At 45.7% G+C, this 57671-nt stretch carries 53 protein-coding genes (1 of these 53 running past the window's edge); 43 read left to right on the forward strand and 10 right to left on the reverse strand.

The window, feature by feature from the left end:
* From flhA to ACF8OV_RS16015, 22 genes are all read left to right on the forward strand, one after another.
* Positions 1 to 523 carry the 3' end of a flagellar biosynthesis protein FlhA gene (flhA, locus tag ACF8OV_RS15910; protein WP_258496245.1) on the forward strand. Its footprint begins 1577 nt before the window's first position, so the window shows 523 of its 2100 coding nt (coding positions 1578-2100); the start codon falls outside the window, past its left edge; it ends in the stop codon at positions 521 to 523.
* A 28-nt stretch (positions 524 to 551) separates the two neighbouring features.
* Positions 552 to 2063, forward strand: coding sequence for a flagellar biosynthesis protein FlhF (gene flhF, locus ACF8OV_RS15915; RefSeq protein WP_392404385.1), 1512 nt, complete (start codon positions 552 to 554; stop codon positions 2061 to 2063).
* Between the two features lie 14 nt (positions 2064 to 2077).
* Positions 2078 to 2965, forward strand: coding sequence for a MinD/ParA family protein (locus tag ACF8OV_RS15920; protein WP_005457698.1), 888 nt, complete (start codon positions 2078 to 2080; stop codon positions 2963 to 2965).
* The gene (locus ACF8OV_RS15925) at positions 2958 to 3692 is read left to right on the forward strand and encodes an RNA polymerase sigma factor FliA (protein WP_005457739.1); all 735 of its coding nucleotides are present in this window, start codon (positions 2958 to 2960) and stop codon (positions 3690 to 3692) included. The genes ACF8OV_RS15920 and ACF8OV_RS15925 overlap by 8 nt, the downstream gene beginning before the upstream one ends.
* Before the next feature lie 45 nt (positions 3693 to 3737).
* On the forward strand, positions 3738 to 4106 hold the full coding sequence (cheY, locus tag ACF8OV_RS15930) for a chemotaxis response regulator CheY (protein WP_021451399.1): 369 nt from the start codon (positions 3738 to 3740) through the stop codon (positions 4104 to 4106).
* 118 nt (positions 4107 to 4224) lie between these two features.
* Positions 4225 to 4965 carry a protein phosphatase CheZ gene (locus ACF8OV_RS15935; protein ID WP_005457755.1) on the forward strand — a complete coding sequence of 247 codons (741 nt, stop codon included), beginning with the start codon at positions 4225 to 4227 and terminating at the stop codon, positions 4963 to 4965.
* 9 nt (positions 4966 to 4974) lie between these two features.
* A complete protein-coding gene (locus tag ACF8OV_RS15940) occupies positions 4975 to 7209 on the forward strand; it encodes a chemotaxis protein CheA (protein ID WP_203505170.1) in 2235 nt (744 codons plus the stop codon).
* 24 nt (positions 7210 to 7233) lie between these two features.
* The gene (locus tag ACF8OV_RS15945) at positions 7234 to 8343 is read left to right on the forward strand and encodes a chemotaxis response regulator protein-glutamate methylesterase (protein WP_203505168.1); all 1110 of its coding nucleotides are present in this window, start codon (positions 7234 to 7236) and stop codon (positions 8341 to 8343) included.
* 8 nt (positions 8344 to 8351) lie between these two features.
* Complete coding sequence (locus ACF8OV_RS15950; protein ID WP_005479466.1) at positions 8352 to 9131, forward strand: ParA family protein; 780 nt, start codon at positions 8352 to 8354, stop codon at positions 9129 to 9131.
* Entirely contained in the window at positions 9121 to 10203 is a 1083-nt protein-coding gene (locus ACF8OV_RS15955) for a chemotaxis protein CheW (protein ID WP_317675853.1), read from the forward strand. The genes ACF8OV_RS15950 and ACF8OV_RS15955 overlap by 11 nt, the downstream gene beginning before the upstream one ends.
* A 35-nt stretch (positions 10204 to 10238) precedes the next feature.
* The gene (locus ACF8OV_RS15960) at positions 10239 to 10733 is read left to right on the forward strand and encodes a chemotaxis protein CheW (protein WP_005438733.1); all 495 of its coding nucleotides are present in this window, start codon (positions 10239 to 10241) and stop codon (positions 10731 to 10733) included.
* Positions 10734 to 10747: 14 nt separating this feature from the next.
* Positions 10748 to 11239, forward strand: a complete 492-nt coding sequence (locus ACF8OV_RS15965) for a DUF2802 domain-containing protein (RefSeq protein WP_021449899.1) — start codon at positions 10748 to 10750, stop codon at positions 11237 to 11239.
* A 199-nt stretch (positions 11240 to 11438) separates the two neighbouring features.
* Positions 11439 to 12056 carry a cytochrome c biogenesis heme-transporting ATPase CcmA gene (gene ccmA / locus ACF8OV_RS15970; protein ID WP_025517244.1) on the forward strand — a complete coding sequence of 206 codons (618 nt, stop codon included), beginning with the start codon at positions 11439 to 11441 and terminating at the stop codon, positions 12054 to 12056.
* Position 12057: 1 nt separating this feature from the next.
* On the forward strand, positions 12058 to 12726 hold the full coding sequence (gene ccmB, locus ACF8OV_RS15975) for a heme exporter protein CcmB (RefSeq protein WP_005457672.1): 669 nt from the start codon (positions 12058 to 12060) through the stop codon (positions 12724 to 12726).
* Between the two features lie 109 nt (positions 12727 to 12835).
* Positions 12836 to 13585 carry a heme ABC transporter permease gene (locus ACF8OV_RS15980; protein ID WP_025528086.1) on the forward strand — a complete coding sequence of 250 codons (750 nt, stop codon included), beginning with the start codon at positions 12836 to 12838 and terminating at the stop codon, positions 13583 to 13585.
* Positions 13586 to 13591: 6 nt separating this feature from the next.
* Positions 13592 to 13798 carry a heme exporter protein CcmD gene (gene ccmD / locus ACF8OV_RS15985; protein ID WP_005457743.1) on the forward strand — a complete coding sequence of 69 codons (207 nt, stop codon included), beginning with the start codon at positions 13592 to 13594 and terminating at the stop codon, positions 13796 to 13798.
* Positions 13795 to 14280, forward strand: coding sequence for a cytochrome c maturation protein CcmE (ccmE, locus tag ACF8OV_RS15990; RefSeq protein WP_005457727.1), 486 nt, complete (start codon positions 13795 to 13797; stop codon positions 14278 to 14280). Before ccmD ends, ccmE begins: the two co-directional genes overlap by 4 nt.
* Positions 14277 to 16253, forward strand: coding sequence for a heme lyase CcmF/NrfE family subunit (locus ACF8OV_RS15995; RefSeq protein WP_005484508.1), 1977 nt, complete (start codon positions 14277 to 14279; stop codon positions 16251 to 16253). The genes ccmE and ACF8OV_RS15995 overlap by 4 nt, the downstream gene beginning before the upstream one ends.
* Before the next feature lies 1 nt (position 16254).
* Positions 16255 to 16809 (forward strand): DsbE family thiol:disulfide interchange protein, encoded by a 555-nt coding sequence (locus ACF8OV_RS16000; protein WP_005457723.1) that lies wholly within the window; start codon positions 16255 to 16257, stop codon positions 16807 to 16809.
* Complete coding sequence (locus ACF8OV_RS16005) at positions 16806 to 17291, forward strand: cytochrome c-type biogenesis protein (RefSeq protein ID WP_005457737.1); 486 nt, start codon at positions 16806 to 16808, stop codon at positions 17289 to 17291. The genes ACF8OV_RS16000 and ACF8OV_RS16005 overlap by 4 nt, the downstream gene beginning before the upstream one ends.
* Positions 17291 to 18508: a c-type cytochrome biogenesis protein CcmI gene (gene ccmI / locus ACF8OV_RS16010; RefSeq protein ID WP_005479509.1), complete on the forward strand. Its 1218-nt coding sequence runs from the start codon at positions 17291 to 17293 to the stop codon at positions 18506 to 18508. The genes ACF8OV_RS16005 and ccmI overlap by 1 nt, the downstream gene beginning before the upstream one ends.
* A gap of 250 nt (positions 18509 to 18758) precedes the next feature.
* Positions 18759 to 19535, forward strand: a complete 777-nt coding sequence (locus tag ACF8OV_RS16015; protein WP_011106038.1) for a VacJ family lipoprotein — start codon at positions 18759 to 18761, stop codon at positions 19533 to 19535.
* An 86-nt stretch (positions 19536 to 19621) separates the two neighbouring features.
* Here the strand turns inward: ACF8OV_RS16015 and ACF8OV_RS16020 are convergent, their stop codons facing one another.
* From ACF8OV_RS16020 to ACF8OV_RS16035, 4 genes are all read right to left on the reverse strand, one after another.
* Positions 19622 to 20941 carry an outer membrane protein transport protein gene (locus ACF8OV_RS16020; protein ID WP_203505164.1) on the reverse strand — a complete coding sequence of 440 codons (1320 nt, stop codon included), beginning with the start codon at positions 20939 to 20941 and terminating at the stop codon, positions 19622 to 19624.
* A 309-nt stretch (positions 20942 to 21250) separates the two neighbouring features.
* A complete protein-coding gene (locus tag ACF8OV_RS16025; protein ID WP_274055959.1) occupies positions 21251 to 22501 on the reverse strand; it encodes an outer membrane protein transport protein in 1251 nt (416 codons plus the stop codon).
* A gap of 296 nt (positions 22502 to 22797) precedes the next feature.
* Entirely contained in the window at positions 22798 to 23526 is a 729-nt protein-coding gene (locus ACF8OV_RS16030; protein ID WP_025574821.1) for a DUF3379 domain-containing protein, read from the reverse strand.
* Entirely contained in the window at positions 23519 to 24094 is a 576-nt protein-coding gene (locus ACF8OV_RS16035) for a sigma-70 family RNA polymerase sigma factor (protein ID WP_005479482.1), read from the reverse strand. The genes ACF8OV_RS16030 and ACF8OV_RS16035 overlap by 8 nt, the downstream gene beginning before the upstream one ends.
* Positions 24095 to 24810: 716 nt before the next feature.
* On the opposite strand from ACF8OV_RS16035, the gene fadI reads away from it, so the two are divergent.
* Positions 24811 to 26118 (forward strand): acetyl-CoA C-acyltransferase FadI, encoded by a 1308-nt coding sequence (gene fadI, locus ACF8OV_RS16040; protein ID WP_025611922.1) that lies wholly within the window; start codon positions 24811 to 24813, stop codon positions 26116 to 26118.
* Complete coding sequence (fadJ, locus tag ACF8OV_RS16045) at positions 26118 to 28229, forward strand: fatty acid oxidation complex subunit alpha FadJ (protein WP_203505161.1); 2112 nt, start codon at positions 26118 to 26120, stop codon at positions 28227 to 28229. Before fadI ends, fadJ begins: the two co-directional genes overlap by 1 nt.
* A 64-nt stretch (positions 28230 to 28293) precedes the next feature.
* On the opposite strand, the gene ACF8OV_RS16050 is transcribed toward fadJ, so the two are convergent.
* Together ACF8OV_RS16050 and ACF8OV_RS16055 are read right to left on the reverse strand one after the other, a co-directional pair.
* A complete protein-coding gene (locus ACF8OV_RS16050) occupies positions 28294 to 28548 on the reverse strand; it encodes a hypothetical protein (RefSeq protein ID WP_005457697.1) in 255 nt (84 codons plus the stop codon).
* Positions 28549 to 28713: 165 nt separating this feature from the next.
* Positions 28714 to 31491: an insulinase family protein gene (locus ACF8OV_RS16055; protein WP_203505159.1), complete on the reverse strand. Its 2778-nt coding sequence runs from the start codon at positions 31489 to 31491 to the stop codon at positions 28714 to 28716.
* Between the two features lie 375 nt (positions 31492 to 31866).
* Between ACF8OV_RS16055 and sixA the strand changes: the two genes are divergently transcribed.
* Complete coding sequence (sixA, locus tag ACF8OV_RS16060; RefSeq protein WP_005457775.1) at positions 31867 to 32331, forward strand: phosphohistidine phosphatase SixA; 465 nt, start codon at positions 31867 to 31869, stop codon at positions 32329 to 32331.
* Positions 32332 to 32466: 135 nt separating this feature from the next.
* On the opposite strand, the gene smrB is transcribed toward sixA, so the two are convergent.
* Positions 32467 to 32997, reverse strand: a complete 531-nt coding sequence (gene smrB / locus ACF8OV_RS16065) for an endonuclease SmrB (RefSeq protein WP_005457721.1) — start codon at positions 32995 to 32997, stop codon at positions 32467 to 32469.
* Positions 32998 to 33059: 62 nt separating this feature from the next.
* Between smrB and prmB the strand changes: the two genes are divergently transcribed.
* Both prmB and aroC read left to right on the forward strand, forming a co-directional pair.
* Positions 33060 to 33992: a 50S ribosomal protein L3 N(5)-glutamine methyltransferase gene (gene prmB, locus ACF8OV_RS16070; RefSeq protein ID WP_005484424.1), complete on the forward strand. Its 933-nt coding sequence runs from the start codon at positions 33060 to 33062 to the stop codon at positions 33990 to 33992.
* Between the two features lie 176 nt (positions 33993 to 34168).
* Complete coding sequence (aroC, locus tag ACF8OV_RS16075) at positions 34169 to 35254, forward strand: chorismate synthase (protein ID WP_023585230.1); 1086 nt, start codon at positions 34169 to 34171, stop codon at positions 35252 to 35254.
* A gap of 59 nt (positions 35255 to 35313) precedes the next feature.
* Here the strand turns inward: aroC and ACF8OV_RS16080 are convergent, their stop codons facing one another.
* Positions 35314 to 35937 carry a trimeric intracellular cation channel family protein gene (locus ACF8OV_RS16080; RefSeq protein ID WP_005457667.1) on the reverse strand — a complete coding sequence of 208 codons (624 nt, stop codon included), beginning with the start codon at positions 35935 to 35937 and terminating at the stop codon, positions 35314 to 35316.
* A gap of 332 nt (positions 35938 to 36269) precedes the next feature.
* Here ACF8OV_RS16080 and ACF8OV_RS16085 point away from each other — a divergent pair, with 332 nt between their 5' ends.
* The 3 genes from ACF8OV_RS16085 (at position 36270) to ACF8OV_RS16095 (ending at position 37892) form a co-directional block, all read left to right on the forward strand.
* Positions 36270 to 36800 (forward strand): elongation factor P hydroxylase, encoded by a 531-nt coding sequence (locus ACF8OV_RS16085; protein WP_021449889.1) that lies wholly within the window; start codon positions 36270 to 36272, stop codon positions 36798 to 36800.
* Between the two features lie 24 nt (positions 36801 to 36824).
* Positions 36825 to 37088, forward strand: a complete 264-nt coding sequence (locus ACF8OV_RS16090) for a YfcL family protein (RefSeq protein WP_005479532.1) — start codon at positions 36825 to 36827, stop codon at positions 37086 to 37088.
* 279 nt (positions 37089 to 37367) lie between these two features.
* Positions 37368 to 37892, forward strand: a complete 525-nt coding sequence (locus tag ACF8OV_RS16095; protein ID WP_203505157.1) for an NADPH-dependent FMN reductase — start codon at positions 37368 to 37370, stop codon at positions 37890 to 37892.
* A 103-nt stretch (positions 37893 to 37995) separates the two neighbouring features.
* Here ACF8OV_RS16095 and mnmC read toward each other — a convergent pair whose 3' ends face one another.
* A complete protein-coding gene (gene mnmC / locus ACF8OV_RS16100; RefSeq protein ID WP_317675850.1) occupies positions 37996 to 40014 on the reverse strand; it encodes a bifunctional tRNA (5-methylaminomethyl-2-thiouridine)(34)-methyltransferase MnmD/FAD-dependent 5-carboxymethylaminomethyl-2-thiouridine(34) oxidoreductase MnmC in 2019 nt (672 codons plus the stop codon).
* 128 nt (positions 40015 to 40142) lie between these two features.
* Between mnmC and fabB the strand changes: the two genes are divergently transcribed.
* From fabB to purF, 10 genes are all read left to right on the forward strand, one after another.
* Positions 40143 to 41354, forward strand: coding sequence for a beta-ketoacyl-ACP synthase I (fabB, locus tag ACF8OV_RS16105; RefSeq protein ID WP_005460738.1), 1212 nt, complete (start codon positions 40143 to 40145; stop codon positions 41352 to 41354).
* A gap of 398 nt (positions 41355 to 41752) precedes the next feature.
* Positions 41753 to 42886 (forward strand): 4-phosphoerythronate dehydrogenase, encoded by a 1134-nt coding sequence (locus ACF8OV_RS16110; RefSeq protein WP_317675849.1) that lies wholly within the window; start codon positions 41753 to 41755, stop codon positions 42884 to 42886.
* A complete protein-coding gene (locus tag ACF8OV_RS16115) occupies positions 42883 to 43896 on the forward strand; it encodes an aspartate-semialdehyde dehydrogenase (RefSeq protein ID WP_005460137.1) in 1014 nt (337 codons plus the stop codon). Before ACF8OV_RS16110 ends, ACF8OV_RS16115 begins: the two co-directional genes overlap by 4 nt.
* A gap of 198 nt (positions 43897 to 44094) precedes the next feature.
* Entirely contained in the window at positions 44095 to 48504 is a 4410-nt protein-coding gene (locus tag ACF8OV_RS16120) for a FimV/HubP family polar landmark protein (protein ID WP_317675848.1), read from the forward strand.
* 89 nt (positions 48505 to 48593) lie between these two features.
* Complete coding sequence (gene truA / locus ACF8OV_RS16125; protein WP_005479529.1) at positions 48594 to 49388, forward strand: tRNA pseudouridine(38-40) synthase TruA; 795 nt, start codon at positions 48594 to 48596, stop codon at positions 49386 to 49388.
* Positions 49389 to 49571: 183 nt separating this feature from the next.
* Positions 49572 to 50498, forward strand: a complete 927-nt coding sequence (gene accD, locus ACF8OV_RS16130; RefSeq protein ID WP_005460141.1) for an acetyl-CoA carboxylase, carboxyltransferase subunit beta — start codon at positions 49572 to 49574, stop codon at positions 50496 to 50498.
* Between the two features lie 45 nt (positions 50499 to 50543).
* Positions 50544 to 51806, forward strand: a complete 1263-nt coding sequence (gene folC / locus ACF8OV_RS16135; protein ID WP_024702569.1) for a bifunctional tetrahydrofolate synthase/dihydrofolate synthase — start codon at positions 50544 to 50546, stop codon at positions 51804 to 51806.
* A gap of 14 nt (positions 51807 to 51820) precedes the next feature.
* Positions 51821 to 52429, forward strand: a complete 609-nt coding sequence (locus tag ACF8OV_RS16140; protein WP_015297091.1) for an SPOR domain-containing protein — start codon at positions 51821 to 51823, stop codon at positions 52427 to 52429.
* A 61-nt stretch (positions 52430 to 52490) separates the two neighbouring features.
* Entirely contained in the window at positions 52491 to 52982 is a 492-nt protein-coding gene (locus ACF8OV_RS16145) for a CvpA family protein (RefSeq protein WP_005484550.1), read from the forward strand.
* Positions 52983 to 53018: 36 nt separating this feature from the next.
* A complete protein-coding gene (gene purF, locus ACF8OV_RS16150) occupies positions 53019 to 54533 on the forward strand; it encodes an amidophosphoribosyltransferase (RefSeq protein ID WP_005484378.1) in 1515 nt (504 codons plus the stop codon).
* Positions 54534 to 54602: 69 nt separating this feature from the next.
* On the opposite strand, the gene ACF8OV_RS16155 is transcribed toward purF, so the two are convergent.
* Positions 54603 to 55478 (reverse strand): LysR family transcriptional regulator, encoded by an 876-nt coding sequence (locus ACF8OV_RS16155; protein ID WP_005460107.1) that lies wholly within the window; start codon positions 55476 to 55478, stop codon positions 54603 to 54605.
* Positions 55479 to 55752: 274 nt separating this feature from the next.
* On the opposite strand from ACF8OV_RS16155, the gene ACF8OV_RS16160 reads away from it, so the two are divergent.
* The 3 genes from ACF8OV_RS16160 (at position 55753) to ACF8OV_RS16170 (ending at position 57653) form a co-directional block, all read left to right on the forward strand.
* Positions 55753 to 56859, forward strand: a complete 1107-nt coding sequence (locus tag ACF8OV_RS16160) for a response regulator (RefSeq protein WP_005494426.1) — start codon at positions 55753 to 55755, stop codon at positions 56857 to 56859.
* Between the two features lie 242 nt (positions 56860 to 57101).
* Entirely contained in the window at positions 57102 to 57233 is a 132-nt protein-coding gene (locus ACF8OV_RS16165; RefSeq protein ID WP_005380608.1) for a hypothetical protein, read from the forward strand.
* A 15-nt stretch (positions 57234 to 57248) separates the two neighbouring features.
* Positions 57249 to 57653 carry a YbaN family protein gene (locus ACF8OV_RS16170; protein WP_005494429.1) on the forward strand — a complete coding sequence of 135 codons (405 nt, stop codon included), beginning with the start codon at positions 57249 to 57251 and terminating at the stop codon, positions 57651 to 57653.
* Positions 57654 to 57671 lie beyond the last annotated feature (18 nt).

Consider the following 57671-nt stretch of genomic DNA (forward strand, 5'->3'; position numbering starts at 1 on the left):
ATTGGTGGAGAACTTCGTACCGGATCAACTCCCATTAGGTGTGGTGGTGAAAGTGTTGCAGAACTTGTTGAATGAAGCCATTCCAATTCGCGACATTCGTACTATCGTACAAACCTTGGCTGAGTACTCAAGTAAGAGTCAAGAACCTGACATATTAACAGCGGCGGTTCGAATCAGTCTGAAACGTCTAATTGTTCAGGAAATCAATGGTATAGAGCCAGAACTGCCTGTGATTACCTTGATTCCTGAGCTGGAACAAATATTGCATCAAACTATGCAAGCCTCGGGAGGCGAATCTGCTGGCATTGAGCCAGGACTCGCTGAACGTTTGCAGTCTTCACTAAGCCATGCAACGCAAGAGCAAGAGTTGAAGGGCGAACCTGCCGTTCTACTTACGTCTGGCGTGTTGCGATCCACACTGGCTAAGTTTGTGAAGAACACAATACCTAATCTCCGGGTACTGTCTTATCAAGAAATACCGGATGAAAAACAGATCAGAATTGTGCAAGCCGTGGGTAATTAATCTCACGCATCATTAATGGATTCATAGTTTGAAAATAAAGCGATTTTTTGCCAAAGACATGCGATCAGCGCTGCTCCAAGTGAAAGAGGAGTTGGGTGCAGATGCGGTGATCATGTCAAACAAGAAAGTGGCAGGCGGTGTAGCGATTGTTGCTGCAGTGGATAATGAATCCAATCCGTCTTCATCCAGTGCTTCTTCGCAATCAAATCGTGGTGCTTCTCAATCGAATCGCTATAACGAACATCGTCAAATGTCGTCATCAGCGGCCGATCGTTTTCAAGATCGCAGTTTAGATGAAGATAAAATTAGCCTACAAAACAGCAAAGAAAAATCAGGCTCGATGACACAGCGATTCGCGAACATGCTGAAGCAATACAGTGGTGGCGCAGCAGAATCTGACGATCATGTTGCGGAAAACGAAGATTCGTTATCAGCCCTATTGCAACGCCAAAATAAGCACCGCGAAAGCTACAACCAAGAAAAGCCCGTGCCATACCAGCCGGACTCTCCTTTGGCGAAATTGATTGCTCAAGATAACCGTTTTGAGCGACCAACGCCGAAGTTAGATCCTACGCGCTATGACCGTCGTCGCCCATCCTCTAAAGAGCGTGACGAGTCAGCAAAAGAGTTGGAGAACATGCGCGAAGAGATGACTTCGATTCGTCGTCTGCTGGAACATCAAGTCTCCGGCTTAATGTGGCAAGAAGTGGAACGTCGTGAGCCATTAAGAGCAATGCTTATCAAACGCTTAGAGCGTATGGGCGTGTCTCCTGAGCTTGCAGACCAAATGGCATGTTACATCCCAGAAGACACCAAGCCTGCACGTGCGTGGAAGGCGTTGCTGTCACTCGTTGCGGATCAAATTAACATACCAAAACAAGATATTTTAAAACGTGGTGGTGTGGTTGCATTGCTTGGCCCTACAGGCGTCGGAAAAACGACAACTGTCGCGAAGCTTGCTGCACGCGCAGCCATGGAATACGGTGCCGACAATGTGGCCCTTGTGACAACAGATACATATCGCATAGGTGCACATGAGCAACTCTCCATTTACGGGAGAATTATGGGTTGTCCTGTAAGAGTTGCTAAAGATTCTAACGAATTAGCCGATGTTATATATCAGCTAAGAAACAGAAGACTGATTTTGGTCGATACGGCAGGGATGGGACAAAGAGATGTGAGGCTTTCCGAGCAGCTCGATACCCTAATGCAAGAGAGTGGTGAAGTGATTCATAGCTACCTTGTTTTGCCAGCTACCGCACAACGTCGAGTTCTACAAGAAACTCTTGATCACTTCCGACGCATTCCGCTGTCGGGTTGTATTCTCACTAAGCTTGATGAGTCATTAAGTTTAGGTGAATTCATTAGTGTGGTGATTCAAAACGCAATGCCAGTGGCTTACATAGCAAATGGTCAACGCGTGCCTGAAGACATTGTGATAGCACAACCAAAATACATGCTTGCGAAAGCAAACGAACTGTTAGAGAAGTCGACAGAGAACGAACCTCACTTTTGGAACAGTGACAACGAAGGACTCTAGGGCGGCGGACTACTATGACTGAGAATATGATACACGATCAAGCAAGCGGCCTCCGTCGCTTAACACAACCATCGTTGACAAAAGTGATTGCTGTTACTGGCGGCAAAGGTGGTGTGGGGAAATCTAACGTAACGCTGGGTCTGGCGATCTGCATGGCTCGCCAAGGCAAAAAGGTGATGGTTCTCGACGCTGACCTAGGTCTGGCTAATGTTGACGTAATGCTCGGAATTCGTTCAAAACGTAACCTGGGACATGTGCTAGCGGGTGAATGTGAGCTAAAAGATGCGATTGTTGAAGGCCCTTATGGTATAAAGATAATCCCTGCAACTTCTGGCACACAAAGCATGACAGAGCTTTCTCATGCTCAACATGCTGGACTCATCCGCGCATTTGGTAGTCTTGAAGATGAAATGGACATCCTGCTAATTGATACAGCAGCTGGCATTTCTGATATGGTTATTAGTTTTTCTCGTGCAGCTCAAGATGTAGTTGTAGTAGTCTGTGACGAACCGACTTCTATCACTGATGCTTATGCACTAATTAAGCTTTTGAGCAAAGAACACCAAGTCCAACGCTTTAAAGTTGTTGCAAATATGGTCAGAAGCTACCGAGAAGGTCGAGAATTGTTTGCAAAGTTGACGCTAGTCACAGAGCGGTTCTTGAATGTAAGCCTTGAGCTCGTAGCATGTATTCCATTAGATGATAAAGTACGACAAGCCGTAAAAAGACAAAAAATTGTCGTTGATGCGTTCCCTCGCTCTCCTGCGGCTTTAGCTATCAGCTCATTGGCAAACAAAGCGCTGATGTGGCCACTGCCGAAAACACCAAGTGGACACTTGGAATTTTTTGTGGAAAGGTTGCTAAATCGTACCGAATTCGCAGAGGACCCTTTTGGTGAATAAAGCGATAACCTATGACCAGCATGGCAAGTTTAATAGTCAGCAAGCGTTCATTGAACGCTACTCTGTGTTGGTTAAGCGTATTGCTCACCACCTGTTAGGCCGTTTACCGCCGAGTGTTCAGGTAGAGGATTTAATTCAGGCCGGCATGATCGGTCTTATCGAAGCTCAGCAGAATTATGATGGTTCTAAAGGTGCGAGCTTTGAAACTTATGCTGGTATCCGTATTCGTGGCGCCATGTTAGATGACATGCGCAAAGGTGACTGGGTACCGCGTTCTGTTCATAAGAATAATCGCGAAATTAATCAAGCGGTCGCAGAGCTGGAAGGCGTGTTAAATCGTGATCCGACAGATTCTGAAGTAGCAGCACATCTCGGGATGTCACTGGATCAATATCATAGTGCTCTGACCGATATAAACTGCTCAAGATTAGTTGGTATTGAAGATTTAGGCGTTTCTGATGATGTGATTTCACCAGCAGATGAAACTGATGACAGCAACCCATTTAAGGGTGTAGCAGATGAATCGTTCAGAAAAGCACTGGTTGAATCAATAAAACAGCTTCCAGAGCGTGAAGCTTTAGTACTTTCGCTTTATTATGACGAAGAACTCAATTTGAAAGAAATTGGTGATGTATTAGGTGTAAGCGAATCTCGTGTAAGCCAAATACTAAGCCAAGCGATGCAACGTTTACGCACCAAGCTCAGTGCGTGGACACAAAATGACTAAAAACACTGATTTTACGATTCAGTGGAGGCAATTTTGAATAAAAACATGAAGATCCTTATTGTTGACGATTTCTCAACAATGCGCCGTATTGTTAAAAACCTGCTTCGTGACTTGGGTTTCAATAACACTCAAGAAGCCGACGACGGTTTAACTGCATTACCAATGCTGAAAAAAGGTGACTTCGATTTTGTTGTAACCGACTGGAATATGCCAGGAATGCAAGGTATCGATTTGCTTAAACACATCCGTGCCGATGCAGAGCTTAAGCACCTTCCTGTACTTATGATCACGGCTGAAGCGAAGCGTGAGCAGATCATCGAAGCTGCTCAAGCAGGTGTAAACGGCTACATTGTTAAGCCATTTACTGCTGCAACACTAAAAGAAAAATTAGAGAAAATTTTCGAACGTTTATAACTCTCTCTTTCTCTTTGTTATTCGAGTCGTTTATTCCAAATAATACATACACATAAAATGACTCGTTTGACGTTTTCGAAGCGATAAGAAGAACTAAACGTAAAAGGGTCTATTCAGAATGATCTCACTAGAGCAGGCGAAGTCGCTCGTTCAAATGCTAGAAAACGGGGAACAAGATCAAGCGAACATGCTTGTTGCCTCGCTATATGAAGGTACAGAGAATCCAGTTTTGCAAGAAATCGGAACGCTGACTCGAGACCTTCATGATTCACTAAAGCAGTTCAACCTCGATCAACGCATGACCGAAATAGCTAAAGATGAAATCCCGAATGCTCGGGATCGTCTGCACTATGTGATCGAGAAAACGGAACTGGCAGCAAACAAGACGATGGATGCAGTAGATTGCTGCCTTCCAATCGCCGATAACCTGCATGATTGCCTTCAACAAGTTCGTCCTCAATGGAATGAACTCATGTACGGGCGCATTGAATTAAGCGAATTCAAAGCTCTGTGTCACCGTATCGACAAACTGCTTGTTCAGGTCGAAGGTGATAGCACTGAATTGCGCGGTCAGTTGACCGAAATTCTTATGGCGCAAGACTTCCAAGACTTAACGGGTCAAATTATTCGTCGCGTAATTACGCTGGTAAACGAAGTAGAAGGCCGTTTGGTGGAAATCCTCACCGTATTCTCTGGCCAAAAACCAGCAGAACAGGTTCAAGTTTTGTCAGAACCGGCAGATAAAAAGATTAAACAATCAAGCGAAGCCGAAGGCCCTATTCTTCATCCAGAACTGAGAGAAGATGCGGTTTCATCGCAGGACGAAGTCGATGACTTGTTGTCCAGTCTTGGATTTTAAAGGTAACGTATGAGCTACGATTTAGACGAAGATATCCTTCAGGACTTTCTAATTGAGGCCGGAGAAATCCTAGAGCTGCTTTCTGAGCAGCTGGTTGAGTTAGAAAACAATCCAGAAGATAAAGACTTACTTAATGCTATCTTCCGCGGTTTCCATACCGTGAAAGGTGGTGCCGGTTTCCTATCCTTAGCAGAACTGGTCGACACCTGCCACGGTGCAGAGAACGTGTTCGACGTGTTGCGAAATGGCCAACGTTCTGTAACGCCAAGCCTCATGGATACCATGTTGAAGGCGTTGGATACGGTAAATACCCAGTTCCAAGCTGTGCAAGATCGAGAAGCGTTAGAAGCTGCAGACCCTGCGTTGCTAGATGAACTGCACCGTCTATGTAAGCCTGAGTCTGAAGACGAAGTAGCTACAGTGGTTGAAGAACCTATCGTTACTCCAGAACCAGTTATCCCAGAACCTGCTAACGAAGTGCCAGCTGCCCCTGCAGCCGACATAACGGAGGCGGGTTCTATAGGTTCTGTCGACGAAATTACTCAAGACGAGTTTGAAAAGCTTCTTGATGAGCTGCACGGTAAAGGTGCTGCACCAGGCGCATCGACATCAGCTCCAACAGCGGCTGCACCTGTTCAAGCAAGTGCGCCTGTTCTGGACAATGGCGATATCACCGATGACGAATTCGAACGTCTTCTCGATGAATTGCATGGTGTTGGTCAGAGCCCTTCAGCAGCAACAGCCATTCCTGCAGAGACGCCTAAAGCACCAGAACCTGTTGCTCCTGCGGTTTCAGCTGCCTCAGGCGATAGCGACCTGATGACTGATGAAGAGTTTGAGAAGCTGCTTGACGAGCTACACGGTGCGGGCAAAGGCCCAACGCTTGAAGAGCTTGATATGGCAACTAAGCCTGCTTCCGCTCTAGCTCCAGAAGCGCCAAAACCAGCACCTGTTGCGCAGCCTGCTCCGGTTTCAACGCCAGCCTCTGCTCCAAAGCCGGCAGCAAAACCTGTGGCGGTGAAAGAGGAGCCAAAAGCGTCTGCACCAGCGGTGAAAAAGCCACAAGCAGAAGCGACGGTACGTGTTGATACATCAACGCTAGATACCATCATGAACATGGTGGGTGAGCTCGTGTTGGTACGTAACCGCTTATTAAGTCTTGGTTTGAACAGCGACAATGAAGAAATGTCGAAAGCTGTGGCAAACCTAGACGTTGTTACTGCAGACCTTCAAGGTGCAGTAATGAAAACGCGCATGCAGCCAATTAAGAAAGTATTTGGTCGTTTCCCTCGCGTTGTACGTGACTTGGCGCGTAACCTAAATAAAGACATCGTGCTGGAAATGCGCGGTGAAGAAACCGATCTCGATAAAAACCTGGTAGAAGCGCTAGCGGATCCATTGATCCACTTGGTGCGCAACTCGGTTGACCACGGCATTGAAATGCCAGAAGACCGCGTAAAAGCGGGTAAATCGCGCACTGGTAAAGTCATCCTATCTGCTTCACAAGAAGGTGACCATATCGAATTGGCTATCGTTGATGACGGTGGCGGTATGGATCCTAATAAACTTCGTGGCATTGCGGTAAAACGCGGCATGATGGACGAAGATGCAGCAGCGCGTTTATCGGATAAAGAGTGTTTCAACCTTATCTTCGCCCCTGGCTTCTCAAGTAAAGAGAAGATCTCTGATATTTCAGGCCGCGGTGTGGGTATGGACGTAGTTAAGACGGCGATCAACACCCTAAACGGCTCTATCGACATCGATTCAGAGCTGGGCAAGGGCACGAAGATCACCATCAAAGTGCCACTGACTCTAGCGATTTTGCCGACCTTAATGGTGGGTGTTGGCGGTCATCCGTTTGCACTACCACTTGCGTCAGTAAACGAGATTTTCCACTTAGATTTAAGCCGCACCAACGTGGTAGATGGTCAGTTAACCATCATCGTTCGCGATAAGTCTATTCCACTGTTCTACCTACAAAACTGGTTGGCGTCTAAGTCTCCTCGCGTGGAGCAACGCATCGGTCATGGTCATGTTGTGATTGTGCAGATCGGCAGTCAACGCGTTGGTTTTGTCGTCGACACGCTTATCGGTCAAGAAGAAGTGGTTATCAAGCCATTAGATAACTTATTGCAAGGTACACCAGGTATGGCTGGTGCGACGATTACCAGTGATGGTCACATTGCATTGATTCTTGATGTGCCAGATCTATTGAAGCAATACGCAGCAGCTTCGCGCATCTAAGCTGACGTAAAGAAAAGGAACAAAATGGCGATTAAAGTACTAGTCGTTGATGATTCGAGTTTTTTCCGTCGTCGCGTAAGCGAAATCATCAACTCAGAATCGCGCCTAGAAGTGATTGACGTTGCGGTAAATGGCAGAGAAGCGGTCGAAAAAGCCAAAGCTCTCAAGCCGGACGTCATCACCATGGATATTGAAATGCCAGTTATGGATGGCATTACGGCTGTGCGTGAAATCATGGCCGCATCTCCAACGCCAATTCTGATGTTTTCGTCCCTGACTCATGATGGGGCGAAAGCAACTCTTGATGCGTTGGACGCTGGTGCTCTGGACTTCTTACCGAAGAAGTTTGAAGATATTGCACGTAACCGCGATGAAGCGGTTTCGCTGCTTCAGCAACGTGTCATTCAAATTGCCTCCAAGCGTGCTTTCATGCGCCGTCCTGTAGCGCGTCCAGCTGCTGCAACTAGTGTTGCGCGCCCACTGGCTTCAAGAACCGCTGCGCCTGCCGCATCGGCTCCGGCTCGACCGGCAGCAACCAAGTTCCGCGCATCGGGTAAGAAATACCAGTTAACTGCGATTGGCACATCCACTGGTGGCCCAGTTGCTTTACAAAAAATTCTTACTCGTCTGCCGATGAACTACCCACATCCAATCGTGCTGATTCAGCATATGCCTGCGACATTTACGGCGGCATTTGCAAGTCGATTGAACACGTTGTGTAAGATTCAAGTGAAAGAAGCACAAGACGGTGATGTGTTACAAGCTGGCGTGGCTTACCTAGCGCCAGGCGGCAAGCAAATGATGATTGATGGTCGTGCAGGTGCTGCTCGCCTTCGCATCATTGATGGCGGTGATCGCATGAACTACAAACCGTGTGTGGATGTGACCTTTGGCTCAGCGGCGAAAGTTTACGGCGACAAAGTGCTTTCTATGGTGCTCACCGGAATGGGTGCAGATGGCCGAGAAGGTGCACGTATGCTGAAATCGGCAGGCTCAACCATTTGGGCACAAGACGAAGAAAGCTGTGTGGTTTACGGTATGCCTCAAGCTGTTGCTAAAGCGGGCATTTCTTCTGAAGATTTACCTCTTGACCGAATTGCAGAACGCATGCTGGTGGAAGTGGGTTTAGCGTAGGATAAATCATGATCGTTTGGAGTGTAGCTAACCAAAAAGGTGGGGTAGGTAAAACCACATCAACAGTGACACTAGCAGGTTTGTTGAGCCAGAAAGGTCATCGTGTATTGATGGTCGACACCGATCCTCATGCGTCACTGACGACTTATCTTGGTTACGACTCAGATACCGTGTCATCAAGCTTGTTCGATCTGTTTCAGCTAAAGACGTTCACTCGCGATACGGTTAAGCCGTTGATCTTAGAAACCGAGTTGGAAGGAATGGACATCATTCCTGCGCACATGTCATTGGCTACGCTAGACCGCGTAATGGGTAACCGCAGTGGCATGGGGTTGATTTTGAAGCGCGCACTTCAAGCGGTTTCGCAAGATTACGACTACGTGTTGATCGATTGTCCACCAATCCTTGGTGTGATGATGGTTAATGCACTCGCGGCGAGTGATCGTATCTTGATCCCAGTACAGACTGAGTTCCTCGCGATGAAAGGCTTGGAACGTATGATTCGTACGTTGACGATCATGCAGAAATCACGTCCAGATGGGTTCAAAGTCACCATCGTACCAACCATGTACGACAAGCGAACTCGCGCTTCGTTGCAGACTTTGACGCAACTGAAAAAAGACTACCCGAACCAAGTGTGGACTTCCGCAGTACCGATTGACACCAAGTTCCGAGACGCAAGTTTGAAACACTTACCAGCGTCGCACTTTGCATCCGGTAGCCGTGGTGTGTTTGCGTACAAACAGCTATTGATTTACTTGGAGAGGTTAGCGTTCGATGAGCAGTAACAGCGTACTTTCCAGCGAGCAGGCGCTTGATGATTACTTCAGCGCATTACTCGGTGAAGAAGTTGAGGTGACTGATCTCGAACATGAGCTTGACTTGCTCGCCCAGGAACTATCCTCTTCAGAGCCAGAGCCAGAGCCAGAGCCAGAGCCAGAGCCAGAGCCAGAGCCAGAGTCAGAGCTAGAGCCAGAGTCAGAGCTCCAGATGCAATACGCAGAGTCAGACTCTTACCAGTTTCGCGAAAACTACGCACCGCAACTGGAAGCGCCGAATTTAGAAGACGTTCAAAGGTTATTGAGTCAACTCGAATCGACCAATGTCGTAGATGAGTTAGACATAGACGACATTTTGGAACAGAACACCATCGACATTGCGATTCACGCAAAGTCGATACAACCAGACGTTGAAGTAGCTGTTGAGTCACCAATAGAAGTGGTTGAAGAAATTCAAGAATGGGTGATAGAAGAGCCTGTTTCTGAAGTCATTCAAACTGAGGTAGCTCAAGTCGAAGCGGTAGAAGTTGTTCCTGAGATAGAACAAGACATCGCGATAGAACAGCAAACCGAAACGCAACTGGAAACCGAGGCGAGCCCTGCGATCCCCAATACGTGGGAAGGCACGCAAAGAAGTGAAGATTTTCAAGTGCTTTACTTTGATGTCAACGAAGTGACATTTGCCGTACCGCTCGATGAATTGGGTGGCATTCATCGCATTACCGAGCTCAACCACCTTATTGGTCGACCAGCCTGGTACTTAGGTTTACAGACGAACCGCGAACAGCAGTTTGATGTCGTCGACACTGCAAAGTGGGTGATGGCAGACAAACTTCGTGGGGATGAATACAAAGATAACTACCAATACGTTGTCATGCTTGGTGAAAGCATGTGGGGTTTGGCCAGCAACCAACTATTGGGTACTGAAACCCTAAATGGCGACAATGTTCGTTGGCGAGAACAAGCGGGTAAACGCCCTTGGCTAGCGGGCATGGTGAAAGAAAAAATGTGTGCTTTAATTCATGTCCAAGCACTTATAGACATGCTAAACGCCGGTTTAGATGTAAAATCACTGAATTAGATTTAAGTCGGGAACGACATTAACGAGGATTAACTATGTCTCAAGCTTTTGAAGTAGAAGTGAAGAAAGATACATCGAATGACGAAGTTCTTCAGTGGGTGACGTTCCAACTAGAAGAAGAAACGTACGGCATCAATGTAATGCAAGTTCGTGAAGTTCTTCGTTACACTGAAATTGCTCCAGTTCCAGGTGCGCCAGATTACGTACTAGGTATCATCAACCTACGTGGTAACGTTGTAACGGTTATCGATACACGTTCACGCTTCGGTTTGATGGAAGGCGAAGTAACTGATAACACACGTATCATCGTGATCGAATCAGAGCGTCAAGTTATCGGCATCTTGGTAGATAGCGTTGCTGAGGTAGTTTACCTACGTTCTTCTGAGATCGACACTACGCCTTCTGTAGGTACAGACGAAAGCGCGAAATTCATCCAAGGTGTAAGCAACCGTGACGGTAAGCTTCTGATCCTTGTTGATTTGAACAAGCTGCTAACTGACGACGAATGGGACGAGATGGCTCACCTATAATTGGCTGAATGATGATGGCTGAAGATACTTTTTTATCTGTACCATTCCTCGCGGGTGGCGTTGCGTTTATTGTATTGGTGTTGGTTGTGTTGCAGCTGCGCATTCGTGCTAGTTTGCAAAAGCAAATGGACCAACAGCGAGCGCAGGCACGACACGCGGATAAAGAAGTGCAGAAGCTGAACAAACAGCTACTAGAGGTACGTTCGGTTGTAGTTGGCCTTGGCCAAAAAGTAACTGAGCAGCAAGATATCATCCAACATCTTAATGAGCGAATTCGCGAACTCGAACACGCTGATACTGATGGTCGCTTATACAGTAGAGCAACCAAAATGGTGCAGTTAGGGGCTGATATCAACGAGCTAATCGAAGAGTGTGAACTGCCAAAAGCAGAAGCAGAGTTGATGCTCTCTTTGCAGAAAAAACTGGCTGGAAAAGAGAAGATCCCGCCATTAAGCAGTCAACCTTCCGATGATTCGAATTACCCACCACGTGGGCGTCGACGATAAAGAGAATAAAAAGAAGCTTCGGCTTCTTTTTTTATATCTAAAATAAAAACTTATAGCCACTTATGGTTAATTTTATCAAAGTGTGACAGTAAGTTAACAAAAATACATGAACTTACATACATCCCTGCTTTCTTATCCTGTTTTGTCACAAGTAAGCTGTGTTAATATAGCCCTTCGTTCCTTATGAAGTTGAAGCCCTATGTTAGAAGTGTCTAACCTGACTGCGATCCGTGATGAAAGGGTCCTGTTTGAAAACCTGCAATTTGAAATTAAGCCTGGTGAGTTAGTCCAGATCGAAGGGCGTAATGGCACAGGTAAAACGACGCTACTGCGCATTATTACAGGGTTAGGCGATAGAGAAGAAGGAATGATCAAGTGGAAAGGTGAAGAGGTTGAAAAATCTCGTGATGTCTTCCACCAAGACTTGCTATTTCTCGGCCATCAAACTGGCGTAAAGCGCGAACTCACCGCATTTGAAAACTTACGTTTTTACCAATCTATTCAAAATAACAGTACTTCCGATGAAGAAATCTTTACTGCTTTAACCCAAGTGGGGCTTGCGGGGCGAGAAGATGTACCTGTAGCACAACTTTCTGCGGGTCAGCAGCGTCGCGTTGCTTTGGCTAGACTTTGGCTAAGTAAGCAGATTTTGTGGATTTTGGATGAACCACTAACAGCAATCGACAAACAAGGTGTCAAAGTGCTTGAAGCTCTGTTTGCTCAGCATGCCAATAACGGTGGCATTGTGATGTTAACGACGCACCAAGATATGTTTGCTGACAGCCCTAAACTTAGAAAAATAAAATTGGGTGATTGATATGATTTCGGCCATGACAACTATTATTCGCCGCGAACTCTTGATTGCATTTCGTCGCCAAGCCGACATTTTGAACCCGCTTTGGTTCTTTATTATTGTTATTACTTTGTTTCCATTGAGTATTGGGCCTGAACCTAATTTGTTAGCACGTATTGCAGCGGGCATTGTTTGGGTTGCCGCATTGCTATCGGCATTATTATCATTAGAACGTCTATTTCGTGATGATTTTCAAGATGGTGCGTTAGAGCAAATGATGCTCATGCCAATTCCCTTGCAACTTGTGGTGATATCTAAGGTCATAGCTCATTGGGTGCTAACGGGATTACCGCTGATTTTGATCAGCCCGCTATTGGCAGTATTACTTTCTCTGGATTTCAACACTTGGTTGTCTGTGGTGCTCACGTTAATGATTGGCACCCCGACACTGAGTTTTATCGGTGCTATTGGTGTGGCGCTGACAGTTGGGTTACAAAAGGGCGGCGTTCTTTTGAGTTTGCTTATTCTTCCGCTCTATATCCCAATTCTGATTTTCGCAACATCGGCGATTGATGCTGCTGCGTTAGGTATGGCGTATAACGGTCAACTGGCGATTTTAGGTGCAATGTTAATGGGCGCGATAACTCTCACGCCATTTGCAATCAGTGCCGCGTTGCGAGTTAGTGTTAACTAACTCAATAAAGTGTCATTAACACGACGCTTGATCAAAGAATTATTATTAAAGCACTGCTACGGTCTCGACCCCTTAGACAGTGTCCCTGAAGTAAGAGTGAGAACTAAACATGTGGAAATGGCTACATCCTTATGCCAAGCCAGAAGCAGCTTACCGTTTGAGTGGTAAGTTCTTACCTTGGTTTTCTGTATTGGCCCTCGTATGCCTAGCGGTAGGTACCGTTTGGGGACTGGCGTTTGCGCCTTCTGATTACCAACAAGGTGACAGTTTCCGAATTATTTATATTCATGTTCCATCTGCTATTTGGTCTATGGGCGTGTACATGTCGATGGCGATTGCTGCCTTTATCGGTTTGGTTTGGCAAGTTCGCTTATCAGATATGGCCGCTCTTGCGATGGCACCGATCGGCGCAGTATTCACCTTTATTGCTCTTCTGACCGGTGCTGTTTGGGGTAAACCGATGTGGGGCACTTGGTGGGTATGGGATGCTCGTCTTACTTCTGAACTTATTCTTCTATTCCTTTACCTTGGTGTGATAGCACTTTACCACGCGTTTGATGACCAAAAAACGGCTGCAAAAGCAGCGGGTATTTTGGCGATTGTTGGCGTAGTGAACCTGCCAATCATCCACTTCTCTGTTGAATGGTGGAACACGCTTCACCAAGGCGCAACAATTACGAAATTCGAACAACCTTCAATTTCATCCGACATGCTTTGGCCACTGTTGCTGAACATCTTTGGTTTTGCGTTCTTCTTTGGTGCTGTGACTATGGTGCGTTTCCGTAACGAAATCATCAGTAAAGAAAGTCATCGCCCTTGGGTTCGCGATCTCGCAACAGACAAAAACTCAGTGAGGTAATTAACGATGCACTTTGAATCTCTGAGCGACTTTTTTGCCATGGGTGGCTATGCGTCATACGTATGGAGCGCGTTCGGCATTACTTTTTTATCAATGCTTATCCTTCTAATCACCAGCCTACGTCGCGGTGATGCATTAATGAAAGAAGTGAAAGCGAAAATTGACCGTCAAGCGCGTATTGACGCAGCGAAGAATATGGAGAACACCTTATGAACCCGAGACGTAAAAAGAGGCTAGGTATTGTTCTGGCGATCTTTATCGGTATCAGTGCCACCATCGGTTTGATGTTATATGCGCTTAACCAAAATATGGACCTTTTCTACACGCCGACTGAACTGGTCAACGGTAAGCCAGATGGTACTAAACCTGAGGTTGGTCAGCGTCTTCGTATTGGTGGTATGGTGGTTGTAGGCTCGGTTCGTCGTGATCCTAACTCTCTTAAAGTGAGCTTTGATCTGCATGATGTGGGTCCAAAAGTAACGATCACTTACGAAGGTATTCTTCCTGATTTGTTCCGTGAAGGGCAGGGCATCGTTGCGCAAGGTGTTCTAAAAGACGCAACGACAGTTGAAGCGTTTGAAGTTCTCGCTAAACACGACGAAGAATACATGCCGCCTGAAATTGCAGAAGCCATGAAGAAAACGCATGAACCATTGCAATACAGCAGTGAACAAAAACAAGGAAGCGGCGAATGATTGCTGAAATCGGCCATTTTGCCCTCATTTTATCTTTAGCGATGGCGGTACTGCTTTCTGTACTGCCGCTATGGGGCGCATCAAACAATAATACGATGCTGATGAATACCGCTCGACCGCTGTCTTGGTCGATGTTCATCATGCTGTTTTTCTCGTTCGTGATTTTGTGTTGGGGTTTTTATACTAACGATTTCACTCTGCAATACGTAGCAAGTAACTCAAACAGCCAACTGCCTTGGTACTACCGTTTGACAGCGGTATGGGGTGCACACGAAGGTTCCCTATTGCTTTGGGTGCTTATCCAAGCAGGTTGGACCGTCGCGGTTGCTACATTCAGCCGCGGTATGCCACAAGAGTCGGTTGCACGTGTACTTGCCGTAATGGGTATGATCTCAGTAGGTTTCCTACTGTTTATTATCTTAACGTCAAACCCATTCCTACGTACGTTACCGTTCTTCCCTGTTGATGGTCGAGATTTGAACCCGCTTCTGCAAGACCCTGGGCTGATTGTGCATCCACCAATGCTGTACATGGGTTACGTCGGTTTCTCTGTTGCGTTTTCGTTCGCGATTGCCTCTCTAATGACCGGTCGTCTTGATACAGCATGGGCACGCTGGTCTCGTCCTTGGACAACGGCGGCTTGGGTATTCCTAACTCTGGGTATCGCACTAGGTTCTTGGTGGGCTTATTACGAACTAGGCTGGGGCGGCTGGTGGTTCTGGGATCCAGTAGAAAACGCATCCTTTATGCCTTGGCTAGCAGGTACTGCACTTATGCACTCGCTAGCAGTAACGGAAAAACGCGGTACATTTAAAGCTTGGACAGTATTGCTAGCGATCTCTGCATTCTCGTTGAGTTTGTTAGGTACTTTCTTAGTTCGTTCGGGCATTTTGGTGTCGGTACACGCGTTTGCGTCCGATCCTTCTCGCGGTATGTTTATCCTTGGTTTCCTTGTCTTCGTTATCGGTGGTTCTTTACTGCTATTCGCGGTGAAAGGTGCGGCGGTACGTGTTCGTGGTAACTTTGATTTAGTGTCGCGCGAAAATGCACTTCTTGCCAATAACGTCTTGCTAATTGCAGCTCTTGTGGTTGTTTTAGTTGGTACGCTGTTGCCATTAGTTCACAAGCAGCTCGGTTTGGGCTCGGTTTCTATCGGTGCCCCATTCTTCGATATGCTATTCGCATGGCTGATGATGCCGTTTGCCTTCTTGCTAGGTATCGGTCCTCTTATCCGTTGGAAGCGTGACCAGTTATCTTCGATTGTGAAGCCTATGCTTGTGTCGGGCACTGTGTCTCTGGCGTTGGCGGCGGTTTGTGTATTCCTATTTGCTGATTTCTTCTCAGTGATGGCGTACATCGGCTGGGTTATGTCGATTTGGATCGTGGCAATGCATGCGTTCGAATTGCATGAGCGTGCGACGCACCGTCACAGTTTTGCTGAAGGTGTTCGTAAGCTTCAACGTAGCCACTGGGCGATGATGTTTGGTCATATCGGTCTTGCTGTGACGATCATTGGTATCGCTATGGTACAAAACTACAGCATTGAGCGTGATGTGCGTTTAGCGCCAGGTGAACACTTCCAAATCGAAGGTTATGATTTCTACTTCTCGGGTCTTCGCGATAAAGACGGTCCGAACTATGATGGTTATATCGCTGATTTCGAAATCACACACGATGGTAAGTACATCAATACACTTCATGCCGAGAAGCGTTTCTACCGCACCGCGAAGTCGATGATGACAGAAGCGGCCATTGATCGTGGTATCACTCGCGACCTTTACATCGCGATGGGGGAGCGTTTGGAAGATAACCGTTCTTGGGCGGTGCGCATTTACTACAAACCGTTCGTACGTTGGATCTGGGCTGGCTCTTTGATCATGGCATTAGGTGGCGCACTAGCGATTTCTGATAAGCGTTACCGCTTCCGTAAGTCATCGAAAAAGAACGCAAAGTCAAACGAGCAGGTAGCATAAAATGAATAAGAAAATCTTGTTTATCCCGTTGGTTGCTTTCTTAGTTCTGGCGGGGATCTTCGCAACACAGTTGGTTCGTAACCAAGATGGGGACGACCCAACAAAGCTGGAATCTGTTTTAGTTGGCAAACCTGTTCCTAAGTTTCACTTAGAAGACTTGGCCGAACCGGGTAAACAGTACGATCAGTCGATTTTTAAAGGTGAGCCTCTGCTGTTAAATGTGTGGGCTACATGGTGTCCTACTTGCTACGCAGAGCATAAATATCTCAATGAACTTGCTGGTAAAGGCGTGAAGATCATCGGTATGAACTACAAAGATGATCGAAACAAAGCGATCGGTTGGTTGAACGATTTAGGTAACCCATACCTAATTAGTCTGTTCGATGGCAGCGGTATGTTGGGTCTGGATCTTGGTGTGTACGGCGCACCGGAAACCTTCATTATCGATGCGAATGGTGTCATTCGTTACCGTCATGTAGGTGATGTTAACCCTCGAAATTGGGCTGACACGTTAGCACCAATGTACAACCAGCTGGTTGAGGAGGCGAAGCAATGAGAAAAGTGATTTTAGCAGTGTTTGCAGCCCTAACATTCTCGTTGGCGGCACATGCTGCAATTGAAGTGTATGAGTTTGACAACTTAGAGCAGGAGCAACAGTTCAAAGAGCTGGGACACACATTGCGCTGCCCTAAATGTCAGAACAACACCATCTCTGATTCGAATGCCGAACTTGCTCAAGACTTGCGCCACAAGGTCTACGAAATGACGAAAGAGGGCAAGTCAAAAGAAGAGATCGTCGATTACATGATCGCGCGCTACGGCAACTTCGTGACTTACAATCCGCCATTCACTATGTCGACAGCGATTTTATGGCTTGGTCCACTGGCTGTGGTTTTGGGCGGTTTTGGTTTGATCGTGCTTCGTAGCCGAAAGTCAAAAGCAAAAGTCACGGCAAACAACGACGAGAAATGGGACGAGCAAAAAGAAGCGCGTTTAAAGGCACTGCTTGAAGAAGAGAATAACGGAGATAATAAGTAATGACTCTATTTTGGATTTCCACCGTTATTCTTACGTTGATTGCTTGTGCGTTAGTTGCGCTGCCTCTTCTGAAGCAGAAAGCAAACAACGACGACATCTTACGTGATGAGTTGAACAAAGCTTTTTATAAAGATCGTCTTTCTGAGCTTCAAGAAGAAACAGAAGAAGGTCTTGTCGAGAGTCAAGAAGATCTGATTTCTGATCTTAAGCAGTCACTTTTGGATGATATTCCTGCGCAGAAAATGAGTCAGGAAACCAAAGTCTCGCCGATGGCAGTGCTTATTCCTTCTGTGATTCTTACGGTTGCGTTAAGTTACGGGCTTTATTACAAGTTTGGCGCATCTCAAGATGTTGTGAAATGGCAAGAGGTTACGTCTAACTTGCCAGAGCTTTCTAAGAAGCTGATGTCGTCGTCGTCTGAACCTCTGAGCGATGATGAAATGGCTGATTTAACGTTAGCACTGCGCACGCGCCTGCATTATCAGCCAGAAGATTCAACCGGTTGGTTGCTACTCGGTCGTATTGCATTAGCGAACCGCGATGTGACGACAGCCATCGATTCTATGAAAAAGTCGTATGCTCTTGAGCCAAAAGATCCTGACGTTATGTTAGGTTACGCTCAGGCGTTAATGCTTTCTCAAGACGAGATGGACCAAGCAACGGCTCGTTCTTTACTTGGTAAGCTCATGCAACAAGATTACGTGGATTTACGCGTGTTCTCATTGCTCGCATTTGATGCATTTGAACGTAAAGATTACCCCGCAGCAATTAAATACTGGGGCATTATGCAGCAGATGATCGGTCCTGACGATAGCCGATACGAAAGCCTTTCACGCAGTATCGACCATGCACGCAAACAAATGGGTGAAGTGGTTTCTCCGGATAAAAGCGTGGCAGTAACGATTAATGTCGCACCTGAAGCACAACTTGATCCTAACGCGGTATTAATTGTCTCAATTCATCGTGCTGATGGTTCACCAATGCCGGTTGCAGCCGCTCGCTATCCACTTGGTTCGTTCCCACGAACAGTGGTGCTAGATGACGGTAACGCGATGATGCAAGGGCAAAAACTATCATCGTTAGAAAAACTTATCGTGCGTGTACGTGCTGATTCTGATGGCAACGTTGCAACGCGCGACCAAGATTGGCATGGCGAAAGCGATGTGGTTGAATTCGGTCAACCGGTTGCAGTGACCATTGATAAACAGTATCAATAGTTAGTTGTTGTCTCTGATATATGACACTTAGTCAATGTCGGGCCCATTTAGTGGTATGACTCTAAACTATCAAGTAAAATGACCAAGGCCAGCATTTGCTGGCCTTTGTTTATATACTCAAGTGACTTTTAAAATGTATTTATCGCTAACATTGAGCTTGTTGGTTGTTCCTGCATTTGCTTTTTGGCGTTGGTCATACATTTTTAAATGAGGTTGCTTAAGTATATTAATAGTCGTTATGGAACATAGAATGTATAACAAGGGTAAATCCTACCTAATGTTACTGTTAGCACTTGGTCTTGTTGGCTGTTCGAGTGCGCCTGAGGAGGCAGTAACAAGTGAAGGAGAGACAAATCAAACGACTTCTGATGTGTATGATCCGTTAGAAGGCTTTAACCGCACGATGTGGGAAATCAACTACGAGTACTTAGATCCGTATTTGGTTCGTCCTGTGTCGATCGCGTACGTTGAATACACACCTGTGCCTATTCGTTCCGGTATCGCCAACTTCTTGTCAAACCTTGATGAACCATCAAGCATGGTGAACAACCTTTTGATGGGTAACGGTAGCAAAGCGGTGGATCACTTTAACCGTTTTTGGATTAACTCTACGTTCGGTATTCTCGGTGTATTTGACATCGCAACTGCGGCGGGTATCACCAAGTACGACAATAAAGAGTTCAGCAGTGCTGTTGGTCATTATGGCGTAGGGAATGGCCCATACTTTATGATACCTGGTTATGGTCCTTATACTTTGCGAGAAGTGACAGATACCGTCGATGGTATGTATCTCCCATTATCTTACTTGAATATTTGGGCTGGTTTAGGGAAGTGGGCATTAGAAGGTTTGGAAAAACGAGCGTTGCTTGTACCGCAAGAAGCACAGCTTGATAGTTCTCCAGATCCTTATGTACTGACTCGAGATGTGTATATTCAGCGTCAAAACTTTAAAGCAGAAATCGACACGGTAGAAGAAGTGAATCCGGAAGAAGAAGCGTTGTTAGACGAATATCTAGATGAATTCTAATCGTTGATGTTTCAAATAAAATGAACGCAATAAAAAAGGCTTAGCAAGTGCTAAGCCTTTTTTGTCTCTCAATTTTTAACGAGTAATTAGAAACGGTAGTTCGCTTGAACACCGATTAGCCAAACGTTACCCGTTGTTTCACCAACGAATTGACCGCCAACTACTTCAGCTGAATCGTCTGACTTGTAGCCACGAGACTCAACGATTGGTGCGTCTTTCGCGATAATGTAAGTGAAGCCAGCGTCTAGGCTGAAGTCTTTCGTCCAGTCATAAGTTGCACCGATGCTTAACCAAGTACGGTCTGTTTCTGGAATAGTGATCGTGCGGTTCTTATCACTTACAGCAGACGTATCGTATGCAATACCAGTACGTAGGGCTACCTTAGGTTGAAGTTGGTAAGTCGCACCAACTGCAAAGCGGTAGTTATCTTCCCAGTTTTCCACTTTCACCATGTGTGTACCAGCGGTTTCTAGGTGAGCTTCTAGCTTCTCGAAAGAACTCCAGTCAGTCCAGTTGAAACTTGCGTGTAGCGCAAGTTGGTCTGTTACTTGGTGGAAGCTCGCTAGTTCAGCCGTTGCTGGTAGGTTTAGGTACATGTAGCCATTGTCACGCAGCTGTGGAAGCTTAGGAGTACCGAAGCCAAAACCAAGGCCCTCAGCATGACCTTCAAGCTTTAGCTCAACCTCAGATTTGTACGTGAAACCGATGCGGTTGTTTTCATTGATCTGCCACGCTGTACCCAATTGCCAACCCCAAGCCGTATCGTCACCTTCCATGTACTTAAGAGTCGTACCTCGAGGTTTTTGTAATACGTTTACTTTAGGAGTCGTAGCGCCAAAACTTCCTTCACCGATGATGTAACGAATACCACCACCAATACTTACCGCATCATTAATTTTGTATGCTGCGTTTAGGTTTGCTTCCATTGTGGTTACGCTTGCTTCGTTACCAAAATGAGAGGCGGCAAAGCCTTTGCCTAGATCCGTTTCCATACCGTAGTTCGTACCGAACGCTAGGCCGATTGCGAATTGTTCGTTGTATTGGTGTGATAGGTAGAAGTTTGGAATGATCGCATCATGTGCGAAGTCATCTGAAGAGGTTGAAGAGGAGTTAATTACACTCTGATTTACTGGATGCTTAAGTGTGGTTTGACCATTGATATCAATGTTTGGATTTACATAGATGGCACCAACAGACACTTGAGTGCCCTCTAGGTAAGTAAGCATTGCTGGGTTACGCCATTGAGAACTTGCGTTGTCAGCCATTGCTGCTTCACCAGCGTAAGCACGACCTAGACCTGTTGCAGAATATTCAGCTAATTGGAAGCCTGCTGCATTTGCCATGCCTGAAGTGCCAAGTAGGCTAAGTGCTACTGCTGTTGATAGGAAAGTCTTGTTGGTTTTCATTCTAATGTTCGCTGAATTAATTATAACGTGGGGCAAAAGTCTAAAGGTAGAGTTATTACTTTAGAAATGAAAATCCGGAACATGAATGTATTTGGTGTTTTGTTCTAATTTGTTGTTTGTTTATGGTTTTATAATCTAACCATGATAGTAGAATGAAAAAAAATCAGCGAACACCTGTGAGGTCTAATTGTGATTTTTAGATACACGTGTTCACTCAAATTGAGCGGACGATAAGTGTTAGATAAGAAAAAAGGCTGGAAATCCAGCCTTTTATATAGAGTTTACTTACATTAAATATAAGGAATTTTCTTAGAAGCTACGGCTGTATTGTAAGCCAAACAGGATAGCGTCTGCGTGCGTTGTAGCTGTTACACCTGTAGAAAGACCAGGGGCCAATTGAGTATTCTCATTGACTTTTACATCGTCACCTAGCAAGTATGTGAAGCCAAAATCAATGTTTGAGCTTTTGTCGATATGGTAAGAGAAACCTGTTGAGAACCACTGACGATCTGAATCTGGTACCGAGATAGATGTTACCTTATCTTGAGCGCTGGTGTCGTACATGTAACCAGCACGAAGTGTCCAGTTATTGTTTAGGTAGTAAGTACCACCAATTGCGTAGTGCCAGCCATCTTGCCATTGATAGTCTTTCGAGTAACCACCTTTAAGCAACCCTTGATTTAGGTTTTCAAAATCAATTTGGTCGAAATCTTTCCAACCAATGTATTGGATGCTGTAATGTACGGCAAACTTGGTATCTTGGATTTTGTGGAAGCCAGAAAACTCAGCCATATCTGGTAGAGGTAGAGTGATTTCCTGACCTTTATCGTCTTTTGCCGTAAATTCTGGGCTATAACGATACGCTAGACCAAAACGGTTGTTTTCATCCAGTTCGTACACGGTACCAACGTTGAAACCAACAGCCCAACCATCAGCTTTATCTACATCTAGTATTTTTTTGCCGCCAACAAGTGGAATAGAAGAGCTGGTTGTACGTTTCATCGTGCCTTGACCGTAGATTAAATCAACGCCTGCACCAAAGCTCCATTGTTCATTTAAGCGGTAAGAGCCAGCAAGACCAAAGTTTGCGCTCTTAACGTCAGTTAAGCCGCCGTATTCAGTTGCTGTGTAGTTATCTGAAAACTCAGTTTTAGTACCGAAGTTTGAGTAAGCATTTACGCCCCAAGCAAACTTGTCGTTTACTGGAACGATTAGGTGAATGTTTGGCGCGATTGACGTGTCGCCCACATCATCTGTGTCAGCAACATCAACGCTCTGACCCATGAAATTTCTGTATTTCGCATCTTTCACTTCAATCATTGAAGTAATGCTTTCAAAACCAAGTGACAGCTCCATTTTATCAAAAAGAGCCATTGCCGCTGGGTTACGAGCCATTACTGACGCGTTATCGGCGATTACTGCATCACCAGCAAACGCACGGCCGATGCCAGTTGCTGATTGAGCGTTAATTTGGAAACCTGCTGCCATCGATTGACCTGAGGCAAAAGCTACCGTTACTGCTAGGAGAGTCTTTTTAAACAGACGCGTATTCTGAGTCATTTGTTTTTCCTTATTAGATTCGTCTCTCTGGACGATAAATTGAGCTTTTGCTCAGTGGCGCAGATAGTAGTATCAAGAGTGGGCTAGACAAATCCGACCATTAGATAAAATTGAATAAAAATTGCGGAAATGATGTCTAAAAGACGGGAAATTGCACTTAAATTGCATAATTTAGAGTTTAAGCTCTAAAAGCAATTGGCGTGGTGAATGTTTTGTGAGCGATTAATACAAAAATGCCGCCAAATGAGAGTATTTGACGGCATTTCAATGTTTCTAAGCTAAAGTTGGTGAAGTTGTTACATTGGTTTTAGCATAGGCGCCAGTTTAGTGGCGATAGCGTCAATGTCTTCACCTTGTTCGCCGACTAAAATCATGCTGGTTGAACCAACGGGTTGGACGATACCTGTCATACCATCCTTTTCAAAATCTGCCGTTTGTTGGCTAGAAATTCCCGTAATAAAGAGCGTTACTTTGCCCTTTACACCCTGAAAAACCATGTGTAAAGCATTAGCTTCACCAAATCCACAGTGGTTTAGGTAGTAAACGTGGTACGGGAAGTTGTCACTAAACTGATAATGAAATGGCGACATCTTCGCATTGATCTGGGAACTCGGCACGTTTTCATCTAAATGGCGTACAAACGACTCTTCATGAATGACATGTTTAATAGCTGTATCTGCGAGACTGGCTTGCGCCGGTGGCACCAGAATGTTACCCCAGTTGATTTGCCCCACCAGTAAACCTGCGGTAAAGGCAACAGAAGCTGCAAGCGCCATGGCTTTGCGGACAAAGTTGGGTTTGACGACTTTTTCGTCAAGCGCGCTAGAGGTTTGGCTAAACAAGATTTTATCAGCAAGATCCTCTGGCACATCCACATTCATGGCCTGCTTAATTTTCGCGTCGAGATCCAAAACGTCATCAACAAACTTACTGTTGGCATCGCTAGCGGCCAACGCTTGCAGAATCTCTTCATCCTTCTGTTTTGGATCCGACAAAATACGACGACGAAATTCTAAATCATCCATTTTTTTGTCCTCTCTTAGTATCTTGAGAATCCAACATCTCTTTAAGTTGATTTCGAGCTCGGAAAAGTCGAGTCATTACTGTGTTCTTATTTAAATCAAGAATGTCGCCGATTTCTTCTCCACTGAAACCGCCAATAACCTGAAGAAACAGAGGTTCACGATATTCCACATCCAACCTCATGATCTGTGCTTGAAGCCATTCTTGTTGATGATGAGGATCGTCGCTGACCTTAGCATCGTTGCCGTAGTCATCGATATCAACTAAATCAAATTGTTTGCGTTCGAAGCGACGTGCGTTTTCTCGCCTTAATATAGTAATAAGCCAAGATTTCGCAGCTTTTTCATCTTGAAGGCTATCGAGAGACTTCCATGCACGTAAGCAGGTCTCTTGCACTAAATCTTCCGCAATTGCTTTGTCCTTACACAACCAGTATGCATAGCGGTACAAATCGCGGTGATAGCCCCGGACGAGCGCTTCATATTTTCTTTGTTTGTCCATATCAGAGTTGACCGGACTGTTGGAATTTTTCTTTCCAAACATTTTTAATATGGCCACAGGAGCCTCCATCCTCGCTCTGTGTATTTCTTATACGTTTTGAGCATGACTTTACTTCTATTCCATCACTTATGGCTAAGCCAATCTAAGCCAGCATCGAGTGATAAATCCATTCGTTACAAGCTAAGTCGGTATATAAAAGTGTATACACAAATAACCGATATTATCTCTAGTGATGCAGTTTTGTTTGTTAACAATATCATCATTTAGTTATCAATGACTTGGTTAAATGCATTGGATTTATGTATCTGATGCGTATTTTGAGTAGCAAGCTTGTGAATGGACTTGAATAGAGGCGGCATTTAGATGCGTTCAAAGATCGTAAAATCACCATAAAATTGATCTATTTCAAAATCTCAAGCAGTGAAGGGGTTATAGTACATCTTGTCATCTCGTTAGTCCTTGTGACTAACATGTTGAGCAAGATGACACTTCCTTTTGAAGGCTGACTTTACTTTCTCCTAATCAGGAAACTGATTAATTTTCAATTGGCGTAAGTTAATTGTTTTATAGATATTCCGACCACACAGTTATGTGTGGTTTTTTTTTGCTTCAATTTTACCTGCCACACACTTTCTGCCGTTTTTAGCTTCTATAGTTATTCAATATAATCAATGAACTAGAGCAATTGATCTACTTGCTTCACGTTTATTTAAACGCATGTTTGATAAATTTAACAAATTGATTACAATGCATCAGGTCAGACCTCTTGTATTTAAGGAGAAACAATGGGCAAGCAGGAAGTAAAAACACGCAATGGTGAGCGTGTTGCTATTGTCGCGGGGCTTCGAACTCCCTTTGCTCGTCAAAGCACGGAATTTAGCCAAGTGCCAGCGGTCGATTTAGGGAAAATGGTAGTAAGCGAAATGCTTGCTCGAACAGATATTGATCCGAAATTAATTGAACAAGTGGTGTTTGGACAAGTGGTTCAAATGCCTGAAGCACCAAACATCGCACGAGAAATCGTATTGGGCACGGGGATGAACATCCATACCGACGCTTACAGCGTGACGCGTGCGTGTGCGACGAGCTTCCAAGCGGCGGTAAACATAGCAGAGAGCATCATGGCGGGCACCATTGAAATTGGTATCGCTGGTGGTGCGGATTCATCTTCTGTACTTCCTATCGGTGTGTCCAAAAAGCTTGCTGCTAACCTATTGGCTCTAAGCAAAACCAAAACATTGGGGCAGAAGCTCAATATTCTCAAGAGTCTGAGTTTTAAAGATCTCATGCCTGTTCCGCCAGCCGTCGCGGAATACTCGACGGGGTTGTCGATGGGACAAACGGCAGAGCAAATGGCGAAGACGCACGGTATCTCACGAGCAGAACAAGATGCGCTAGCTCATCGCTCTCATACATTAGCATCCCAAGCTTGGAAAGAAGGCAAAATCCAAGGTGAGGTGATGACCGCTTTCCCTGAACCTTACAAAAAGTGGATTTCTGAAGACAACAACGTTCGTCACGACTCGACGTTAGAGGGCTATGCAAAGTTACGTCCTGCATTTGACCGCCAGTACGGCAGTGTTACTGCAGCAAACAGTACGCCGCTGACTGATGGCGGCGCGGCAGTGATGCTGATGCGCGAAGGTAAAGCGAAAGAGTTGGGCATGGAAATTCTTGGCTACATCCGTGGCTACGCATTCTCAGCGATTGGTGTGGAAAAAGACATGCTGATGGGACCGACTTACGCGACTGCGAAAGTGCTCGAAAACACAGGCTTGGAACTGTCGGATCTGACTCTGATCGATATGCATGAAGCGTTTGCTGCTCAAGCATTGGCAAACGTGAAAATGTTTGCCTCAGATAAGTTTGCTCAAGAAAACCTAGGTCGTTCGAAAGCGATCGGTGAAATCGACATGGATAAATTCAACGTGCTCGGTGGCTCAATTGCTTACGGTCACCCATTCGCGGCGACGGGTGCGCGTATGATGACGCAAACTCTACGTGAACTGAAACGTCGTGGTGGTGGTATTGCATTGAATACCGCTTGTGCTGCGGGTGGTCTTGGCGCTGCAATGATTCTGGAGGTTGAGTAATGAGCGAGCAAAAAGCATTTAGTCTTAACGTTGATGAGCAGAACATTGCATGGTTAGCGATCGACGTACCGAATGAAAAGATGAACACGCTACAGGCGGCTTTTGCTGACGAAATGAAAGAAATTTTTGCTCAGCTAAAAGACTCCAGTGGCATCAAAGGGATGATCATTCACTCCTTAAAACCGGATAATTTTGTGGCAGGTGCCGATGTTCGTATGTTGGAGGCATGTACCACAGCGAATGAAGCACAAGCATTGGCAAAACAAGGTCAAGAGTTGTTCCAACAACTGTCTGACTTACCTTACCCTGTGGTTGCGGCTATTCACGGCCCATGTTTGGGTGGCGGTTTAGAACTTGCGCTTGCATGTGATTACCGTGTTTGTACGGATTCCGATAAGACACGCTTAGGCTTACCAGAAGTTCAACTCGGTCTATTACCGGGTTCTGGCGGTACTCAGCGTTTGCCACGTTTGATTGGTCTGTTACCGTCATTGGACTTGATCCTGACCGGTAAACAGCTTCGCGCGAAGAAAGCCAAAAAACTGGGCGTTGTGGACGCGTGTGTCCCTGACACAATTTTGCTCGACGTAGCAAAACAGTTTATCGACAAAGGCAAGAACAAGGGCAAGAAAAAGCAATCGACGAAAGAGAAGTTGATGTCGGGCAGTGGGTTAGGTCGTAAGCTTGTTTTCGAACAAGCTGCGAAGAAAACCAACCAGAAGACCCGTGGCAACTATCCAGCAACGGTCGCGATTCTTGAAGTGATTCAACACGGTCTGGAAAAAGGTTTTGCACAAGGGCAAGAGCTTGAAGCGAAACGATTTGGTGAGCTTGTGATGAGCTCCGAATCGAAAGCATTGCGTTCTATCTTTTTCGCGACTACTGAAATGAAGAAGGAACACGGCACGGATGCACAGCCAGCAGCGGTGAAAAAAGTGGGTGTTCTTGGTGGCGGCTTAATGGGCGCTGGGATCAGTCATGTAACGGTAGCAAAAGCAAAAGTGCCTGTTCGAATCAAAGATGTGAGCAATGACGGTGTGTTGAATGCGCTTAACTACAACTACAAGTTGTTTGAGAAGCAGCGTAAACGTCGCATCCTGTCGAAAGCCGATTTACAGGCGAAGATGTTGCAACTGTCAGGTGGCGTAGACTTTACAAGTTACAACCACATTGATGTTGTGATCGAAGCGGTTTTCGAAGACTTGGATCTAAAACAACAGATGGTTGCGGACATTGAAGCAAACGCAAAATCTGAAACTATTTTTGCTACGAACACGTCTTCGTTACCAATCCACAAGATTGCAGAAAAGGCAGAGCGACCAGAAAACATCGTCGGTTTACATTACTTTAGCCCAGTAGAAAAAATGCCGCTGGTGGAAGTGATTCCGCATGAAACAACGTCTGATGAAACCATTTCAACAGTTGTCGCATTGGCTAAGAAGCAGGGTAAAACCCCAATCGTTGTGAAGGACAAAGCTGGCTTTTACGTAAACCGCATTCTTGCGCCTTACATGAATGAAGCTGCGCATATCTTGCTGGCAAATGAGCCGATTGAGAAGTTAGATGGTGCGCTGTTGGATTTCGGCTTCCCTGTTGGTCCAATCACGTTACTTGATGAAGTTGGTGTTGATATTGGCGCGAAGATCATGCCGATTCTGGTCAATGAGTTGGGCGAGCGATTCAAAGGTCCTGATGTATTCGATATCTTATTGAATGACGGTCGCAAAGGACGCAAGAGCGGGAAAGGTTTCTACACTTACAAGGGTAAGAAGAAAGAAGTCGATAAATCCATCTACAAGCTACTCAAACTGACGCCAGAATCGAAGCTCAGCGATAACGATATTGCGTTGCGCTGTGTAGTGCCAATGCTTAATGAAGCAGTACGATGCTTGGACGACGGTATTATTCGCTCTCCGCGCGATGGCGATATTGGTGCGATTTTTGGTATTGGCTTCCCTCCATTCCTTGGCGGGCCATTCCGTTATATGGATCAATTCGGTTTGAAAGAACTGGTTGAGAAAATGAACGAATTTGCATCGAAATATGGCGATCGTTATGCGCCATGCGACGGACTGCTGACTAGAGCGGGTGAAGGTCGTACCTTCTACTAAGTGCTTGAAACGCTGAACATTAAAAAGGCTTGCATCGCGCAAGCCTTTTTTCGAACAGAAGTGTTTATTTCTTCTTGTCTTTTTTATCTTTGTTATGCCCTTTACCTGGGTTGTCATCGCCATGCACGCTAGCGTTTCCTTTTTTGTCTTTATCATCCCAGTTTTTAGAAGAGCAATCGTCGGATTTGACGGAAATATTGTCACCGCTTAGGCGAACACAATCTTTGCTCAACTCAAAATCGTCACCTTTTACTGTGATTTCTGCATGAGCGGATGCGAATGGTAATAATACTGCAGCAAGTAGTAATAGTTTCTTCATGAGTGCCTCATCTACATGTTTTTTGTGCGGTAATTAGAGCATAAGCGGCAATCGCGTAATTTCAATTTTCTGTTAAGACTATCCAAGTCGTATTAGTAAATTGATGGGTTTCTCACATATTTTACAGCTCGACTTCCGCCCATTTTATCCATTACGGTGATGGTCTTAGCCCAGACCGCAATCTTTTGGTCGTAACTGAAATTCTTCGATAGAGCCAATTTCTTGCCCTAAGTGAATTCGAGGAGCATCGACATGTGCTTGGCCTTGCGAGTGCATGACTAACCGGTTTGCTGTTCTCGGTTTTAGTTCGTTAACGACAAAGCGAATCATGTCTGCTCTTGTTAGCTTTTTGAGCTCGGCTAGTACTTTTTCGCGTTGATTAAACTCGGTATCTTTGTTGCCTATGGCTACCCACAAGCGTTGCGCTCGTCCACGTAAAGTCGTGTCTGGGGTTGCGATTTGGTTCCAAAGGCCACGCTTACTGCTGTGCCATTGGTAGTCGTTGAGCTCCAAAAGCACCATGTAAAATGCATTTAAAAATTCGTCGATAGAGGTGACTAATTCCGCAGGAGCTGCGTTTGGTGATTGCACATAAAGCACAATCCCCGGATGACGGTTCAGTGGCATGTTACCAGTGCCGACCATGTAGCCGAGTTGCTGCTTGGTGCGAATCTCATGAAAGAAGGTTGCCGACATGAGGTGATTGGCCAAAGAATAAAGTGCGATGCTGCGCGGTTCGATGTCTTCACACTGGTGGTAAATTACCACAGCTGAGTCTTGTTGATTACAATGCACTTCGCGCTGAAAACTGCCATTTTGACCGAGCATAATTAACGGACGCAGTGCTTCTTCGTAGCGCTGTTCTTTTACGCGCAAGGCATCTTTCAAGGTTGTTGCCATATCATGCGCTTGTTGACGTTGCCAGTCGCCATAAACGAACATTTCTACGTGGAGTTCCGCCAAAATCGACTCGACGAATGTCGACAGTTCATCGACTTCAATCTCTTCCAGCGCTTCTGCAAGCGTCGCGAAAGGAGGATTATTTGGCTGCAACAAACCTGTTAATGCGTTGAACAGTTGAGAAATCGGGCGATCTTGAGATGAATTTCGCCAATTACGTAATAATTGTTGCTTGATGGTTTCAAACCGAGTCGGGTTAAACTCTCTCGCGGCGAAACGGCGTAAAATCATCTCAAGCAGTTGCGGCAGTTTTTGGCTGAAGCCCGACAACGTCAAAGTTACACCACCTTGGTGCGCATACATGTTGTAGCCCATGCCCGCGATTTCAGCTTGGTAGGTTTCTTTGGCTAGTGAGTCCAAAAACATTTCGACACAAAGACGTGTTTTCACAATATTCTTAGGCGACGCGACCGCGTGAGAACTGTCGATCGCAACGTACACTACGCCTTTCGGCACTCGGAACTCATCATCTTGCAAATGCCACAGGCGAAAACCTTCGAGATCTTCAATCAACTCCGGTAGTGAGCCCCCGTTTTCAAAGGGCATTGGGTCGAGGTCGTAACAAATGTACGGGTTCTTCTCTGGCAGAACAAACTGCCAACGCGGATCAATTTGTTGGAAGAAGCGTTTTTGCTCGCTACTGAATGTAGTGACGGAGTAGGGGGTGAAATACCACTCCGCAGTGCGATTGTACTCAAGTCCTTTGGCGATCAGCGTAACGCGGACATTGTCGACAGATAAATATTGCAGCAGAGAACGTTGTAGATCTTCATCATAGCCCGACATTTTGTAGTCGCCATAGATAATATCGTGCGGCTGATAATGCTGCATATTGATGACTAAATGGCTAACTAAATCGAGAGGGCGTGAAGGTTCTTGAAAGCGGAATGCAGACTCCAATACTGCTTGCTTCTCTAGGTAGCGCCACTCATTCATTCCGTCTTGTTTGATCATGGTTAGATATTGGAAGACAGCTTGAATGATGTCATCTACGTGGTCTAACCCTTCTGGTGTGAGTGTACAACTGACCGTAAAATCACGATAGTTGCTGCCACTTGCCCCGCCGCCGGCTGATAGGGAAGTGATCCAGCCTTTGCTCTTCAGTTGAAGCATCAAGCTCCCTTCGCCTTCGTAACCTAACAAATGAGCGAAATAAGAGAGAGGCTTCACGCCGTAGTGTTTATCCATTCCCGGCATAGGGAAGGTGAGAATGAGTTTGCGAAACTCTTTGATGGGCTCAATTTGAACCAAAATTCCGGTGCTGTCTTCAGTCCCAATCGGTACGTTAATCGATTTACCACTTAATTGATGATTAGGGATGTCAGCGAACATGGTTTCTACCCAAGCTTGCTGCTCATCAAGAGATTGAGGCCCAAACAACGTCAGCGTCATAAGATCGGCTGAATATTGAGAATGATGAAACTCGACAATTTCATCACGAATAGACTGACCATCTCGGTCGCCAAGCGTATCTAAATTGCCGACAGAGAATTTTGAAAATGGATGTTCTGGATTGATGACTTCTTTGTTGACTTGATACAAGCGACGCGAGTCGTCATTCAATTTCAGCTTGTACTCAGAGTCGACCGCTTGGCGCTCTTTATCTAATGCTTCTTCATTAAACAGTGGCGCGGTAAAGAATTGGCTAAAGCGATCCAGTGCGTTTTCAAATGCACTTGGAGTGACATCAAAAAAGAAGCAGGTGTGCTCCGTTCCTGTCCACGCGTTATTCGTTCCACCATGTTGGCTAATATAACTTTGAAACTCGCCCACTTTAGGGTATTTTTCCGTACCCAAAAAAAGCATGTGTTCTAGATAGTGAGCCAGACCTTGACGATCAACTGGGTCGTCGAAGTGTCCAACGTTCACAGCTAGGGCGGCTGCCGACTGTTGAGCTGTATCAGAATGAATCAGCAATACGCGCAAGCCATTACTCAAAGTAAGGTAGCGGTATTGGTTTGAATCGTTTGGACTTAGGTGCACGATGCGTCTCCAGATTTCGCATTACATTAATTATGAACCCCAAAGGGGGTAGCGCAAATGTTGCGTTCGACAAATACTGCTTGCCGCATTTTTGTTATTCGTAAGAGTACTGCATTGGGCCCATCGCTTTTGCGTATGGGGTAGAGCTGTTTGAAGGAATGCACTGAGTTCATTACTTCATCGTAGAATGTGATGAACTGAGTATATTCTTTTTAATAGATTGTTAAGAAAGTCGCTATCTTTAGCAAGCGAATTGGTATAATGAACAGATAATTATATCAGTATTTTTGTTTCGTCATTATTAAAATTAGCCCCGATTATCTATAAAGATAGCAGTCAACCTTTTGGTAGCGTTAGCTATCCCTAGGAAATAACATGAAAATATTCATCATGCGTCATGGCGAAGCTGAGCATTTCGCAGATTCAGACGCAGCAAGAGAACTGACCCAAAGAGGCAGAACCGAGTCAGAGGCTGTTGCACGAGCTTGTGCTGAGCAAGGTTTTGCTCAATTTGACAAAGTGTTGGTGAGCCCCTACATCCGTGCTCAGCAAACCTGGCAAGAAATCAGTACGTTTTTCTCGACAAAAAGCATCGAGACCAGTGACGACATCACACCATACGGTCAATCGGATTGCGTGTTTGATTTTGCGAACGCGCTCATTGAAGTCGAGAAACTAGAGTCTCTATTGTTTGTTTCTCATTTACCGTTAGTTGGTTATTTGACGTCTGAGTTTGTGAAAGAGATGACGCCTCCAATGTTCCCAACCTCTGGTTTAGTGTGCATCGAATACGAACCACAAACACAGCGTGGTGAGGTGCTTTGGCACATTACGCCTTAAGCGTCTAAGTCATCGTTATTTAAAGATAAATCGATCTCTTAAATAGAAAGACATCTAAAATAAGCATTTAAAAATTAGATATAGATAAACAAAAGGCAGGAATATCCTGCCTTTCTTATTCTTAGAGTGTATGTGTTACTTCTCTGGAATAGAGAGCAAAACCAGCAGCGCGCCGTCACCGCCAAATTCTAACGGTGCTTGGTGGAAGGCCATCACATCAGGGTGCTGAGCCAGCCAAAGTGGGGCCTTTTGCTTCAGAATGTGTTTACCAATACCGTGTTGAACACACGCACAGTGAATTTCGTTTTTTACGCAATAGGCGATCATGGCACCAAGTTCGCGTTTAGCTTCTTGCTGTGTCATGCCGTGCATATCGAGGAAAACGTCAGGCACGTAGACACCGCGACGCAGACGTTTCACTTCATAAGTAGAAACATCATCACGAGCATAGCGAGTTGGGCCTTCTTCGTTTAATCGAGGCACAAACTCATCGGAAAAGTAAAACTCAGAATCACTCGCTTCTCGGTTTGAACGTTTGATTTCTTTTTGCTTAGTATTTTTTTTTGGTTGCTGGATTATGGTATCCTGTCGCAACTTTTTTACGCCCTGTACTGCTTCCTTAAACAAGGCGAAATCGTCATCATGTTCGGTGTCTTTTTTGCTCATTAGGTAAACAATTTCATTAATAAACTTTATTGGCAGTATTGTAGCGCTTTTCGGAGGCAATTTTGGATAAGATTTTTGTAGAAGAGGCGGTATCGGAACTGCATACCCTTCAAGATATGATTCGTTGGACGGTTAGCCGCTTTAATGCAGCGAACCTGTTTTACGGTCATGGTACTGATAACGCGTGGGATGAAGCCGTTCAGCTTATCCTGCCAACCTTATACTTGCCGATCGATGTGCCTCCGCATGTATTGAACTCTCGCCTAACCACAAGTGAGCGTCTACGCATTGTTGAGCGAGTAGTAAAACGCATCAACGAGCGTACGCCAACGGCTTACTTAACAAACAAAGCGTGGTTCTGTGGTCTTGAGTTCTTCGTTGACGAGCGTGTTCTTGTGCCACGTTCTCCAATTGGTGAATTGATTCAAGCGGAATTCCAACCTTGGCTGGTAGAAGAGCCAACTCGAATCATGGATCTATGTACGGGCAGTGGCTGTATTGCGATTGCATGTGCGCACGCATTCCCTGAAGCAGAAGTTGACGCGATTGATATCTCAGCGGACGCGCTTCAAGTTGCAGAACAAAACATTCAAGATCACGGCATGGAACAACAAGTGTTCCCAATCCGTTCGGATCTGTTCCGTGATCTGCCAAAAGAAAAATACAACCTCATCGTGTCTAACCCACCTTATGTGGATGAAGAGGACATGAACAGCCTGCCACAAGAGTTCACGCATGAACCTGAGCTAGGTTTGGCTGCGGGTACCGATGGCCTGAAATTGGTTCGCCGTATTCTTGCGAACGCGCCAGACTACCTAACTGATGACGGTATCTTGATCTGTGAAGTGGGCAACTCAATGATCCATATGATGGACCAGTACCCACAAATTCCATTCACTTGGATTGAATTTGAAAACGGTGGCCACGGCGTATTTATGCTTACTCGTGATCAACTGGTTGATTGTGCAGAAGAGTTCAAACTGTACAAAGACTAATCCGTCTTTCCAAAAAACCTCAAAACACCGAGCCTGATGCTCGGTGTTTTTTTATGCATAACTCATCGATATTAACTCTTTACATCAAAACGTAATAAAGCCACTATGAATCCACGAAGAATTGGAAAGCAGTTGCGCTCAATCAGAGAGCGTGGCGACAATAACTTGAGGAAGTAATGGCAGGAAACAGTATCGGACAACATTTTCGAGTGACAACATTCGGAGAAAGTCACGGTATCGCACTGGGATGTATCGTAGACGGATGTCCTCCGGGATTAGAAATTACAGAAGCAGATCTGCAAACGGATCTCGACCGTCGTCGTCCTGGCACATCACGTTACACCACACAGCGTCGTGAACCGGACGAAGTTAAAATTCTTTCTGGCGTGTTTGAAGGCAAAACCACAGGCACTTCAATCGGTCTGTTGATCGAAAACACCGATCAACGTTCAAAAGATTATTCAGACATCAAAGATAAGTTCCGCCCGGGACATGCTGATTACACTTACCACCAAAAATATGGCATTCGTGACTATCGTGGCGGCGGCCGTTCGTCAGCCCGTGAAACTGCGATGCGTGTGGCTGCAGGTGCAATCGCGAAGAAATATCTGAAAGATGAATTTGGCGTAGAAATCCGCGCTTACTTGTCACAAATGGGCGATGTTTCTATTGATAAAGTCAACTGGGACGAAATTGAAAACAACGCGTTCTTCTGCCCAGATGCAGACAAAGTGGAAGCGTTTGATCAACTGATCCGCGACCTAAAAAAAGAAGGCGACTCAATTGGTGCGAAAATTCAGGTTGTTGCAACCAACGTACCTGTTGGCCTTGGCGAGCCAGTGTTTGACCGCTTGGATGCAGACATTGCGCACGCGCTAATGAGCATCAACGCGGTGAAGGGTGTCGAAATTGGTGATGGTTTCGATGTCGTAAACCAAAAAGGCAGTCAGCACCGTGATCCACTTTCTCCGCAAGGTTTTGGTAGCAACCATGCTGGTGGCATCCTTGGTGGTATCTCAACAGGTCAAGACATCGTTGCGAATATTGCACTTAAGCCAACATCAAGCATCACGGTTCCGGGTGACACGATCACTAAAGAAGGTGAACCTACTCAGCTCATTACGAAAGGTCGTCACGACCCATGTGTCGGCATTCGTGCTGTACCTATTGCTGAAGCCATGCTGGCGATTGTTGTGATGGATCACTTACTGCGTCATCGTGGGCAAAACCACGGCGTAACGACAGAAACACCAAAGATTTAAGTTTGGTGCTCCAAATACAAAAAAGGTTGCTCATGGAGCAACCTTTTCTTTTTTCTTACTTAGTGGAGCGAGCTTTCGGTTTCCAACTGGAAAGAAGGCAAACGCCACTTAAATCGAACCGCGGCCATACGAAGTACGTAACCCACAACAAGGGTAACAATGGTTGCTGTTACGTCTGGCACGCTGAATTCCAGTAACGCAAGGTAAAGGCCGGATGCAATCAACGCGATAGAAGCGTATAGCTCCTCATGCAGTACCAACGGAGTTTGGCGACAGATCAAATCGCGAAGTAAGCCACCAAATACGCCAGTCACCAATGCAGACACCATACAGATGCCTGGGTGCAAGCCCATGCCCATCGCGATCTTGGTACCGATGATGCTAAATACAATCAAACCCAGTGCATCAAGACGAATGAACAAGCCTTTTAGTTTGATCACCCATTTCGCGAGGCCAGTCGTTAGTACGCCAGCAACACAGGTGATAGCCAGAAATTCAGGATTCTTGACCCAACCAAGAGGGTAGTGGCCCAATAAAATGTCACGCACTGTGCCGCCGCCAATGGCTGTCGCACTCGCTACCAACATAACGCCAAACCAGTCCATTTTTCTTCTACCAGCGCTTAACGCACCTGTCATGGCTTCAGCCGTGATACCAATGATATACAACACACTTAGCAACATAGGGGAACACTCAAAGTAAAAAGTTACCGTTTATCCATTACAAAATGGTTAGGGCAGTAACAACACTTACAAACGGCTTAATCAGTCTTAAAAAGTGATTAAAACCAGCAACATGCTCATAATCAAACTGCTTGAAAAACAGCAATTTGAGTGGCACCAAAATAAGGCGAGAGTGTATTAGTAAATGAGTACGCTGACGAATGAGAAATTGTATTGAGAAAGGTCGGTTCAGATAAATTCAACTAATAACCAAAACTGTGGGATGCCTTTACCTTATTTGCAAAAACAGCGACAATGCGCAGCGCATGTCAATTTGAAGTACAGACTCGACGATGACCCACGAATACCAAGATCTAATCACCATTTTCAATGACACTTTTCTTGAGCAGTTCAACACCACGCTAGAGCTTGGTGGTGATGAGCCTATTTATCTGCCAGCTGATGATGAGCATCCTCACCATCGTATTATTTTTGCTCGAGGTTTTTACGCTTCTGCTCTGCACGAAATCGCGCACTGGTGTGTCGCTGGTCCTGAACGTCGTTTAATGGAAGATTTTGGCTACTGGTATGAGCCGGATGGACGCACCGAAGCCGTACAAGCTGAGTTCGAAAAAGTAGAAATTCGCCCTCAAGCTTACGAATGGATTCTTGCCACGAGTGCTGGCTTCCCTTTTACGGTCAGTTGTGACAATCTACACGGCGATTTTGAACCAGATAGGCTTGGCTTTATGCAAAAAGTGCATAAAGAAGTATTAGGTATTTTGGAAGCAGGTTTGCCACCGCGAGTGAAAATGCTTTCGGACGCCTTACGTGCGTTTTACCAAACTAAGCAGCTGGAAGCGTCTGATTTTAGCGTTAAGTAACCCAAATAACCTCAGAGAAACTCCATGATTATTGAATTTGAAGAAAAACTACTAGAACTGATTGATGCTCGTATTGAAAACGCATCTGATGATGAACTGTTTGCTGGTGGTTATCTACGTGGTCACATCTCTCTGTCTGCCGCATCTTGTGAAGAAGACGGCATCAACGATGTTGAAGAGCTAAAATCTCGTATCGCGAACAGCCTAGAAGAAGCACGTGCAGAACTGACGCCTGCGGATCGCGTGATTGTTAGTGATCTATGGCAAGAACTGCAATCACAAGCATAATATCTACGAATTGCAGTAAATGAGTGCTCAGTGTAGCTGAATGAAAGCCTGTTAACCTTGTTGTGACTATTTTTTTCAACGGGTTATATCAAACGTCACCTTATTCTAGGCGTGCTTCTTGGCTATTTCTGAGCATATCTTTTCTATCGTTATCCCGCCTTTTAGTTGAAATCAACTCCTTCGAAATATTCGAATCTCTCCATAAGATTTTTGTGGTTGTTGCCAGCCTGTTTAACTTTTATTCTGCAAAGCATAAAACGTGAACAAAGGAATATAACCATGAAAATTGTCGCATTCGGTGCTTCTACCAGCTCAACCTCAATCAACAAAACGCTTGCTACTTACGCCGCTCAACAACTAGAAGGCGCGCAAGTGAACGTGTTGGATTTGAACAACTACAACGTTCCAATGTTTAGTGAAGACAAAGAGAAAGAAATCGGCCAAGCCGAAGGCGCAATCGCTTTTTTACGCGAGCTAGAGCAAGCTGATGCCATCGTTGTATCATTTGCAGAGCACAACGGTTCTTACGCTGCGGCTTACAAAAACTTGTTCGATTGGGCAACGCGTATCGAGCGCAATGTGTTCCAAAATAAACCGGTAGTTTACCTTGCTACGTCACCGGGCCCTGGTGGTGCACAAAGCGTGCTAGCGGCGGCAACGGGTTCAGCGTCATTTTTTGGAGCGGACGTTAAAGCGTCGCTTTCGGTACCAAGTTTTTACGAGAACTTTGACTTGGAGTCGGGTGAGATTGTAAATCAAGAAATTGCAGAGCAAGTGAAACAAGCCGTCGCGTTGCTCAAGTAATACGCCATTAAAAAAGAGATTCCCGACGCGTGATTTCGCGGGCTTGGGAATCTCTTATTCGTTATCTACTTAATATCCATGTAGTTGTCTGCTTGGTGCCGATTTAAAGCTCGGTAATCGCTTTGCCTTTGCGTAATTTGCGTATCCACATACGGCTTGGGTGAAGTTCTGCCAGCACATCGATAGGGAGTGGCAGCGGGTCCCCACAGATTTGCGAGGCCAACACTTCTGCCAACAGAGGCGCAGAGCTTAGACCTCGAGAGCCTAAACCTAAGAAGCAGAAAAGGTTAGGGAATTGGTGAATCGCTTCAACCTCTTCTTCTGGTTGATTTTGCAAATCTGCATATTGAGATTTGATTGTTTCGAAATCACCCACATTCCCAACAAACGGCAGATGGTCTCGACTCACGCAACGAATACCTTGGCGTGACAAATTGCCCGATGTATCCACTTCTTTGGTCCATTCCTGATTTGGAATGCATTTGACCAACTTTTCTACGTTATCTCGTTGTGCGTTTTCATCAAACTCGTAGTCTAAATGACTGCGATCGTAACTGGCACCAATGCAAAGGTGTTGGTTATTTGGGTTAACAGGCGTCATGTAACCGTCGTAACACAGTACAGTTTTGAGTTTAGATAGGGTTTTCGTTGCTGGTGCGTGACTCACTTGTCCTTTTACTTGCCCCATCGGCAAGGCTTCAGTTTGGCTTAGTGTTTGGAACTCGTTGCCGTTAGCAACTACAACGGTTGAATGTTCGAAGTTCTGGCCGTTTGCTTTTAATGTCCAAAGCTCACGCGCTTCGTCCCAAGTTAGTGACTCGACTTGATGCTCGAACTTCGCTTCAAAAAGAACGGTTTTTTCTAGTTGAGTAATCAGCCCGCGAGTTAATTCAGCAGGGCACAACCAACCTCCCATTGGGTAATGAACCGATGCCATATCGATGGGTAAGCCGATTGTCTCTGCCGTTTCTTCTGCAGACAATTTACGAATGAGCTCTGGAGAGAAGTTTCCCTCAAGCATTTTCTCTAGTTTGTCTGTGGATTTGTCATCCCACATCAATTGAGTTACACCACACCAATCATGGTCAAAATCGATTTCTTGCGCTGCTTGCTCGACAAATTGACGTGCGAACAAAAATGCTGGCGCAAACACACGAGATACACCTGTATGCGGGCCATTAAGCAGAGGATAAACGGCACCTTGACGGTTGCCAGAAGCCCCTTCGGCTGGTTGAGTGTCTTTGCAGTAAAGCGTGACGTTTTGGCCACGACGAACCAACGTTTTCGCTAACGCCGCGCTGGCAATACCGCCTCCGATTATGGCAATCGAATCAAGATTGCTGGAGGCCGTGCGATTGAACCACGCAAGATGGTTCGAGTGCTTTTCGCGTTGTTCCATCGAGCCTGCGATCATTTCACGCTTGGTGCCAAAGCCTTTGACTTTTTTCATTGCAAAGCCAGCTTCGTTCAATCCTCGACGCACAAAGCCCGCTGCGGTAAAAGTGGCAACTGTACAGTCTTGCTTGGCCAACTTAGCCATGTTGTTGAACAGATTTTGGTTCCACATTTCTGGGTTTTTACTTGGTGCGAATCCATCTAAAAACCAAGCGTCAATCAAACCTGGTTCGTTGTATGGTACTTGCGGCATGCAGTCTTTGATGTCGCCAAACCAAAGGTCGAGTGTAATTGCGCCATCTTCAAGCACAATACGGTGACACTCAGGTACGGCAGCAGGGTAGTGCTTTTGCAGCTTTTCTGCATACTCAACCAACTCCGGCCACGCTTCATGTGCTTTTTTCAAATCCGCTAGGCTTAGCGGGTATTTTTCAAAACTAATGAAGTGCAGCTCTTTTAGCGCTGCATCTCGGTGGTTGCGACGAAATTCATTAAACCATTGCCATACAGCAAGAAAGTTCAGTCCCGTGCCAAATCCGGTTTCACCAATAACAAAGCGTCTTTGGTCAAATTCCTGCCATCTTTCTGGGAGATGATTTTGTTTGAGGAAAACGTAGCGTGTCTCTTCAAGACCGTTTACGTTAGAAAAGTAAACATCATCAAATTGGTCAGAAACCGGCGTGCCAGCTTCGTTCCAACCAAGTTCAGCATTTTTAATTGAAGTCATAATGGTGCAAATTTGTGATTTGGCGCGGTAAGAATGGGGCGATTGTACGAATTTATGGGAAAGCTGACCACTTTTGTTGACTATCTTAGTTATCATCTAGCGGATTTTTGAATTATAGGAATGTCATAATGAAACGAGTCGTAATCACCGGTATGGGTATTGTTTCAAGTATCGGTAACAACGTCGAAGAAGTTCTAGCGTCTCTTAAAGCGGGCAAATCTGGCATCACTGCGTCTGAGCAGTTCAAAGAACACGGTCTTCGTTCGCAAGTTTGGGGTGATCTAAAAATCAACCCTGCGGAGCATATTGACCGTAAACAGATGCGCTTTATGGGTGATGCGGCTGCTTATGCATACCTATCAATGCAGCAGGCGATTGAAGACGCTGGTCTAACTGAAGAACAAGTTTCAAACGATCGTACAGGTATCGTTGCTGGTTCTGGTGGTGCTTCTGCATTAAACCAAACGGTTGCAACCGATATTATGCGCGAGAAAGGCGTAAAACGCGTAGGCCCTTACATGGTTCCTCGTACTATGTCTTCTACCGTATCAGCATGTCTTGCGACACCATTTAAAATTCGTGGTGTGAACTACTCAATGAGTTCAGCTTGTGCGACTTCTGCACACTGTATCGGCCACGCAATGGAGCTTATCCAACTTGGCAAACAAGACATCGTGTTTGCAGGTGGTGGTGAAGAGCTAGATTGGTCTCAAACGATGATGTTTGATGCGATGGGCGCACTATCAACTAAATACAACGATACGCCAGAAAAAGCGTCTCGTACTTACGATGCAGACCGTGACGGTTTTGTTATCTCTGGCGGCGGCGGCATGCTGGTTATCGAAGAACTTGAGCACGCTCTAGCACGTGGCGCGAAAATCTACGGCGAAATCGTAGGCTACGGTGCGACTTCTGATGGCTACGACATGGTAGCACCTTCAGGTGAAGGCGCAGTGCGCTGTATGAAGATGGCAATGCAAGACGTTGACAGCATTGATTACGTTAACACTCACGGTACGTCTACTCCAGTTGGCGACGTGAAAGAGCTAGGCGCAATCCAAGAGCTATTTGGCGACAACAGCCCAGCAATTTCTGCAACAAAAGCGATGACAGGTCACGCTCTAGGTGCGGCTGGTGTTCACGAAGCGATTTACTCGACTCTAATGCTAGACAACAACTTCATCGCGCCAAGCATCAATATTGAAAACTTGGATGAAGCGGCAAAAGGTCTGGATATCGTGACAGAAGCTCGCGACGCAGAGCTAACGACAGTCATGTCAAACAGCTTTGGCTTCGGTGGTACCAACGCAACATTGGTTATCAAAAAATACCAAGCGTAATCAACACCAAAGCTAACTGAATTTGTTGGTGTTGTTTATTGTGATTTGAACGCCAATAAACCAGTTTCCAGAGCTTGATCAGTCAAACTGGTCGAACAGACGCAGACTCTATCCCAAGGAGAGCGGGATAGGATCCTTTTGTTCTGGAACTTTGCCCGGCTAATTTAGCCGGGCTTTTTCTTTTCTCATCATTCCGTTTTTTCGTGTTACTCATGTACTTTCCCTGTTGGGAAGTCCGTGATGCCGATTGTTGCTACCTCGACAAACCAAGCGATTCTCCGCTTTGAGGTTTATTGGGTTTATATCTTGAGATTTTTCCCGAAAAGGGCACAATCGCCATAGCTTCGCTTTTTGCGAATAAACAAACTCATAAAATGGATCTTAAAAACGCTGGCGCTATGAAAATTATTGTTGATGAAAACATGCCGTACGCTGAAGAGCTATTCAGCCAACTTGGTGAAGTGATTCTAAAACCGGGTCGTACCCTGACTGCTGATGACCTTATTGATATCGATGCTCTGATGATTCGATCGGTAACCAAAGTAAACGCTGAACTGATCAGCAAAGCGAATAAGCTCAAGTTTGTTGGTACGGCGACAGCGGGTATGGATCACGTCGACCAAGCTTTTTTGAAAGAAAAGGGCATTTTCTTTACTGCAGCACCAGGTTGTAACAAAGTTGGCGTTGCCGAGTATGCGTTCAGTGTCATGATGGTGCTAGCACAACAGCAAGGCTTCTCAGTTTTCGATAAAACCGTTGGTATCATTGGTGCAGGTCAAGTGGGTAGCTACCTTGAAAAGTGCTTGAAAGGCATGGGCATCAACGTCCTTATCAACGACCCATTCAAGCAAGAGGCGGGGGACCCTCGCAGCTTTACTCCGTTAGCTGAGCTTATCGAACAATCAGACATCATCACACTACACACGCCAATCACTAAAGACGGCCTGCACCCAACGCATCATTTGATTGACGAGAAAGTACTGAACGGTCTTCGTGGTGATCAAATTCTTATCAATGCAGCGCGTGGCCCTGTGGTTGATAACCAAGCATTGAAGCAACGTTTAATGAAACAAGATGGTTTCACTGCGGCATTGGATGTCTTCGAATTTGAACCAGAGGTTGATATGGAGCTTCTGCCTCTGCTAGCATTCGCAACCCCTCACGTTGCAGGCTATGGTCTGGAAGGGAAAGCTCGCGGTACAACAATGATTTTCAATAGCTACTGCGAGTTCTTAAATAACGAATTACGTGCGCATGCCAGCGATTTACTGCCAACTGCGCCTGTTCCAACGATGATGTTGGACAGAGCATGGGATGAAGCAACACTGCATAACATCATACAGTTAATCTATGATGTGCGTAAAGATGACGCTCTTTTCCGTCGTGAAATCAGTAAGCCAGGTGCGTTTGACCTGATGCGTAAAAACTACTGGGATCGCCGTGAATACAGCGCTGTCACGCTAGTGGGAAATGAAACATGCAACCTTGCACCACTAGCAGAACTAGGTTTTCAGATTGAGGTAAGTCAATGAGCCAGCAATACAATGTTGCCATTTTGGGTGCGACCGGTGCGGTCGGTGAAACAATTTTAGAAGTGCTTCAAGAGCGCAAGTTCCCAGTCGGTGAACTGTTCCTATTGGCAAGTGAGCGTAGCGAAGGCAAGACTTACCGTTTCAATGGTAAAACCGTACGCGTACAAAATGTAGAAGAGTTTGATTGGTCTCAAGCGCACATCGCTCTGTTCTCGGCTGGTGGCGATCTATCTGCAAAATGGGCGCCAATCGCAGCTGATGAAGGTGTGATTGTTATCGACAACACGTCACACTTCCGTTACGAGTACGACATTCCTCTTGTTGTGCCTGAAGTAAACCCTGAAGCGATTGCTGAGTTCCGTAACCGTAACATCATCGCCAACCCAAACTGTTCGACTATCCAAATGTTAGTCGCACTTAAACCAATCCACGATGCTGTCGGTATTGAGCGTATCAACGTTTCAACTTACCAATCGGTATCAGGTGCGGGTAAAGCGGGCATTGATGAGTTGGCTGGTCAAACCGCTAAGTTGCTAAATGGTCTGCCAGCTGACAAGAAGCAGTTCTCTCAACAGATCGCGTTTAACTGTATTCCACAAATCGATCAGATGATGGAAAACGGCTACACCAAAGAAGAAATGAAAATGGTGTGGGAAACTCAGAAAATCTTTAACGATCCTTCAATCACCGTAAACCCAACGTGTGTTCGTGTGCCGGTGTTCTACGGCCACGCAGAAGCGGTTCACGTTGAAACTCGTTCACCAATCGACGCACAAGAAGTAATTAACCTTCTTGAGCAAACCGAAGGTGTAGAAGTATTCCACGGTGACGATTTCCCAACACAAGTTCGTGATGCGGGCGGTAAAGATCACGTAATGGTTGGCCGCATTCGCAACGATATTAGCCACCACAGCGGCGTAAACCTATGGGTTGTGGCTGACAACGTGCGCAAAGGTGCAGCAACGAACGCTGTACAAATCGCCGAAGTACTGATCCGCGATTACTACTAAGTTAGTGGTATAAGAAACGTAAAGCCTCGCACTAAGCGAGGCTTTTTTGTTCGAACGATGTAAATTTGTGTGAGATTAGTACGAATATGGCGAGAGCCACACATTTTTTATCCCCAAAGCTATAGTTTTGCGTGGTATATCCGATATATTTAACCGATCACCATTTCAAATTGTTTCTAGCACAAAACTGAGCCTTCTATGCGTCAAAATTATAAGCGTTTGTTAGCAGCCCTTGTGTTGATGAGCGCGACTCAGACATCGTCAGTGGTTCAAGCCGAAGGAATTCGTCTCGTTGGGCCGTCTGGTGAAGTGCAATCATCTCCGAGCTATGCTGAAGAGATCGAACGAGCATTACCTACTCCACCTGAGAATACTCAGCCTTCGCGCTTTTTCGGCCCTACAGGTGAAAACCAAACACTGTGGTCGATTGCTTCTGAGCTAAGACCGTCACGTAATGTCTCGGTACAACAAACGCTTCTCGCCATTTATCGAATCAACCCTCAAGCGTTTGACAATCAAAACATCCACGAGCTTATCCCAGGCAGCCGTCTTCGTGTTCCTTCATTAGAGCAAGTTCGCAGTGCGACGACTGAGCAAGCTGTTGCCATTATGAAGGCGCATGAGTTACGACTAAAACAACCCAAGCCAGAAAAGCCAGCTCCAGTTAAACAGATAGAGGTTAAACCTAAACCTGTTGCAGAGCCGACTGCGCCAAAACCGCCAGTTGTTACTCCACCAAAACCTGAACCAGTTAAACCCGTTGAAACGACAGCAAACGTGCCACCAGTTTCGACGTCACCACAAGGTGAAAAGCAGGTTAGTGATCTAAAAGACAAGCTGCAGGGCTCGCAAAGTGAGCTTGAATCACTAGAAGAGAAAAACCATCGTCTGCGCCTCATGTTGTCTCAAGTTCAGAGCGAAGTTGAAACACTCAAAAGCGAGCTTAACGACGAAGAGCGCATTCGTTCGGAAGTGGAAAAGCTGTTGGCAGAAGAGCGCCAACGTGTTGCTGAGCAGCAACGCATGCAGCCAAGTACGATGGATAAGATTCTATCCAATGGTTGGCTAGTCGGACTTGCAGCTCTGATTCCCGGGGCACTGCTAGCGTTGTTGGTTGTCATGCTACTTGGTCGTCGTTCGAAAGCGAAAGAAGAGGAAGCCGCGCAGCAGCAGACACAAGATATCGACCCGCTTGCGGCACCAATTGGTTTAGCTGCCGCTGACCAACTTGATGATGAGCTCAGCCTAGATGATGACTTGTTTGGTGATGATGACTCTGAACCGCTGTTAGAGCAGGATGAGAAAGCAGAGCTTGAAGAGGATGTCTTCGCGAACCTAGATGACGAAGAACTAGACTTCAACTTAGAAGGCGATGACGGCGAAGATCCATTTGCCGGTATCGGCGATGATGGTGATTTAGACGTTGGATTTGACGAGTTTGATTCTTCAACGAGCGGCATTCAAGTCAATGGCGACGAGAAAGCGCTGGGCCTTGAAGAGATGGAACGTGCGCTTGATGAAGTGACGCCAGAACTTGAAGTGCTCGACGAAGACGAAACAGGCTTCGACTTGTCCGACGACGATAACGCTATTTCTGATGATGAATTTGCCAAACTTCTTGCTGATGATGAACCATCGGAAGACCTTTCAAGTGGCAGCGTTGATCAAGCGATGCTGGACGATTTATTCGCAGAACTTGGCGACGATGATTTAGATCTTGACGTTGAAGATACCAAGCCCGAGCCGCAAGTCTCAGACGAGGATTTCTCGGCAGGAGAGGCGTCGGATGACGATATTGATAAGCTATTAGCTCAATACGATCAACCAGCAGAAGAAACATCAACTGAGCTTGACCCACTTGATGAACTCGAAAGTCTGGCGGGTTTGACTGATGACACCGATATCGATGAAAACAGCACTGAGCTACTCGACGAATTGATCGATTTCGATGAAGACGAAACCGAGGAAGAGTTCGATCCGCTCAACGAATTGGAAGCGCTATCTGATTTTGAGGCTGAAGAAGTAATTGAGGAACTCGACGAAAACAGCGTTGATTTACTCGATGAGTTACTGCAAGACGACGATGATGAGCCCGTTTTAGAAGACGAGACCACGAGCGAGCTTGACCCATTCGATGATTTGATTCGTGAGGATGAGGTAGTCACTGCTGATGAGAGTCAGTTAGACGATGACTTGGTGGCTGATTTGGGTTTTGAAGAGATTGAGCCTCAAACGGAACAAAATAAAGCGCTTGAGCCAGAGGAAGAAAATCCGCTAACCGCGCAGGTTGAAGAAGACGCCTCAGAGTTAGAATTTGAATCTGGCTTAGATATCGACGCTCTGCTGAGTGAGGCGCAGCAACAACCTGTAGCTCCAGAACCAACGGAATCATTACAAGAAGAAAGCGTCCCGTTTAATAGCAATGACTTCTTAGGTGATCTTGAGGAAATGTCACCAGAGCATGATCCTCTGATGACTGAGCTGGATGAACTGTTTGAATCTGATAACACCGTTCTTGAAGAAACTGAGCAAGAAAGTGCAGACTTTGCCGCCGAGCTAGATGCACTTCTGGAAGGCAAAGACGGTTTTGCTGAAGAGTTAGAAAACTCATCTGTCAAAGAGAATTTGATGCCATCGGCTGAAGAGCTGCCCTCTGAAAATGGTGAGTATCAACTTCGCGAGGAACAGACTGAACCAGAAATTACCAGTAAAGAGGAAGAACCTGCATTCACGCCAACGCCGAATACTGTTGAGAATGAATTTGGCGTTCCTCAAGAAGAAGACTGGTTACTAGACGACGTTGAGCCTGAAGCTGAAAACAAACTTGAACAAGAACCTGTCGCGGCAACGTCCACTGACGTTGATGAAGACGAGTTCAACTTCGACGAACTGGAACTGCCAGAGTTTGATGAAGAAGATGCATTAGCATCTATGGCCGATGAACTTGAACTACCAGAATCTGAACGTGAAGCGGCAGCACCAGCGGCCGAAGCGGCCGAAGCGGAAGAAGAATTCAACTTCGACGAACTGGAACTGCCAGAGTTTGACGAAGACGATGCATTAGCTTCAATGGCCGGTGAGCCTGAGCTACCAGAAGCTGAAGTTCAAACTGCAGAGCCGACCGCCGAAGCGGAAGAAGAATTCAACTTCGACGAACTGGAACTGCCAGAGTTCGACGAAGAAGATGCATTAGCATCTATGGCCGATGAGCCTGAGCTACCAGAAGCTGAAGTTCAAGCAGCAGCGCCGACCGCTGACGCGGAAGAAGAATTCAACTTCGACGAACTGGAACTGCCAGAGTTCGACGAAGAAGATGCATTAGCATCTATGGCCGATGAGCCTGAGCTACCAGAAGCTGAAGTTCAAGCAGCAGCGCCAACCGTTGACGCGGAAGAAGAATTCAACTTCGACGAACTGGAACTGCCAGAGTTCGACGAAGAAGATGCGTTAGCTTCAATGGCCAGTGAGCCTGAGCTACCAGAAGCTGAAGTTCAAGCCGCAGCGCCAACCGTTGACGCGGAAGAAGATTTCAACTTCGACGAGCTGGAACTGCCAGAGTTCGACGAAGAAGATGCGTTAGCTTCAATGGCCGATGAGCCTGAGCTACCAGAATCTGAAGTTCAAGCCGCAGCACCAACGGCCGAAGCGGAAGAAGAATTCAACTTCGACGAACTGGAACTGCCAGAGTTCGACGAAGAAGATGCATTAGCATCTATGGCTGATGAACCTGAGCTACCAGAATCTGAACGTGAAGCGGCAGCACCAGCAGCCGAAGCGGAAGAAGAGTTCAACTTCGATGATACTGAACTGCCAGAGTTCAGTGAAGATGATGCTATAGCGGCTATGGCTGAAGCATCATCTTCATCAGAATCAGAAGTTGCGCCTAAGCCAATTCTCCAGGCAGATAATGACCATGATGCGCTTTTTGAAGTCTTCGCTCAAAACAGCTTTGATCAAGAGGTAGAGCAGCCAACTGCTATTGAATCTCCATCTGAGTTAGACGATTTTGATGAATCAACGATGGCTAACTTGCTTGCAGATGAGCCAAGTGCTGAAGCGTTTGATGGCAAGCTCGACAGCGACACCATTGCAAGTGCAGGCATGGATTTCGAAACCATGTTGGATGTCGGTGATGACTGGGACGGTTTTAAGCCAGCATCAGACATGCCTGAACCACCGGTTACGGAAGAAGTCCCTGAAGACCAGCAAGAAGTGTGGAGTTCGAGTGAAGCGCTGACTCAACCTGAAATCGCGCAAGAGAACTGGGCCGAGCAGGGAGATCTTGATGACTTTGACCCTAAGAAAAATCAGTTTATGACTATTGATGAACTGATGGCTCAAGTGGACAAAGAAGGTGGTGAGTTTGAAGAGCAAGAACTGATGCTCGATGTCGGTTTGAATGAGTTCCCTGATGTGATTGGTGATATCGGTGACGTTGATGTAGATACCAATGCAGAAGCAGCAGGTAAGTTGGACCTTGCTAAAATCTATCTTGAAATGAACGATCCTCAAGGTGCGATCAAACTGTTAGAAGAGGCGATAGTTTACGGTGAAGATGACATTCGCCGAGAAGCGAAAAACCTCATCGATACCATAAACGGTCGATAAATCAAAAAGGGTAGCGAGAGCTGCCCTTTTTGTATCTGAAGGGACTTGAGTATATACTTCCCGCCCCATTTTAGAGTTCGAAGGTTAAGATGAGAATCGCATTAGGTATCGAATACAACGGTACAAATTATTTTGGTTGGCAACGCCAAAGAGAAGTGAAAAGTGTTCAAGAAGAACTAGAGAAAGCGTTGTCCATCGTTGCGAACCACCCTGTCGAAGTGCAGTGTGCAGGTCGTACTGATGCGGGTGTACATGGTACGGGACAAGTTGTTCACTTTGATACCAACGTTAATCGAAAAATGGTGGCTTGGACTATGGGCGCAAATGCGAACATGCCAAGTGACATCGCTGTTCGCTGGGCAAAAGAAGTTCCTGATGACTTCCATGCGCGATTCTCAGCAACAGCGCGTCGTTACCGCTACATCATTTTTAATCACGCATTGCGCCCAGGCATTTTGAACTCGGGTGTGAGCCATTATCACGGCGAGCTAGATGAAAAGAAAATGCATGAAGCCGGGCAATATTTGTTAGGTGAAAATGACTTTTCATCATTCCGTGCAGCGCATTGTCAGTCGTTGAGTCCGTGCCGTAATTTGATGCACCTAAACGTCACTCGTCATGGTGATTATGTTGTTATCGATATTAAAGCGAACGCGTTCGTTCACCACATGGTTCGAAACATCACAGGTAGCCTGATTAAAGTTGGTCGTGGTGAAGAAAAACCAGAGTGGATCAAGTGGTTGCTTGAGGCAAAAGATCGCAAACTTGCAGGTGCAACAGCGAAGGCTGAAGGTTTGTACTTAGTCGATGTCGATTATCCAGAAGAATTTGAATTGCCTTGCGTGCCGATCGGTCCGCTGTTTTTGCCAGATAATTTGAACTAAATTCACAAACTTGCTTCAAAATATCGGTAGTGTAGCCGCATAACATCAGTAATTAACGATATCGAAAATAGGTACAACCAGTTTTTTATCTACACTCGTCGCAAGATATGGTTTAATCCGTCGGTATTATTTCGAATTTATATCTTTCGCAATGAAGCGGAAGAGTTGAGAGAAAGGTCTTCCATGAGTTGGCTTGAAAAGATTTTAGAGAAAAGTAACCTAGTTAGTTCACGTAAAGCTTCTATCCCAGAAGGTGTGTGGACGAAATGTACCTCTTGTGAGCAGGTTCTTTACCATGCTGAACTTGAGCGTAACCTAGAAGTTTGTCCTAAGTGTAACCATCACATGCGTATGAAAGCGCGTCGTCGTTTGGAAACATTCTTGGACGAAGGTAACCGTGTTGAGCTAGGCACTGAGCTTGAGCCTCAAGACAAACTGAAGTTTAAAGATTCTAAGCGATACAAAGAACGTATCTCTGCAGCACAAAAGAGCAGTGGCGAGAAAGATGCGCTGATCGTTATGCAAGGTGAGCTATTAGGCATGCCTCTAGTAGCGTGTGCGTTTGAATTCTCTTTCATGGGCGGTTCAATGGGCTCTGTGGTTGGTGCTCGCTTTGTTAAAGCAGTAGAAGCAGCAATCGAGAACAACTGCGCGCTTGTGTGTTTCTCTGCAAGTGGCGGCGCTCGCATGCAAGAGGCGCTGATGTCTCTAATGCAAATGGCGAAAACCAGTGCGGCACTTGAGCGTCTGTCAGAAAAAGGCCTGCCATTTATTTCGGTTCTTACTGACCCAACCATGGGCGGTGTATCGGCAAGTTTGGCGATGCTGGGTGACATCAACATTGGTGAGCCTAAAGCGTTGATCGGCTTTGCAGGTCGTCGTGTAATCGAGCAAACGGTACGTGAAGATCTTCCTGAAGGTTTCCAACGTAGCGAATTCCTGCTTGAGCACGGTGCAATTGATATGATCGTTGACCGTCGTGAAATGCGTCAACGTGTGGGTGGTCTTATCGCTAAGATGACTAACCACAAGTCTCCATTGGTGGTTTCGGTTAACGAATCTCCAAATGAAGAACCATATTCTGTACCAGAAGTGGACGAAAAAGGGTAAAGTAACAACTAACATAAAGCCAAAGAAATTAATGGTTAAAGTTAGATGACCCAAAACCCAATTCCTCAAGCCACATCTCCTCTAGCGATGTGGCTTGATTATTTATCAAATATTCATTCCTCAGCTATCGATTTAGGCTTAGACCGCGTTCAAGCGGTAGCGACAAAAGCCAATCTCACCAAACCTGCTCCTACCGTAATCACTGTTGCCGGAACTAATGGCAAAGGCTCAACGTGTGCGCTAATGGAAGCAATCTTACTCGACGCTGGCTATTCGGTAGGCGTTTACAGTTCTCCTCATCTGATTCGTTATAACGAGCGTGTGCGCATTAATGGTGTAGACGTGGAAGATGCTAAGCACTGTGAAGCGTTTGACTATGTAGAAAAACAACGTGGTGACATCAGTTTAAGTCTGTTCGAGTTCGGCACGCTTGCAGCACTGCGTATTTTCCAAGTCGAAAACGTCGATGTAGTGCTTCTTGAAGTTGGCTTAGGTGGGCGACTAGATGCAACAAACGTCGTTGATCACGATGTGTCAGTGATCACCAGCTTGGCGATCGACCATGTAGATTGGCTGGGGGACGACATCAATGTTATCGGCTTTGAAAAAGCGGGCATCTACCGCGCAGGTAAACCCGCGATTTGTGGTCAACCACTGCCTCCAGCGACGGTTGCAGCCCATGCTGATGATATCGGTGCTGAATTCTTCCAAGTCGGCATCCAGTTTGACTACGCTCTAACTGAGAAAGGCTGGAAGTGGAGTAGTGGTGCTTTTACGCTTGAGGATCTTCCTCTGCCTTCGCTACCGCTTCCAAATGCTGCCACTGCTTTAATGGCTCTAGGCGCGTCGGAATTGCAAATCACTGACATAAACATCGTGAATGGCTTGAATAATGCTCGACTCGCGGGTCGAATGCAGGTGCTTCAACACGAGCCAGAAATTGTGTTGGACGTGGCGCACAACCCTCATTCTGCTGAGTATTTAGTTGAAAAGGTGAAAACTCATTATGCGGGGAAAACTATCCACGTTGTGATTGCAATGCTGCATGATAAAGACATCAAAGCGACATTGGCCGCGCTTAAGCCTATCGCGACGCATTGGTATCCAGCATCGTTGACTGGGCCACGAGCTGCAACGGCGGATGAATTGTGCCAATACCTACCGCAAGGGCAAGTTCAGTTCCAAACACCGGTTGAAGCGTTTGAGAGTGCATTAAGCAGCGCTGCTTCAAACGATCTTGTGTTGGTCGCGGGCTCATTCCATACCGTAGGTGAGGTATTGGAGCATTGGCAATCAAAGAATAAGTAATCAAAGGTAACTTGATGGCAAGTAAATTCCAAAGTCGTTTAGTCGGCACCATCATTCTAGTCGCAGTGGGAGTCATTGTTCTCCCTGATGTTCTAGATGGTAAAAAACTGCACTACAAAGAAGAATTTGCCAGCATTCCTATCAAACCTGAACTTGATAGTGATGTGGAAAACTTCGAGATCTTAGAGCCAGTAGAAGATGACATTGCGCTACCAGAATCACCAGTAGAGGCGGTCGTGCAAGAGTCAGAAGAGCGTCAGGTTAACGCCTCTCAGCCGGAGCAGAAACCTGAACCTACGCCACAACCCGTCGAAGTAAAGCAACCCAAACAGCCAGAGCAGGTTGAAATTGCTGTTCGTCCAGTTGAAGAAAAGAATCAATATGAAGATTCTGCGTGGATCATTCAGTTGATGGCGCTGAAGAATCACGAAAATGCAGAGGCGCTCGTTGCGGATTTGCAGAAGCGTGGTTACCAAGCTCATACGAAAAAAGAGAACGACTTTACTCGAGTAATTGTTGGCCCTGATGTGTCAAAAAGTAAACTTGAACGACAAGTTCAAGAATTACAAAAAATTACCGGCTCAAAAGGTCAATTGCTTAAATTTAAGCCATTAAATCCATAAGAAAACGTTTGCGTCAGCATTTTTTCTGTTAAAATGCGCGCCAACTTAAGATGAAGAAAACATGAATTGGATAGATTTTATCATTTTAGGTGTGATCGGATTTTCAGCTCTGATCAGTTTAGTTCGCGGTTTTGCTAAAGAAGCTTTGTCTTTGGTTATTTGGTTCGGAGCGTTTTTTATCTCCAGTAACTACTACGCCAAATTGGCGGTGTACTTCACCAATATCAAAGATGATATGTTTCGCAACGGAGCTGCAATTGCGGCGTTATTCGTCGCAACCTTGGTAGTTGGTGCAGTGGTGAATTACGTCATTGGTCAACTGGTACAAAAAACAGGGCTATCAGGTACTGACCGAATTCTAGGAATTGTATTTGGTGGTTTACGCGGAGTCTTAATTGTTTCTGCGGTGCTGTTTTTTATGGATGCGTTTACTGCATTCCCAAGCTCGGATTGGTGGAAAGAGTCACAGTTGATCCCTGAGTTCAGCCGTATCATCGCCCCATTCTTCGAGCATTTACAAGCAACATCAAGTTTTCTGTCTGGCACTATCTAGTAGTGCCAGCTACTGTCGCAAATCGAGGATTAGGACATGTGTGGTATTGTTGGAATCGTGGGCACAACGCCTGTAAACCAGTCTATTTATGACGCGTTAACGGTGTTACAGCATCGTGGCCAAGATGCCGCTGGTATTTGTACCATAGAAAGCAATCGTTTTCGTCTGCGTAAGGCGAACGGTTTAGTCAAGGATGTATTCGAAGCAAGACACATGCAGCGCTTGCAAGGTGAGGTCGGTATCGGCCACGTTCGTTACCCAACTGCGGGTAGTTCAAGCGCCTCAGAAGCCCAGCCTTTCTACGTAAACTCTCCTTTCGGTATTACACTTGCCCACAACGGTAACTTGACCAACGCTCACGAAGTTCGTCAGAAACTGTTTGAAAAAGATCGCCGCCACATCAACACCACTTCTGATTCAGAAGTGCTGCTCAACGTACTTGCACACGAAATTGACACAGTAAAAGGCAATGTGACTGCAGAAGATGTATTTCGCGCTGTTACCAATGTGCACCGTACTATTCGCGGCGCTTATGCAGTAACTGCGATGATCATCGGCCACGGTATGATTGCGTTTCGTGACCCGCATGGTATTCGCCCTCTTTGTTTAGGCAAGCGTGAAGTCGCTGGTCGCACGGAATACATGGTTGCATCAGAGTCTGTTGCGTTGGATGCGGTCGGTTTTGACTTTGTGCGTGACGTAGCGCCGGGTGAAGCGGTGTATGCGACATTTGAAGGTGAGCTGTTCACTAAGCAATGTGCAGACAATCCAAAGCTAAATCCTTGTATTTTTGAATTTGTTTACTTTGCGCGTCCTGATTCTTTCATCGATAAAATCTCTGTGTACAGTGCTCGCGTTGAAATGGGCAAAAAGCTGGGTGAGCGAATTCGTGAAGATTACGCCGATCTTGATATAGACGTCGTAATCCCGATTCCTGAAACCTCTTGCGATATCGCACTACAAATTGCTCAAGCGATCGATATTCCTTACCGCCAAGGCTTTGTTAAAAACCGTTACGTTGGCCGCACGTTTATCATGCCTGGTCAGCAACAACGCAAGAAATCAGTGCGTCGCAAGCTAAACGCTATCCGCTCTGAGTTCAAAGATAAGAACGTGTTGCTGGTGGATGACTCTATCGTTCGCGGTACGACATCAGAACAGATCATTGAGATGGCTCGCGACTCCGGCGCGAAGAAAGTGTACATGGTGTCTGCTGCACCAGAAGTTCGCTTCCCTAACGTTTACGGTATCGATATGCCGAGCGCGACAGAGCTGATTGCTCATGGTCGTGACAACGAAACCATTTGTAAACAGATTGGTGCGGATGCGCTTATTTACCAACGTCTAGATGACTTAGTTGAAGCGGTAGGCTTAGGTAACCAAGATATCACGCAGTTCGATACATCTGTATTTAATGGTGAATACGTAACTGGCGATATCGATCAACAATACCTCGACTTCCTAGATGGTTTGCGTAATGACGATGCAAAAACGCAACGTGAAATTCAGCAAGATCTAGCGAACCTAGAGCTGCACAACGAAGGCGCGTAAATCTGCGCCATCATTATCGGGATTAAAAAAACCAGAGCCTAGGCTCTGGTTTTTATTTTTGTATCATTTTTAGTGAATGTTATAGGCAATCACAAAGTCGATGAACAGACGTACTTTCTCTGGCAAGTGATCTTTGTGGTTGTACAGCATGTAGATGTCGCGCGGGTTTGCGCTCCAATCTGGCAATACTCGCAACAATTCACCACTTTCGATGTATTCCTTAATCATCACATCAGGCATTAATGTAATACCTAGACCTTCTGAACAAGCACTGCGAACAACATTGAGTGCGTTGGCTTGGAAACGACCACGCTCTACATTCACCACAGACTCACCTTTGCTGTTGATCAGTGTCCACTTGATAAGTGGGTAGCCTTTTAGCAAAGAGTGGTTTGAGAGCTCTTCTGCGTGGTTTGGCGCAGGGTTGGCTGCTAGATAGTCTTGGCTGGCAACCAAAATATCTTTTACTTCGCCAATTTTACGAGCAATTAGGCTGGAATCTCGTTGCGGACCAACACGGAAAATAACATCCCATTCCGTTGGGTCTAATTGATCAGCGTTGTTCTCTGTCGTCAGCTCGATATTGATATCCGGATACTTCTTCATGAAGTCATTAAACATCGGCATCATCATGCGCTTGGTCAGATTGTAAGGCGCAGAAATTTTAATTTTGCCTGATGCACCGCGGCAGTCATCAGTGATTTCTTCCGCGGTTGATGTCAGCCTTTGAAGTAGGGGAGAGCATTCATGGTAAAAGCGTTCTCCGGCTTCAGTCAGAGAAAGCTTACGTGCGTGACGGTTCAATAGTCGAAGATTGACAGAGTCTTCTAGCGCTTGAATGCGTCGGGTGATGGTTGCCACCGGGATCATGGTTTTTCGCGAAGTTGCGGTATAGCTCCCATTTTCGACAACCAGTCGAAACAGGTTCAAATCATCTAATTTCATATTTCCAGACACATTAAATTACCAATTGTGGCTAATTTATAATTAACTTTGTGATTAAAGCTTGCTTTAAGTCAACATGTTGCATCATTTGAACACAGCAAGAGCCTTGGAGTAAATACTGACAATTTGTATAAATGACTTTTTCAAGCTACGTTTTATAACAAGGCGAAACCGCTTCAAGTCTTGCTGCGCAACGTTTTGCCTATGCAAACACAACAAAAATAATAACTTAAATAATTTTGTTTTTTGACTAAGCTTTGTGAGGTGTAAAGGTATGTTCAAGACTCACAGTCAAACGGCAATGGTCTCGGCACAGGAAGTGGTTAATCGGAAACTGATCATGTTAGTGGACGATGATCCGATATTTCGTAACGTAACCAATGCTTATTTAGAAAGTCAGGGTTTCAAAGTAGTAGAAGCTGAAAATGGCCTAGAGGCTCTTCATCAACTCAGGGAATGCCAACCCGATCTCGTCTTGTGTGATTTGTCTATGCCCGTATTAGATGGCATAGAATTCGTAGAAGAAGTCAGTCTTGAGTATCCATCGTTACCGCTTATTGTGGTGTCTGGCACAGATGAAATGTCTGATGTCGCGAAAGCGTTGCGTTTTGGTATTAAAGACTTTCTTCCAAAACCGATAGGGAATTATGAACATTTGTCGCAAGCGATTGACAATACGCTTGAGGACTCAGACTGTCATTTTGCAGAACAACGTGACTTTTCAAGCCAGTGGTTTCGCGTAGATGACGGTGGAGAAATACCAGATGAGCAAGAGCTGCACTGGCATTTAGAGTACTTGCAACAAAACCCAAATGCAGCGAGAGATCTGCTGCATGCGTTGTTGCCAGACAAAGACGCCTCTCAAGGTGACTGGCGTTGTTCCTATCGGTTACTACAGTCGGCAGATTTGATGCCTTTGGTGTTTGATTATCGCTGGTTGATGAATGGACAGTTTGCTTTCTACTTAGTGGACTCTGCTTCCCAAGAAAATGGAGGTGTAGCGACAACGCTACTGGTGAGAGCTTTGTTTGATGATTACCTAAGAAACTTAAAAAGTTTCAGTGCGGATCTGAAAGACATGGTAAACATCATGGAGAAGGGCATTGAGTGCTCAGATTGTGCTGGTGCGGTGAAGGCGGTATTTGGTGTGGCGGATTTAGCATCTTCAACCGTGTCACTTTTACCTGCTGGTTTGGACAGCCAATGGTCGGATGGGCATGAAAATCAACATATTGCGGCAGGCAATCGACTGGGCGATGGCAGCATGAAAAACTTCATCACCCGAGATTTACCGCTGAAGACAACAGGTCAGTTGTCGATAGGTTGTTTAGGTGCATCCAGTTTCAGCCTGAATATTACTCGAGTTAATAGACTCGTTTAGAAAGCCAAACTCGGATCTTGTCTTTAATTAATATGGCGAAAGCAGCATGTAATGTGCTGCTTTCTTCTTTCCTGAATCTGTCGTTCTATAACTGATGATTTTATAACCTTACTTTTTGTTGGTGTTTAGATGGAATTGTTTAAGGTATAGTCAGCGCCTAAAACAATAATGACCCATTTATGCAACGTTAATTTAACGCTGCGTGTTGGGAGAAGCAAAGTCAACTAGTGAGAAGAAACATCATGGCAGACAAAGATTTTAAAGAGCCTTATAATATTTTTTACTTTTTAGGTTTCATTGCAGTACTTTTGATCCCAACTCTACCTGCAACGCTAACCTGGCTTCGTGTAATGAACGGTTACGCAGGCTTTTAATCTAGCTATTGTGTATTGGAGTTCACCATTCGTATTAAGCGTTACTTCTTCAATATTGTTGGTGGACTCTGTATAGCGCTTGGCATTGCCGGCATCGCCCTTCCTCTCTTACCGACCACTCCTTTTATCTTGCTAGCAAGCGCTTGTTTTATGCGCGGCAGCCCTGCATTTCATCATTGGTTACACAATCACAAAACCTTCGGCCCTATTTTAGACAATTGGCATCGTCATCGAGCGGTGAGCCCTAAAGTCAAACAGCGTGGTGCGGTTTTTATCATTCTTAGTTTTACCGTTTCTATCATCGTAGCCCCCATCATCTGGGTAAAAATTGCTCTTTTAGTGATGCTAATCGTTTTACTCAGTTGGTTTATGCGCCTACCTGTGATTGAGTTGGTTGCTGACAGAGAAGAAAATCACTAAGATTGTAGAGAATAGTGT

This window comes from Vibrio sp. GLN_1 (assembly GCF_043106015.1).
Classification (GTDB): domain Bacteria; phylum Pseudomonadota; class Gammaproteobacteria; order Enterobacterales; family Vibrionaceae; genus Vibrio; species Vibrio parahaemolyticus.

Excerpts from the sequence above, each read along its gene's own strand:
- ACF8OV_RS15995 (WP_005484508.1), top strand. The coding sequence starts at position 14,277 with ATGATTGCTGAAATCGGCCATTTTGCCCTCATTTTATCTTTAGCGATG.
- sixA (WP_005457775.1), top strand. The coding sequence starts at position 31,867 with ATGAAAATATTCATCATGCGTCATGGCGAAGCTGAGCATTTCGCAGAT.
- fadJ (WP_203505161.1), top strand. The coding sequence starts at position 26,118 with ATGAGCGAGCAAAAAGCATTTAGTCTTAACGTTGATGAGCAGAACATT.
- ACF8OV_RS16025 (WP_274055959.1), bottom strand. The coding sequence starts at position 22,501 with ATGACTCAGAATACGCGTCTGTTTAAAAAGACTCTCCTAGCAGTAACG.
- truA (WP_005479529.1), top strand. The coding sequence starts at position 48,594 with ATGAGAATCGCATTAGGTATCGAATACAACGGTACAAATTATTTTGGT.
- ACF8OV_RS15950 (WP_005479466.1), top strand. The coding sequence starts at position 8,352 with ATGATCGTTTGGAGTGTAGCTAACCAAAAAGGTGGGGTAGGTAAAACC.
- ACF8OV_RS16145 (WP_005484550.1), top strand. The coding sequence starts at position 52,491 with ATGAATTGGATAGATTTTATCATTTTAGGTGTGATCGGATTTTCAGCT.
- ccmB (WP_005457672.1), top strand. The coding sequence starts at position 12,058 with ATGATTTCGGCCATGACAACTATTATTCGCCGCGAACTCTTGATTGCA.
- cheY (WP_021451399.1), top strand. The coding sequence starts at position 3,738 with ATGAAGATCCTTATTGTTGACGATTTCTCAACAATGCGCCGTATTGTT.
- ACF8OV_RS15935 (WP_005457755.1), top strand. The coding sequence starts at position 4,225 with ATGATCTCACTAGAGCAGGCGAAGTCGCTCGTTCAAATGCTAGAAAAC.
- ACF8OV_RS15940 (WP_203505170.1), top strand. The coding sequence starts at position 4,975 with ATGAGCTACGATTTAGACGAAGATATCCTTCAGGACTTTCTAATTGAG.
- ccmD (WP_005457743.1), top strand. The coding sequence starts at position 13,592 with ATGCACTTTGAATCTCTGAGCGACTTTTTTGCCATGGGTGGCTATGCG.
- ACF8OV_RS16020 (WP_203505164.1), bottom strand. The coding sequence starts at position 20,941 with ATGAAAACCAACAAGACTTTCCTATCAACAGCAGTAGCACTTAGCCTA.
- smrB (WP_005457721.1), bottom strand. The coding sequence starts at position 32,997 with ATGAGCAAAAAAGACACCGAACATGATGACGATTTCGCCTTGTTTAAG.
- ACF8OV_RS16030 (WP_025574821.1), bottom strand. The coding sequence starts at position 23,526 with ATGGATGATTTAGAATTTCGTCGTCGTATTTTGTCGGATCCAAAACAG.
- ACF8OV_RS16080 (WP_005457667.1), bottom strand. The coding sequence starts at position 35,937 with ATGTTGCTAAGTGTGTTGTATATCATTGGTATCACGGCTGAAGCCATG.
- ACF8OV_RS16155 (WP_005460107.1), bottom strand. The coding sequence starts at position 55,478 with ATGAAATTAGATGATTTGAACCTGTTTCGACTGGTTGTCGAAAATGGG.
- ACF8OV_RS16085 (WP_021449889.1), top strand. The coding sequence starts at position 36,270 with ATGACCCACGAATACCAAGATCTAATCACCATTTTCAATGACACTTTT.
- ACF8OV_RS16005 (WP_005457737.1), top strand. The coding sequence starts at position 16,806 with ATGAGAAAAGTGATTTTAGCAGTGTTTGCAGCCCTAACATTCTCGTTG.
- ACF8OV_RS16140 (WP_015297091.1), top strand. The coding sequence starts at position 51,821 with ATGGCAAGTAAATTCCAAAGTCGTTTAGTCGGCACCATCATTCTAGTC.
- ACF8OV_RS16050 (WP_005457697.1), bottom strand. The coding sequence starts at position 28,548 with ATGAAGAAACTATTACTACTTGCTGCAGTATTATTACCATTCGCATCC.
- ACF8OV_RS15960 (WP_005438733.1), top strand. The coding sequence starts at position 10,239 with ATGTCTCAAGCTTTTGAAGTAGAAGTGAAGAAAGATACATCGAATGAC.
- fabB (WP_005460738.1), top strand. The coding sequence starts at position 40,143 with ATGAAACGAGTCGTAATCACCGGTATGGGTATTGTTTCAAGTATCGGT.
- ACF8OV_RS16035 (WP_005479482.1), bottom strand. The coding sequence starts at position 24,094 with ATGGAGGCTCCTGTGGCCATATTAAAAATGTTTGGAAAGAAAAATTCC.
- ACF8OV_RS15980 (WP_025528086.1), top strand. The coding sequence starts at position 12,836 with ATGTGGAAATGGCTACATCCTTATGCCAAGCCAGAAGCAGCTTACCGT.
- accD (WP_005460141.1), top strand. The coding sequence starts at position 49,572 with ATGAGTTGGCTTGAAAAGATTTTAGAGAAAAGTAACCTAGTTAGTTCA.
- ACF8OV_RS16160 (WP_005494426.1), top strand. The coding sequence starts at position 55,753 with ATGTTCAAGACTCACAGTCAAACGGCAATGGTCTCGGCACAGGAAGTG.
- ACF8OV_RS15945 (WP_203505168.1), top strand. The coding sequence starts at position 7,234 with ATGGCGATTAAAGTACTAGTCGTTGATGATTCGAGTTTTTTCCGTCGT.
- ACF8OV_RS16015 (WP_011106038.1), top strand. The coding sequence starts at position 18,759 with ATGTATAACAAGGGTAAATCCTACCTAATGTTACTGTTAGCACTTGGT.
- ccmA (WP_025517244.1), top strand. The coding sequence starts at position 11,439 with ATGTTAGAAGTGTCTAACCTGACTGCGATCCGTGATGAAAGGGTCCTG.
- ACF8OV_RS15920 (WP_005457698.1), top strand. The coding sequence starts at position 2,078 with ATGACTGAGAATATGATACACGATCAAGCAAGCGGCCTCCGTCGCTTA.
- ACF8OV_RS16000 (WP_005457723.1), top strand. The coding sequence starts at position 16,255 with ATGAATAAGAAAATCTTGTTTATCCCGTTGGTTGCTTTCTTAGTTCTG.
- mnmC (WP_317675850.1), bottom strand. The coding sequence starts at position 40,014 with ATGACTTCAATTAAAAATGCTGAACTTGGTTGGAACGAAGCTGGCACG.
- ACF8OV_RS15965 (WP_021449899.1), top strand. The coding sequence starts at position 10,748 with ATGGCTGAAGATACTTTTTTATCTGTACCATTCCTCGCGGGTGGCGTT.
- ACF8OV_RS16090 (WP_005479532.1), top strand. The coding sequence starts at position 36,825 with ATGATTATTGAATTTGAAGAAAAACTACTAGAACTGATTGATGCTCGT.
- aroC (WP_023585230.1), top strand. The coding sequence starts at position 34,169 with ATGGCAGGAAACAGTATCGGACAACATTTTCGAGTGACAACATTCGGA.
- ACF8OV_RS16110 (WP_317675849.1), top strand. The coding sequence starts at position 41,753 with ATGAAAATTATTGTTGATGAAAACATGCCGTACGCTGAAGAGCTATTC.
- fadI (WP_025611922.1), top strand. The coding sequence starts at position 24,811 with ATGGGCAAGCAGGAAGTAAAAACACGCAATGGTGAGCGTGTTGCTATT.
- ACF8OV_RS16095 (WP_203505157.1), top strand. The coding sequence starts at position 37,368 with ATGAAAATTGTCGCATTCGGTGCTTCTACCAGCTCAACCTCAATCAAC.
- folC (WP_024702569.1), top strand. The coding sequence starts at position 50,544 with ATGACCCAAAACCCAATTCCTCAAGCCACATCTCCTCTAGCGATGTGG.
- ACF8OV_RS16120 (WP_317675848.1), top strand. The coding sequence starts at position 44,095 with ATGCGTCAAAATTATAAGCGTTTGTTAGCAGCCCTTGTGTTGATGAGC.
- ccmE (WP_005457727.1), top strand. The coding sequence starts at position 13,795 with ATGAACCCGAGACGTAAAAAGAGGCTAGGTATTGTTCTGGCGATCTTT.
- ccmI (WP_005479509.1), top strand. The coding sequence starts at position 17,291 with ATGACTCTATTTTGGATTTCCACCGTTATTCTTACGTTGATTGCTTGT.
- purF (WP_005484378.1), top strand. The coding sequence starts at position 53,019 with ATGTGTGGTATTGTTGGAATCGTGGGCACAACGCCTGTAAACCAGTCT.
- ACF8OV_RS16165 (WP_005380608.1), top strand. The coding sequence starts at position 57,102 with ATGGCAGACAAAGATTTTAAAGAGCCTTATAATATTTTTTACTTTTTA.
- ACF8OV_RS15955 (WP_317675853.1), top strand. The coding sequence starts at position 9,121 with ATGAGCAGTAACAGCGTACTTTCCAGCGAGCAGGCGCTTGATGATTAC.
- ACF8OV_RS16115 (WP_005460137.1), top strand. The coding sequence starts at position 42,883 with ATGAGCCAGCAATACAATGTTGCCATTTTGGGTGCGACCGGTGCGGTC.